The sequence below is a fragment of the Streptomyces sp. MUM 203J genome, assembly GCF_022414595.1.
In the GTDB taxonomy this organism is placed as follows: Bacteria; Actinomycetota; Actinomycetes; order Streptomycetales; family Streptomycetaceae; genus Streptomyces.
In genome coordinates this window covers 1-57671 of record NZ_JADWYO010000001.1, presented here as the reverse complement: position 1 = coordinate 57671, position 57671 = coordinate 1, and the positions used below count along the sequence as shown (strand labels likewise).

Genomic DNA, 57671 nt, shown 5'->3' with positions numbered 1-57671 from the left:
CTGCCGGCCGTCACGCTCGCATCCATCCCGCTCGCCGTCATCGTCCGGATGACCCGGGCGAGTGTCCTGGAGGTCCTGGGCGAGGACTACGTGCGCACCGCCGAGTCCAAGGGACTCGAGAAGAGCGTCGTCCGCCTCCGGCACGTGCTGCGCAACGCGTTGCTGCCGGTCGTCACGGCCATCGGTCTGCTCACCGGCTCCCTGCTGTCCGGGGCCGTCCTCACCGAGTCCGTCTTCTCCTTCAACGGCATCGGATCCTTCATCCGCCTCGCCATCGACGCCCGCGACTACCCGGTGCTCGTCGGTTTCATCATGTTCATCACGATGGTGTACGTCGTCATCAACCTGCTGGTGGACCTCGCGTACAGCCTCATCGACCCGAGAGTGCGGGTGAACTGACGTGTCCGCCAAGATCTCCAAGGTGCCCGACGGCCCCGACGGCTCGAACAGCCCGCAGATGTCCAAGGCTTCCGCGGCTTCCCGGGTTTCGACCAAGAAGGACAGGATCGACCGGCTCGCGGAACTCACCCAGAGCACCGAGACCACATCGGGCGGCAGCCTGTGGCGCGAGGCGTTCCGGCGGCTCAGGAACAGCAAGATGGCCGTCATCGGCGCGGCCGTCATCGCCGTGTTCGTCGTCGTGGCCATCGTCGGCCCCTGGCTCGCCCCGCACTCCCCGACCGCCCAGACATGGCGGGGCGAGGTGTTCCCCAACCGGGGGCAGTTCGTCGGCATGCGCGGCGAGAACTGGTTGGGGCTGGACCACCTGGGCCGCGACATGTTCTCCCGGATCCTGGTCGGCGCCCGCCAGACACTGCTCGTGGGTGTCGTGTCGATGCTGATCGGCCTGCTCGTCGGCGCGCTGATCGGCATGCTGTCCGGCGCCGCCGCGACGCTCGGCGGCAAGGCGGGGCGACGGGTCGACACCGTGGTCATGCGGTTCATCGACATCATGCTGTCGCTGCCGTCGCTGCTGCTCGCGGTGTCCATCGCCGCAGTGCTGGGCCAGTCCCTGACGACCGTGATGATCGCTGTCGGTGTCGTCCAGATCCCGGTCTTCGCGCGGCTGCTGCGGGGTTCCATGCTGGCGCAGGGCGGCTCGGACTACGTGCTGGCGGCGAAGGCGCTGGGCGTACGGCGCAGGCGGATCGTCGTGACCCAGATCCTGCCCAACTCCCTCAGCCCCGTGATCGTCCAGGCGACCCTCAGCCTCGCCACCGCGATCATCGAGGCCGCCGCGCTGTCGTACCTCGGGCTCGGCAACCCCGACCCGGCCGTGCCCGAGTGGGGCGTGATGCTCGCCCAGGCGCAGCGGTTCTTCGACAACGCGCCGATGATGGCCGTCTATCCGGCGGTCGGGATCATCATCACCGCCCTCGGCTTCACCCTGCTCGGCGAGGCCATGCGGGAAGCCCTCGACCCGAAGCTGCGAGGCTGAACAGCGATGCCACTGCTCAGTGTTGAAGAACTCACCGTGACGTTCGGCGGCCGTGGCCGCACCCCCGCCACGGCCGTGGACGGCGTCTCGTTCACCGTCGACGAAGGCCAGGTCGTCGGCCTGGTCGGGGAGTCCGGCTGCGGCAAGTCCGTGACGTCGCTGGCCCTGATGGGCCTGCTGCCGCGCAAGGGCGTCGAGATCGGCGGGCGCGCCGAGTTCGACGGCGAGGACCTGCTGCGGATGAGCCCGAAGAAGATCCGGGACATGCGCGGCAGCAAGCTCGCGATGATCTTCCAGGACCCGCTGTCCTCGCTGAACCCGGTCATCCCGATCGGGCTCCAGGTCACCGAGATCCTCCAGCGCCACCGGGGCATGAAGGGCGAGGCCGCGAGGAAGGAGGCCGCGCACCTGCTGGACCGGGTGGGCATCCCGGACCCGGACCGGCGGCTCAAGGAGTACCCGCACCAGCTGTCCGGCGGCATGCGCCAGCGCGCACTGATCGCGATGGCGGTGGCGTGCGCGCCGAGGCTCCTGATCGCGGACGAGCCGACGACCGCCCTGGACGTGACGATCCAGGCCCAGATCCTGGAGCTGCTGAAGGAGCTGGTGGACCAGGAGGGCACGGCCCTGCTGATGATCACCCACGACCTGGGCGTGGTGGCCGGCCTGTGCGACCAGGTCAACGTGCTGTACGCGGGCAAGGCGGTGGAGTCGGCGGAGCGCAGGGAGCTGTTCGCCCACCCCACCCACCCGTACGCGCACGGCCTGCTGGGCTCCATCCCGCGGCTGGACGCCCCGCGGGGCGAACCGCTCAACCCGATCCGCGGCTCGATCAACGACAAGATCGCCTGGGCCGACGGCTGCGCGTTCGCACCGCGCTGCGACCATTACTCGCTGGACTGCCTGACCGGTACGCCCCAGCTGACCGAACCCGGCGCGGCGGGCCACCAGGTGCGCTGCGTCAACCCGATCCTTGACGCTGCGGCTCATGAGGAGGTCCAGGCATGAGCCTGCTCGAACTGGACGGTGTGAAGGTCCACTTCCCCGTGAAGAAGGGCGTGCTGTTCGACCGCACGGTCGGCCATGTGTACGCGGTCGACGGCGTGTCGCTGAAGGTGGAGCCCGGCCAGACGTACGGCCTGGTGGGCGAGTCCGGCTGCGGCAAGACCACGCTGGGCCGGGCGGTCCTGCGGCTGGTGGACGTCACGGACGGGTCTGTCGTCTTCGACGGGACGGACCTGGCGAAGCTCCCCGAAGAGGAGATGCGGAAGTTCCGCCGTCGGCTGCAGATGGTCTTCCAGGACCCGCTCGGCAGCCTGAACCCGCGTCAGAACATCGAGTCGATCCTGACGGAGGGGATGCTGGCGCACGGGATCGGCGGAAACCAGGAGGAGCGGCGGGAGAAGATCAAGGCGATCCTGCAGAGGGTCGGTCTGCCGTCCAACGCCCTGTCCCGCTACCCCCACGAGTTCTCCGGCGGGCAGCGGCAGCGGATCGGCATCGCGCGGGCGCTGGTGCTGGAGCCGGACGTCATCATCTGCGACGAGCCGGTCTCGGCGCTGGACGTCTCCATCCAGGCGCAGGTCATCAACCTGCTGGAGGAGCTTCAGGAGCAGCTGGGCCTGACGTATCTGGTGATCGCGCACGACCTGGCGGTGGTGCGGCACATCTCGGACGTCATCGGGGTCATGTACCTCGGCTCGCTGGTCGAGGAGGCGCCGAGCGACGCGCTGTACGAGGCGCCGAAGCACCCGTACACCAAGGCGCTGATGTCGGCGGTGCCGGTACCGGACCCCGAGGTGGAGGACCGCCGCGAGCGGATCCTGCTCCACGGCGACCTCCCGTCCCCGGCGAACCCCCCTGCGGGGTGCCGCTTCCACACCCGCTGCCCGTGGGCCCAGGAGCGCTGCGCACAGGAACGCCCGGCCCTGACGGACGCGGGTGACGGCCACCGGGTGGCGTGCCACTTCGCGTCGGACATCGAGTCGGGGGCGCTGCAGCCGAATCCGCGGTGAGGCGGCCGGGGGCGGCGCCCGGTCCGGCGCCGCCCCAGGTCCTTCCCCCGGGGGGGCGGACGGCCCGCGGTCCTGCGGCGGGCGTCGTCCGCGAGGCGTGGCGGCTGCTCCGGCCGGGGCTGACTGCGGGGTGTGCTGTCCGGGCGTCGTCTCCCGCCGCCCGGGCCGCCGCCGGCCGGTGGGCCGGGACCGCTCCGGGGCGCCGGCCTCCTCACGACGGCTCGCGCGGGCCCAGGCGCCGCGGCGGGCGTCGTCACCTCTCCCGAGATGCGAGATCCGCTTGGACGGGGGCCCGTGGCGGGGTCCTCCGTGTCCCCTCCCGTCTGAGCGGTGACCGCTGCCCGACGGTCCCCGGGGCGCGGTGGCCGCCTCCCTCCACGGCCGGGCAGACGGGCCGGGCCGTCGACTGCGCGCCGCGCTCTGCGGCGGGCTGCGTTGTCCGGGGCGGTGAACCTCCGGTTCCGCTGCGGGTGCGCGCGCCGGGGCGAGGCAGGCCCGCCGCGGGCCGCCGATCCGCGCGGCCACCCCGCGACCCGTGCGCGCCGCAGCCGTCGCGGGGGTCCGTCCGCCCGTGGGTTCTGCGGCTTCCCCGGGCCCCGCCCGGCGCGGGACGCATGGGGCGACGCCGCACGGACGGGGACCGCGGGGTACAACGGTGCGGTGCTCCAGGATCTGTTCACCCCGTCGGTACTCCACGCACTGGACCTCGCCGGCATCTTCGTCTTCGCCATCTCCGGCGCCCTTCTCGCCGTCCGCAAGAACTTCGACGTCTTCGGCATGGCCGTCCTCGCCGAGTTCACCGCCCTCGGCGGGGGACTCTTCCGGGACCTGGTCATCGGCGCCGTGCCCCCCGCCGCGTTCACCGACCTCGGCTACTTCCTCACCCCCCTCGTGGCCACCACCCTCGTCTTCTTCCTGCACCCGGTCGTCGAGCGGACCCAGGCCGCCGTCAACGTCTTCGACGCCGCGGGGCTCGGCCTGTTCTGCGTGGCCGGGGCCACGAAGGCGTACGAGTACGGTCTCAGCCTCACCTCGTCCGCGGTGCTCGGCCTCGCGACCGCGGTCGGCGGCGGCGTCCTGCGGGACGTACTCGCGAACGAGGTGCCGTCACTGCTGCGCTGGGACAGGGACCTGTACGCGGTCCCGGCGATCGTCGGCGCGACGATGGTGGTGCTGTTCATCCGCTTCGAGATGCTGAACCCCCTGACCAGCGGCCTCGCCGCGGTGACGGCGTTCGTGCTGCGACTGCTGGCGATCCACTACCACTGGCGGGCGCCCCGGGCCTGGAACCGCAGGTCGGCGGCGAGGGAGGAGGAGTGACGGGGGAGCGGGGGAGGAGAGGACAAAGAAAAAGCTACCGCTTAGTAGTTTCTTGTTGTACGGTGCCGCCATGCACAGCAGCCAGTTCGACCGCGACACCGCGGTGACCCTCCGCGCGCCCGGCGTCTACGACACGGCGCTCTCCGCCGACTGGACGATCTTCGGCGTGGTCAACGGCGGCTATCTGCTCGCCCTGCTGGGGCGCGGGCTGGGGGAGGCGCTGCCGCACCCGCACCCGTTCACGGTGTCCGCGCACTACCTGGCCCCCTCGCTGCCCGGCCCCGCCGAGATACGGACCGAGACGGTCCGCGCCGGCCGGACCCTGTCCACGGGCCAGGCGTCGCTGTACCAGCGGGACGAGGACGGCGCCGAGGTCGAGCGGATCCGTGTCGTCGCCACCTACGGGGACCTGGACGCCCTGTCCGACGACGTCCGTACCAGCGCGAAGCCCCCGGCGATCCCGCCGTACGAGAACTGCTTCGGTCCCTCGGACGCTCCCGCGCCCCTGCCGGGCTCCGCCGAGATCGCCCGGCTGCTGGACATCAAGCTGGACCCGGAGACCATCGGCTGGGCCGTCGGTGCGCCGTCCGGCAAGGGTGAGGTACGTGGCTGGTTCGGTCTGGCCGACGGCCGTGAGCCCTGCCCGCTGTCACTCCTGCTGACGGTGGACGCACTGCCGCCCACCGCCTTCGACCTGGGGCTCAGTGGCTGGACGCCGACCGTCGAGCTGACCACCCACATCCGCTGCCGCCCGGCACCGGGCCCCCTGCGGGTGTCCATCACGACGCGCAATCTCGCGGGCGGCTTCCTGGAGGAGGACGCGGAGGTCTGGGACAGCGCCGACCGCCTGGTCGCCCAGTCCCGCCAGCTGGCCCGTGCGCCGAAGTCGCGCTAGCCGGCCGGGGTGCCGCTCCCTCGCGGCACAGCCGCCCGTCGGTACGGGCGGGCAGGGGCGGGGCGAGGGGGGCGCCGGTCAGTCCAGCCAGTGCCGGCTCCCCACCGCGATCAACCGCAGCCGCCGCGCCGACACCCGGGCCGCCTCCCGCCGTGCCTCCGCGTCCGCCCCCAGGAGCGCCGACGCCGTCATGACCATGTGATCCACATACAGCCCCGCCAGCATCAGCAGATCCTCCGTGGGCCACCCGCCCGTCTCCGGCTGCCGGGCCAGATCCTCGGCCACCTCCTGGGCGAACCGGTCGAGCTGAGCCGCGATGGCCTCCCGAACCGCCCGCACCCCACCGTGCTGTTCCCGCGCCACGAACCGCACGTGCGCGGGATGGTCCCGTACGAGCGCGGCGATCAGTTCCACCGTCCCGGCGATCCGCGTCTCGCTGTCCCCGGTCGCGGCCAGCGTCGTACGGATCGTGCCGTGCAGGCTGCCCAGCGCCTCGTCCACGAGTGCGACGCCCAGATCCGCCGTGTCGCGGAAGTGCCGGTAGAACGCGGTCGGGGCGATCCCCGCCGCGCGTGTCACCTCCCGCAGCCCCAGACTGCTCAGGCTCTGCTCCTCCAGCAGCACGAGCGCCGCGTCCAGCAGGGCCTGACGGGTCTTCTGTTTCTGCGCCTGCCGGACTCCGCCGCGCACCCCCGTGGTGTGACTCATGCCATGCAGTAAACAACTGTTCTCCGAGGGGGGCCAGGCGTACCCATCTACTAGACTCATTAGTCAGTGTACAGTTGTCAGCTCAGTTGTCGACCCCGCCACCGGCTCCACCACGCGAGAGGCAACCCGATGCTCTTCCTCGTCGCCGCCCTGCTCCTGCTCGGCACCCTCCTCGGCACCGCCGCCTTCCTGCCGCCGCCGGTGACCGCCGCAGCGGCCGGTGCCATCGCCGTCTGGCTGCTCGTCTTCGCCACCCGCGAGCGTCTCGCCCGCAAGCGTCCCACCAGCTGAGGAGCCCGCCATGGAACTCGCCGCCCACCACCACCGCCCCGTCACCCGCGACGCCGACGGCATGGCCGTCGCCTCCTTCGTCCTCGGCCTGGCCGGGCTGCTCTTCTTCAACGCCCTCCTCGGCCCCGCCGCCATCGGCCTCGCGCTGCTCGCGCTGCGCGGCCGGACCGCCCGCAGGGGCCGCGCGTTCCTCGGCCTCGCCCTCGGTGCCGCCGACCTCGCCGTGCTCGCCGCCCTCGTCACCCTCAACGGCACCGTGTCCTGGAACCTCGGCTGAACCGCCCCCGCCGCGCGGCGGATCCCGGCCCGTAGAATCGGGGCACCATGGTTTACCTCGACCACGCCGCGACCACACCGATGCTCCCCGAGGCGATCGAGGCGATGACCGCCCACCTCGCCCTCACGGGGAACGCCTCGTCCCTGCATGCCGCCGGGCGCCGCGCCCGCCGCACCGTCGAGGAGGCGCGCGAGACCCTCGCGGAGGCGCTCGGCGCCCAGCCCAGCGAGGTCGTGTTCACCTCGGGCGGCACGGAGGCCGACAACCTCGCCGTCAAGGGCCTGTACTGGTCGCGCCGGGACGCCGACCCGCGCCGCGTCCGGGTCCTCGCCAGTCCCGTCGAGCACCACGCGGTCCTGGACGCCGTCCACTGGCTGGGCGAACACGAGGGCGCCACCGTCGAGTACCTGCCTGTCGACGCGTACGGCAGGGTCCACCCCGACGCCCTGCGGGAGGCGATCGCCCGCGACCCGGAAGGCGTCGCCCTCGCCACCGTCATGTGGGCCAACAACGAGATCGGGACGGTCCTGCCGGTAAGCGAACTCGCCGCCGTGGCACGTGAGTTCGACGTGCCGCTGCATGCCGACGCCGTGCAGGCGGTCGGGCAGGTGCCGGTCTCCTTCGCCGACTCCGGCCTCGCCGCCATGACCGTGTCCGGTCACAAGATCGGCGGCCCGTACGGCATCGGCGCGCTGCTGCTCGGGCGCGCCCACAGCCCCGTGCCCGTCCTGCACGGCGGCGGCCAGGAACGGCACGTCCGCTCCGGCACCCTCGACGTGCCCGCCGTCGCGGCGTTCGCCGTCGCCGCCCGCCTCGCGTCCGAGCGGCACGAGGAGTTCGCCCGAGAAGTCGGGGCCCTGCGTGACGAACTGATCGCCGCCGTACGCGCCACCGTCCCGGACGCCGTGCTCGGCGGCGACCCGTACGACCGGCTCCCCGCCAACGCCCACTTCAGCTTCCCCGGCTGCGAGGGCGACTCCCTGCTGCTCCTGCTGGACGCCCAGGGCATCGCCTGCTCCACCGGCTCCGCCTGCACCGCCGGGGTCGCCCAGCCCAGCCACGTCGTCCTCGCCACCGGCACCGACCCGCGCCTGGCGCGCGGCACTCTCCGCTTCTCCCTGGGCCACACCAGCACCCGTGCCGACGTCGAGGCGGTCGCGAAGGCGATCGGCCCTGCCGTCGAGCGGGCGAGAACAGCCGGCCTCAGCTGATCGAGGCCTCCGCGCCTGAGCCCGGGCGCCGACGGGCCGGGTGCCCGTCGGCGCCCGGACTCAGCCGGCGGCGGTGGACGGCGATGCAGCCGGAGAGGGCACCGGCGGAAGCGTCTTCGCCCTCCGTACGAGCTCCAGATAGCGGTCCCAGTCCCAGTGCGGGCCCGGGTCCGTGTGATCCGTGCCCTCGACCTCCACGTGCCCGATGATGTGCTCCCGGTCGACCGGTATCCCGTACCGCACGCATATCCCGGCTGTCAGCCGCGCCGACGCCTCGTACATCTCCGCCGTGAAGTCCTTCGGCCGGTCCACGAAGCCCTCGTGCTCGATGCCGATGCTCCGTTCGTTCATGTCGCGGTTCCCCGCGTGGAACGCCACGTCCAGCTCCCGGATCATCTGCGCGACCCGCCCGTCCCCGCCCACCACGTAGTGCGCCGCCGCCCCGTGCAGCGGGTTCTTGAAGACCTTCAGGGCCGTCGCGTAGCTGCCCTCCACCACATGGATCACCACCCGGTCGATCCGGTAGTCGTCCGGCCGGTCGGCCCGCCGCCAGTTGGCCCGGGAGGCTGCCGTCCACACCGCGCCCGCGTAGTCCAGTTCACCCTCCACCCGCGGCTTCTCCGTGCCCGGCAGCAGCCACCACATCCGCTCCAGCTCGTCCCACGCCAGCACCACCCCGCCCACGGCGGCGACCCCGCCGCCCACCAGCAGCGCCCGCCGCCCCAACCGCTTCCGCGGACCCCGCTCAACACTCCTCATGTGACCATGAACGCTCACACCCGCGCCGACGGTTCCCACGGCCCCGTACCCTGGTGGGGCTATGACTGAGACCTCCCCCCGCGCGACCTCCCCCCGCCCCCTGCGCGTCCTCGCCGCCATGTCCGGCGGCGTGGACTCCGCCGTCGCCGCCGCCCGCGCCGCCGAAGCCGGGCACGACGTGACCGGGGTGCACCTGGCGCTCTCCGCGAACCCCCAGTCCTTCCGTACCGGCGCGCGCGGCTGCTGCACCGTCGAGGACTCCCGCGACGCCCGCCGCGCCGCCGACGTCATCGGTATCCCGTTCTATGTGTGGGACCTCGCGGAACGCTTCCGCGAGGACGTGGTGGAGGACTTCGTCGCGGAGTACGAGGCCGGGCGCACCCCCAACCCGTGCCTCCGCTGCAACGAGAAGATCAAGTTCGCCGCGCTCCTCGACAAGGCGCTGGCGCTCGGCTTCGACGCGGTCTGCACGGGCCACTACGCGAAGGTGGTCACCCTGGCCGACGGCACCCGTGAGCTGCACCGCGCCTCGGACATGGCGAAGGACCAGTCGTACGTCCTGGGCGTCCTGGACGAGAAGCAGCTGGCGCACGCGATGTTCCCGCTGGGCGACACCGTCACCACCAAGGACGAGATCCGCGCGGAGGCCGAACGCCGGGGCCTGGCCGTGGCGAAGAAGCCCGACAGCCACGACATCTGCTTCATCGCGGACGGCGACACCCAGGGCTTCCTCGCGTCCCGCCTGGGCAAGGCGGAGGGCGACATCGTCGACGAGTCGGGCAACCGGCTCGGCACCCACGACGGCGCGTACGGCTTCACCATCGGCCAGCGCAAGGGCCTGCGCATCGGGCACCCGGCCCCCGACGGCAAGCCGCGCTACGTCCTGGACATCTCCCCGGTGAACAACACGGTCACGGTCGGCCCCGTCGAGTCCCTGGACGTGACGGCCCTCACCGCCGTCAAGCCCCGCTGGTGCGGACGGGCTCCCGGGGCCCCCGGCACGTACACCGCCCAGCTCCGCGCCCACGGCGGCGAGACGGAGGTGACGGCGGAGCTGGCGGGCGACGAGCTGAAGGTCGGCTTCACCGCCCCGGTCCGCGGCGTCGCCCCCGGCCAGGCGATCGTCCTGTACGACGGCACACGGGTCGTCGGCTCGGCCACCATCGCGACGACCACCCGCCGCAGCGGGGTCGCCTCAGTCTCTGGCTAGAGCGCCGGAACGGTTCACGTCCCCACGGGGGAGACGGAGCAATCAGGCGCTCACGAACGCACGGCGGCCCGGTCGGACTCGCTGCGCAGAACGCAGAACTCATTGCCTTCGGGATCAGCGAGGACCGCCCAGCCCGAGCCGTCGGCGTGCCGGTGATCGGCGACCAAGGCGGCACCCAGGCCCAGCAGCCGGGCCACCTCCTGATCGCGCGAGGTCTCAGGGCGCAGACACAGATGGATCCTGTTCTTGACCGTCTTCGCCTCCGGCACCTGGTTGAAGTACAGCACCAGCCCGTCCGACAGCGGTACCTGAGTCTCCCGGTCACCCGGTCCGTCCTCCGGATCCAGCGGACGGCCGGTCACCATGCTCCAGAACCGGGCCAGCTGATAGGCATCCGCACAGTCGATCGCCACGTTCTGCACCACTGAGACCATGCGCGCCAGCCTTCCTGATCTCCAGGCCGAACACCACCGGGCTGCGTGCGGTCTTCAGGCCGAGTGAGCGCGCGAGCGACGCACACCGCGCCTGCGCTCCGACTTCTGGTCGGTGGACGCGCCGGTCTCAAGGACGCCGTCCGCTCAGGCCCCGGGCTCGTCCTCGTCGTAGAAGCAGAAGTGGCCCTTGACGGCGGCCACCTCGGGCTTCGGGTCTTCGTAGGCCCATACCGCGTCCGGGTGTCCGGGGAGGGACCAGTACGTGGCTGTGCCCTTGAAGGGGCAGTACGTGCGGGTGGCGGAGGGGGTCAGGAGATCTGTGCGGACGTCCTGCGGGGGAAGGTAGCGGCGGGGGCGGCAGCCCGTTTCGTGCAGGAGCAGTGCGTGGGCGGAGTCCGCGACCACGTGGCCCGCGCGTACGACGCGGACCGGCTCGGAGGCCGGTTCGAGGGTGATGCGGTGTCCCTGTGACGTCATGGCTGTTTCAACGGTGGGCCGCGGCGCATCGTTCCCGCCGTACGGTTGGCCCATGAACATCTGTGTCTTCCTCTCCGCCGCTGATCTCGACGACCGCTACACGGCGCCCGCCCGCGAGTTCGCGGAGCTGCTCGGCAAGGGCGGGCACACGCTCGTGTGGGGCGGGTCCGACGCCGGACTGATGAAGGTCGTGGCCGACTCCGTGGAGGAGTCCGGCGGGCGGCTGGTCGGGGTGTCCGTGGACTTCCTGCATCACAAGGCCCGGCCCGGCTGCCACGAGATGGTCGTCACCCGCGACCTGGCCGAGCGCAAGGCGCAGCTGCTCGCGCGGGCCGACGCCGTGGTGGTGATGGTCGGCGGGACGGGGACGCTCGACGAGGCCACCGAGATCCTGGAGCTGAAGAAGCACGGCATGCACGCCAAGCCGGTCGTGCTGCTCAACACGGCGGGCTACTACGACGGGCTGAAGGAGCAGTTCCGGCGGATGGACGCCGAGGGGTTCCTGCCGGTGCCGCTGGCCGAGCTGGTCTTCTTCGCTGAGGACGGGGTCGCCGCGCTCACCCATCTGGAGGCGGCGGGCGGCGTCCGGTGACCGGGCGGGGAGGGGTGCGAGGATGGGCCGTATGGCTACTCATGTGATCACCGGGGCGGGTTCGGGTATCGGCGCCGCCGTCGCGCGGCGGCTGCACGCGCGCGGGGACGAGGTCGTGCTGGTCGCCCGCGACGCCGGGCGTGCCAAGGAGCTGGCCGAGGCCCATCCGGGCGCGCGGACCCTGGTCGGGGACCTCACCAACCCGGACCGGCTCTCCTGGGCGTTCTCCCACCAGTCCCTCCCCGAGCGGGTCGACTCGCTGCTCCACGTCGCCGGGGTCGTCGACCTCGGCACGGTGGGCGAGCTGGGCCTCAAGGCATGGCGGAGCCAGCTCGACGTGAACCTGTTGGCTCCTGTCGAGCTGACCCGGCTGTTCCTTCCGCAGCTTCGGGTGTCCCAGGGGCATGTGCTCTTCGTGAACTCCGGCGCCGGGCTGCACGCCCACGCCGAGTGGTCCGCCTATGCCGCCTCCAAGCACGCGCTCAAGGCGCTGGCCGACTCCCTGCGGGCGGAGGAGCACGCCAACGGGGTGCGGGTGACGTCCGTGTACCCCGGGCGCACGGCCAGCCCCATGCAGGCCAAGGTGCACCAGCAGGAGGGGAAGGCGTACGAGCCGGGACGGTGGATCGATCCCGAGTCCGTCGCCACGACCATTCTCATGGCACTGGACCTGCCTCGTGACGCCGAGGTCCACGACCTGAGCGTGCGGCCGGGGCGGTAGCCCCGTCCGCGTACGCTTCCGGGGTGAGTGAGAACAGCCAGAGCGAGGACTTCAACTGGGGCCCGGCCACCGGAGTCGGGTCGCTGCCGGGCGGGGACGCCCGGGAGGCCGCCAAGACCGTCACCGGGAGCTTCGAGGACTTCGTCCACCTCCCGGAGCTGCCCGCCCGAGGGCCCGGCGCCGACATGATCGGGCGTACCGCCGGACTGCTGGTCGACGTCTACGCGCGCGTGGAGCCCAGTGGGTGGCGGGTCGGGGACCGGCCCGGCCGGGACACCAGGCGCGCCCGGGCGTGGCTGGGGGAGGACCTGGACGCGTTGGAGGAGTTCACCCAGGGGTACGAGGGTGTCCTGAAGGTCCAGGCCGTGGGGCCGTGGACGCTTGCCGCCGCGCTGGAGCTGCGGGGTGGCGAGGCGGCTCTGGCCGACCCCGGGGCCTGCCGGGACCTGGCCGCGTCGCTCGGGGAGGGGCTGCGCGGGCACCTCGCGGAGGTCCGGCGGCGGGTGCCGGGGGCCGGGATCGTCCTCCAGCTCGACGAGCCTTCGCTGACGGCGGTCCTGCGCGGCCAGGTGAAGACGGCCAGCGGCTACCGCACCTACCGGGCCGTGGACCGGCAGGTCGCGGAGGCCGCCCTGCGTGAGGTGACGGGCGTCGCGGACGGGCCGGTCGTCGTCCACTCGTGCGCCCCGGATGTGCCCTTCGGGCTGCTGCGCCGCGCGGGCGCGGCCGGCGTCTCGTTCGATTTCTCGCTTCTTACGGAACGTGACGACGAGGCGATCGGGGAGGCCGTGGAGGGCGGCACACGGTTGTTCGCCGGGGTCGTGGCCTCCACCGACGGTCCGTTGTCAGACCCTGCCGGTAGCGTCATGGGTGTCAGGACGCTGTGGCGCAGGCTGGGGCTGCCTCCGGGTTCGCTCGCCGATGCCCTGGTGATCACCCCGGCGTGCGGGCTCGCGGGTGCTTCGCCCGATTATGCCCGCCGCGCGCTGGCGCACTGTGTCAAGGCGGCGAAGTCCCTCGCGGACAACCCTGAGTAACGGGAGGATCGACGTGGCGGTCGAACAGGACGGTCAGCACGGGCAGGACGGCCGGCACGATCGGCAGGAGCGGCGCGACGAGCACGGGCAGAGCGACGTCGTGCCCGCGGAGGCGCGCGAGGAGCACGCCCGGCTGGCCGAGCAGGTCGAGGAGCACCGGTTCCGGTACTACGTGAAGGACCAGCCGGTCGTCAGCGACGCCGAGTTCGACCGGCTGCTGCGCGCACTGGAGCAGTTGGAGGAGGAGTTTCCGGAGCTGCGCACTCCGGAGTCCCCGACACAGAAGGTCGCCGGGGCGTACGAGACGGAGTTCACGGCTGTCGAGCACCGGGAGCGGATGCTCTCCCTGGACAACGCGTTCGACGACGAGGAACTGGCCGCCTGGGCCGAGCGCGTGGCGCGGGATGTGGGCGCGCCCGGGCACCACTTCCTGTGCGAGCTGAAGGTCGACGGGCTCGCGGTGAACCTCACCTACGAGAAGGGGCGGCTCACGCGCGCGGCCACCCGCGGCGACGGCCGGACGGGAGAGGACATCACCCCGAACGTGCGGACCATCTCCGACATCCCCGACCGGCTGAAGGGCGACCGTGTCCCGGACCTGGTGGAGATCCGCGGGGAGGTGTACTTCCCGATGGAGGCCTTCGAAGAGCTGAACGCGCGTCTGGTGGAGGCGGGGGACAAGCCGTTCGCCAACCCTCGCAACGCCGCCGCGGGATCGTTGCGCCAGAAGGACCCGCGCGTCACCGCAACGCGCCCGCTGCACATGGTGGTGCACGGCATCGGCGCACGCGAGGGCCTCGCCATCGACCGGCTGTCGGAGGCGTACGACCTGCTGCGCGAGTGGGGCCTGCCGACGGCCCGGCACAACAGGGTCGTTGACAGCCTCGACGGGGTGCGGGAGTTCATCACGCACTACGGCGAGCACCGGCACTCCGTGGAGCACGAGATCGACGGGGTGGTCGTCAAGCTGGACGAGATCCCGCTCCAGGGGCGGCTGGGCTCCACCTCGCGCGCACCGCGCTGGGCCATCGCGTACAAGTACCCGCCGGAGGAGGTCAACACGAAGTTGGTGAACATCCGCGTCGGTGTCGGCCGCACCGGGCGGGTCACGCCGTACGCGCAGGTGGAGCCGGTGACGGTCGCCGGGTCCGAGGTGGAGTTCGCCACGCTGCACAACCAGGACGTCGTGAAGGCCAAGGGCGTGCTCATCGGGGACACGGTGGTGCTGCGGAAGGCCGGGGACGTCATCCCGGAGATCCTCGGGCCGGTCGTCGACCTGCGGGACGGCAGCGAGCGGGAGTTCGTCATGCCGGCCGAGTGCCCCGAGTGCGGCACCCCGCTGAAGCCGATGAAGGAGGGCGACGTCGACCTGCGCTGCCCGAACGGCCGCACATGCCCGGCGCAGCTGCGGGAGCGGCTGTTCTACCTGGCGGGGCGCAAGTGCTTCGACATCGAGAACTTCGGCTATGTGGCCGCCGCCGCGATGACCCGCCCGCTGGAGCCGTCCGAGCCGCCGCTGGTGGACGAGGGCGACCTGTTCGACCTGACGATCGAGCAGCTGCTGCCCATCACGGCGTACGTCCTGGACCAGGACAGCGGACTGCCCAAGCGCGACCCGAAGACCGGTGAGGAGAAGATCGCCACGGTCTTCGCCAACCAGCAGGGCGAGCCCAGGAAGAACGCGCTGGCGATGCTGAGGAACATCGAGGAGGCCAAGAGCCGTCCCCTCGCCCGCGTCATCACGGCCCTGTCCATCCGTCATGTCGGGCCGGTCGCCGCCGAGGCGCTCGCTCGTGAGTTCCGCTCCCTCGACCGTATCGAACAGGCCACCGAGGAGGACCTGGCGGCCGTCGAGGGCGTCGGGCCCACGATCGCCGCCTCCCTCAAGCAGTGGTTCGCGGAGGAGTGGCACCGGGAGATCCTGCGCAAGTGGCGGGCCGCCGGCGTCCGGATGGAGGAGGAGGGCGGCGGTGAGGACGATGGGCCCCGGCCGCTGGAAGGGCTGACCGTGGTCGTCACCGGCACTCTGCAGAACCACACCCGGGATGGCGCAAAAGAAGCGCTCCAGACACTCGGCGCGAAGGTGACCGGTTCCGTTTCGAAGAAGACCTCCTTCGTGGTGGTCGGTGACAACCCCGGCTCCAAGTACGACAAGGCGATGCAGCTGAAGGTTCCGGTTCTGGACGAGAACGGCTTCGCCGTCCTGCTGGAGCAGGGCCCCGAGGCTGCCCGAGAGGTCGCCGCACCGATCGAATCCGTCGAACAGTAGGGCGAGAAAGAGGGCTGAGGGCGGCGGAAACGGCTGGAAAAGCTCACCCGTTCGGCGCATATCAGATGGATAAGGGTGGCTGGGTCGCATTCGGGCAAGAGCAGTAGAGCGCTGCCCGTGGACGTCCTCCGCGGCCTACTGTTGTGACGTGCGCCTGTCGTGCACGGCCGCGTGGGGACTTTTCCGGTCGTGGTGGCATGACAGCAGGCCATCACCAGGCAGAGGCAACGGCACCGCCGGCTGTGAGAGGGACGGAATGAAACCGACCGAGAGTGCCGACCCGGTCGCACGGCCGCGTCCGTACGCGGCCGTCCGCGCCGCCTGCGCGGGCGTCGTCACCAGGCTTCCCGCCATCGTGGTCGGCGGCGCGGCCGTCGCGCTCGCGACCGGCTTCTACCAAGCCGTCAGCCACGGTCACGCCCTCTTCCCCGGCGGCGCCACGGGCTGGTCCCTCGCCGTCCTCACCGGCATCGTCGTCGGCCACCTCGTCGCCCTCGGCCGGGACCGCTGGTGGGGCGGCACCGGCTCGGGTGCCGCCCTCACCCTCGCCGTCCTGCTCCTGTACGGCTGGGTGCCGGCCGGCCTGGTCAGCCTCGCCGTCGTCGTCCTCGTCGGCGCCGCCCGCCGCCACCGCTGGCGGCAGGGCCTGCTGCACGGCGCCGCCGACGTCCTCGGTATCGGCTCCGCGGCCCTCGTCCTCGCCGCCTTCGGGGACGTCCCGTCCGTCGAACGGCCCTGGGAGCCCCTCGAATGGGGGGTCGCCGCCGTACCGGAAGTCGCGCTCGCCGCCGGGACGTACCTGGTGGTGACCCGCCTCGTGCTGTGGTACACGCTGGCGCCCCCCACCGGCGGGCTGCCCACCGCCACCCGCACCGCGCTGCTCCGCCAGGGGCTCGTCGCCGTCGCCCTGCTCGGCCTCGCCCCGCTCATCTGTGTCGTCGCCGTCTCCCTGCCGGTCCTGCTGCCGCTGTTCGCCGTGCCCTTAATCGCCCTCGACTCCACCCTGTGGATCGCCCGCGCCCGCGCCGAGGAGCAGTTGCGCGACCCGCTCACCGGCCTGCCCAACCGGCAGTGGCTGCTGGAGCGCACCTGGACCGCTCTGGAGGCAGCCGAGGCCGACGGGGTCCGCTGCGCGCTCGTCCTCATCGACCTCGACCGCTTCCGGTCCGTCAACGACACCCTCGGGCACCTGGCCGGCGACCGGCTGCTCCTCCAGATCGCGGAGCGGCTCCGGCTCGCCCTTCCCCGGGGCGCCGAGACCGCGCGGCTGGGCGGCGACGAGTTCGCCGTCCTCCTGCCGACCGCCGACTCCCCGACCAGCGCCCAGCGCGTGGCCCGGCACCTCGCGGCCGAACTGTCCTCCCCGCTCGACCTGGACGGCCTGACCCTGGTCCTGGAGGCCAGCGCGGGCGTCGCCGTCTTCCCCGACCACGCCCACGACGCCGAGGGCCTCCTGCAACGCGCGGACGTCGCCATGTACCAGGCCAAACGGGACCGGACAGGCGTCGAGGTGTACGAGTCCAAACGGGACTCCAACACGCCCGACCGGCTCGGCCTCCTCGGGGACCTGCGGCGCGCGCTCGACGCGGGCGAGGTCGAACTGCACTACCAGCCCAAGGTCCGCTTCGACGGCCATGTGGCCGGGCTCGAGGCCCTGGTGCGATGGGTGCACCCGGAGCGCGGCAAGGTCCCGCCGGACGAGTTCATCGCCATCGCGGAGTCCTCCGGGCTGATGCCGCACCTCACCGAGTACGTCCTGGAGACCGCCCTCGGCCAGGTCGCGCGCTGGCGCGCCCAGGGACTGGAGGTGCCCGTCGCCGTCAACGTCTCCCCGCGCGACGTGCACAGCCCCGGTTTCGCGGGCGCGGTCGCCGCGCGGCTGGCCCGGCACGGGGTCCCGGCGGGGGCGCTCCAGCTCGAGATAACGGAACACGTGCTGCTGGAGGACCCGCAGCGGGCCGCGGACACGCTCGCGGGGCTCACCGGGCACGGCGTGAAGATGTCCCTGGACGACTTCGGTACGGGCTACTCCTCGCTCGTGCACCTGCGGCGGCTTCCGGTGAGCGAGCTGAAGATCGACCGGTCGTTCGTCGCGCGGCTGGCGGTCGACACCGAGGACGCGGAGATCGTGCGGTGCACGGTGGATCTGGCGCACTCGCTGGGGCTTCTCGTGGTCGCCGAGGGAGTCGAGGACGACGAGACGTGGGAACGGTTGCGGGATCTGGGGTGCGACGCGGTGCAGGGGTGGCTGGTGGCCGCGGCGATGCCCCCCGGGGAGACGACGGCCTGGCTCCGCGCGCGCGAGCGGGGGTGGCAGCGTCCGGCCGCGGCGCTGCCGCCGGCGCCTTCCGACCAGCCGTCGGGACAGACCGTGACCTAGGCGGGTGCGGCTGAGGGCCCCGGGGCGCGGGCGCGAGCCCGATGGCCGTCCGGCGGGTTCCGGCGGTCTGTCCACAGCGGGGACGGGCGGCAGGGCCGCACCCCATAGGATTGGGCCAAAATCCAACACACTCACCCTGAGGATCGCTGCATGCCTGGCATTACGCGCGAGGAGGTCGCACACCTCGCCCGGCTGGCGCGTCTGGAGCTGTCCGGTGAAGAGCTCGACCACTTCGCCACGCAGCTCGACGACATCATCGGCGCGGTCGCCCGCGTCTCCGAGGTCGCCGACCAAGACGTCCCGCCGACCTCCCACCCGCTGCCGCTGGCCAACGTCATGCGCGCGGACGAGGTCCGTCCGTCGCTCACCCCGGAGCAGGCGCTCTCCGGCGCCCCTGCCCAGGAGCAGCAGCGTTTCAAGGTGCCGCAGATCCTGGGGGAGGACTGACCGACATGACGGACAGCACCATCATCAAGCTCACCGCCGCCGAGATCGCGCAGAAGGTCGCGTCCGGCGAACTCACCGCCGTCGAGGTCACCGAGGCCCATCTCGCCCGCATCGCCGCCGTCGACGAGAAGGTCAACGCCTTCCTGCACGTCGACCGCGAGGGCGCCCTCGCCCAGGCCCGCGCCGTCGACGAGAAGCGCGAGCGCGGCGAGGAACTCGGCCCGCTCGCGGGTGTGCCGCTCGCCCTGAAGGACATCTTCACCACCCAGGACATGCCGACCACCGTCGGCTCCAAGATCCTGGAGGGCTGGCGCCCGCCGTACGACGCGACGCTCGTCAAGAAGCTGCGCGCCGCGGACGTCGTCATCCTCGGCAAGACCAACATGGACGAGTTCGCCATGGGGTCCAGCACCGAGAACAGCGCCTACGGGCCGACCGGCAACCCCTGGGACCTGACCCGCATCCCCGGCGGCTCCGGCGGTGGCTCGTCCGCCGCGCTCGCCTCGTACGAGGCCCCGCTCGCCATCGGCACCGACACCGGCGGCTCCATCCGCCAGCCCGCCGCCGTCACCGGCACGGTCGGCGTCAAGCCGACCTACGGCGCGGTGTCCCGGTACGGCATGGTCGCGTTCTCCAGCAGCCTCGACCAGGGCGGGCCCTGCGCCCGCACGGTCCTGGACGCGGCGCTGCTGCACGAGGTGATCGCCGGGCACGACCCGATGGACTCCACCTCCATCGACGCGTCCGTGCCGCCGGTCGTCGAGGCCGCGCGGGGCGGCAGCGTCCAGGGCATGCGCGTCGGTGTCGTCAAGCAGTTCCGCGGCGAGGGCTACCAGGCCGGTGTCGTCCAGCGGTTCGACGAGTCCGTCGCGCTGCTGAAGGAGCTGGGCGCCGAGATCGTCGAGCTGGACTGCCCGTCCTTCGACCTGGCGCTCTCCGCGTACTACCTGATCGCGCCCTCCGAGTGCTCCTCCAATCTCGCCCGCTTCGACGGCCTGCGCTACGGCCTGCGCGCCGGCGACGACGGTTCGCGCTCCGCAGAGGAGGTCACCTCCCTCACCCGCGAGGCCGGATTCGGCGCCGAGGTGAAGCGGCGCATCATGCTCGGTACGTACGCCCTCAGCTCCGGCTACTACGACGCGTACTACGGCTCGGCCCAGAAGGTCCGCACGCTCATCAAGCAGGACTTCGACAAGGCCTTCGAGCAGGTGGACGTCATCGTCTCCCCGACGACGCCGACCACGGCCTTCCCGATCGGTGAGCGTGCCGACGACCCCATGGCCATGTACCTGGCCGACCTCTGCACCATCCCGACCAACCTGGCCGGAAACGCCGCCATGTCCGTCCCCTGCGGCCTCGCGCCCGAGGACGGCCTGCCGGTCGGCCTGCAGATCATCGCCCCCGTCATGAAGGACGACCGGCTCTACAAGGTCGGCGCCGCCGTCGAGGCGGCCTTCGTGGCACGCTGGGGTCACCCGCTGCTGGAGGAGGCTCCGTCGCTGTGAGTGCACTGAGCAAGGCCAAGGGCTTCAAGAAGTCGAAGACCGGTACGTACGTGTCCATCGGGACCACCGCGTTCGGCGCCATGAGCGTGATCAAGCAGGCCCGCAAGGCCCGTACCGAGCACGACACGCTGCAGCTCGTGGACGCGGTCGTGTCCGCCGCTGCCATCGTCACCGGCATCGCCCTGCTGGTGCGCGAGCTGAAGCGCATCGGTGACGACGACGTCCTGTTCGGCTGAGAGGGAAAAGTTTCACCGTGACCGTCACGACTGACCTGGTGTCGTACGAGGACGCTCTCGCCACCTACGAGCCCGTCATGGGCTTGGAGGTGCACGTCGAACTCGGCACCAAGACCAAGATGTTCTGCGGCTGCTCCACGGAGCTGGGCGCGGAACCCAACACCCAGACCTGCCCGGTCTGCCTCGGCATGCCCGGCGCGCTCCCGGTCGTCAACGCGATCGGCGTCGAGTCCGCCGTCAAGATCGGCCTCGCGCTGAACTGCGAGATCGCGGAGTGGTGCCGCTTCGCCCGGAAGAACTACTTCTATCCGGACATGCCGAAGAACTTCCAGACCTCCCAGTACGACGAGCCGATCGCCTTCAGCGGCTACCTCGACGTCCAGCTGGAGGACGGCGAGGTCTTCCGCGTGGAGATCGAGCGCGCCCACATGGAGGAGGACACCGGCAAGTCCACGCACGTGGGCGGTTCGAGCGGCCGTATCCACGGCGCCCAGCACTCCCTCCTCGACTACAACCGCGCGGGCATCCCGCTCATCGAGATCGTCACCAAGCCGATCGTCGGCGCCGGTGACCGAGCGCCCGAGGTCGCCAAGGCGTACGTCTCCGAGCTGCGTGCCCTCATCCGTGCCCTCGGCGTGTCCGAGGCGCGGATGGAGATGGGCCAGATGCGCTGCGACGTCAACCTGTCGCTGCGCCCGATCGGCACCGAGAAGTTCGGCACCCGCAGCGAGACCAAGAACGTCAACTCGCTGCGCTCCGTCGAGCGGGCCGTCCGCTACGAGATCCAGCGGCACGCCGCGGTTCTGGTCGGCGGCGGCACGATCATCCAGGAGACCCGCCACTTCCACGAGGACGACGGCTCGACGACCTCCGGCCGGGTGAAGGAGGAGGCCGAGGACTACAGGTACTTCCCGGAGCCCGACCTCGTGCCCGTCGCCCCGGCCCGTGAGTGGGTCGAGGAGCTGCGGGCCGAGCTGCCGGAGCTGCCGCGCCTGCGCCGCAACCGGCTGCGTGAGGACTGGGGCGTCTCGGCTCAGGACATGCAGTCCATCCTGAACGCCGGGGCCATCGACCTGATCGTCGCCACGATCGACGCGGGCGCCCCCGCCGACCAGGCCCGCAAGTGGTGGATGGGTGAGCTGTCCCGCAGCGCCAACGAGACGGGCACGTCCCTGGACGAGCTGGCCATCACCCCGGCCGAGGTGGCCCGGGTCACCGCGCTCGTCGCGTCCGGCGACCTCAACGACAAGCTGGCCCGCCAGGTCATCGAGGGCGTGCTGGCCGGTGAGGGCGACCCGGACACCGTCGTCGAGAAGCGCGGCCTGAAGGTCGTCTCCGACGAGGGCGCGCTGGGTGCCGCCGTGGACGAGGCCATCGCCGGGAACGCCGCCATCGCGGACAAGATCCGCGGTGGCAAGGTCGCGGCGGCCGGTGCGCTGGTCGGCGCGGTCATGAAGGCCACGCGGGGGCAGGCCGACGCGGCCAGGGTCCGTGAGCTGATCCTGGAGAAGCTGGGCGTCAGCGAGGGCTGAGCCCGGCCCTCGAAGCCGCGACGCGGCCTTCGGAGCCCTGAGCAGCGGGGGCGCACCGGTATGAACCGGGGCGCCCCCGCTGTCGTACACGCTGCTCCGCGGTGCTGTGGCGCGCTCCTCCGTCTGGGCTGTGAGTAACCCCACGAAAGGGACAATTGATCTCTTTTGGCTGTCAGGGTGGCTGACAAGAAGGTCATGTGTTCTCCGGGAGATTCCCGGCCAGAACCACGAACCCCTCAGGGAGCGACCCCTTGGCAGCCCTCGCCCGGTGGTGCATGCGCCACCGACTCGTCACCGTCCTGATCTGGCTCGCCGCGCTGTGCGGCGTCACGGTGGCGACGGGCGTCGCCGGGTCCGCCTACTCCAACGACTACGACATCCCGGGCACCGAGTCCGGCCGTGCCGCCGCCGTGCTCCAGGAGACCTTTCCCGGACAGGGCGGCAGCAGCGCGACCATCGTCTGGCACACCGAGGACGGCAGCGTCCGCGCGGAGCCCGTCGAGCAGCGGATGACCGGCATGCTCGACGAGGTCGCTGAGCTGCCCGGCGTCACCTCCGTCACCGGTCCGTACGGTGCCGCGGACCTCCCCGGGATCGCCGGCACCAGCGACGTCCCCGCGACCACCGGCGCCACCGAGGGCGCCGCCCCCGAGGACCGGGGCGCCCGGACCGCGCAGGCTGCCGAGGCCGACGCCCACGAGGCCCCCGCCCAGGAGTCCGGTGAGGGCTTCAGCGGCCAGATCAGCGACGACGGCCGCACCGCCTACGCCACCGTCACCTTCGACCGCACCGCCGACGACATCCCGGCCGAGCAGGCCGGGGAGTTCGTCGACACCGCCCGCGCCGCCGCCGGGGACGGCGTCCAGATCGAGGTCGGCGGGTCCGTCGCCGCGCTCACCAAGGACGGCGGCGCCCATGTCGCGGAGATCGTCGGCGTCGCCGTCGCCGCCGTGGTCCTTTTCCTCGCCTTCGGTTCCCTCGCCGCCAGCGTGCTGCCCATCGCGACCGCCCTGGTCAGCGTCGGCACCGCCTACTCCGGCATCGGGCTGCTCAGCCACATCATGTCCGTGGCCGACTTCGCGCCCATGCTGGGCATGCTCATCGGCCTCGGCGTCGGCATCGACTACGCGCTGTTCATCGTCACCCGGCACCGACGCGGACTGAAACGCGGCCTCTCCGTCGAGGAGGCCGCCGAGACCGCCGTCGCCACCACCGGGCGGGCCGTCGTCTTCGCCGGGGCCACCGTCTGCATCGCCCTCCTCGGCATGCTGATCCTGCGGCTCGGCTTCCTCAACGGCGTCGCCATAGCCGCCTCCCTCACCGTGCTCCTCACGGTCGCCGCGTCCATCACGCTGCTGCCCGCACTGCTCTCCTTCATCGGCATGCGCGCCCTGTCGCGCCGCGAGCGCCGCCGCCTCAACGAGCACGGCCCCGAGCCGGAGCTGCCCACCGGCTTCGCCGCCCGCTGGTCCGCGTTCGTCGAGCGCCACCCCAAGAAGCTCGGCGCCGTCGCCGCCGTGATCATGCTGCTCCTGGCGCTGCCCACGCTCTCCCTCCGGCTCGGCACCTCCGACCAGGGCAACGACCCCGCGTCGACCACCACCCGCCAGGCCTACGACCTGCTGGCCGACGGCTTCGGGCCGGGCGTCAACGGCCCGCTCACCCTCGTCGGCCAGATCGACGGAGCCGCCGACCGCCTCGCCATGAACGAGCTGCCGGCCCAGCTCCGGGCGTCCGAGGGGGTCGAGTCCGTCGGTCCCGTCACGTACAGCGGCAGCGGCAACACCGCGGTGGTGACCGTCGTACCGGACTCGGCGCCCCAGTCGGAACAGACCAGCGAGCTCGTCGACCGGCTGCGCGGCGAGGTGCTGCCCGCCGCCGAGCAGGGCACCTCGCTGGACGTCCACGTCGGCGGTGTCACCGCCGCCTACGACGACTTCGCGCAGGTCATCATCGGCAAGCTGCCGCTGTTCGTCGGCGTCGTCATCGCGCTCGGCTGCCTGCTGCTCCTGCTCGCCTTCCGCTCCATCGGCATCCCGGTGAAGGCCGCGCTGATGAACGTGGCGGCCGTCGCGTCCGCGTTCGGAATCGTGGTGGCGATCTTCCAGTGGGGCTGGGGCAGCGAACTCCTCGGCCTCGGCGCGGCGGGCCCGATCGAACCGTTCCTGCCGGTGATCGCGGTGTCCGTGCTCTTCGGCCTCTCCATGGACTACCAGGTCTTCCTGGTGAGCCGGATGTACGAGGAGTGGCTGGAGACCCGGGACAACCGGCGCGCGGTACGGGTCGGGCTGGCCGAGACCAGCCGGGTCATCAACTCCGCCGCCGTCATCATGATCGCCGTGTTCCTGGCGTTCGTGCTGTCCGGGGACCGGGTCATCGCGATGTTCGGCATCGGCCTGGCCGCGGCCGTCGCCCTGGACGCGTTCATCCTGCGGACCCTGCTCGTACCGGCCCTGATGCACATGCTGGGCGGCGCGAACTGGTGGCTGCCGCGGTCCCTGGACCGGATCCTGCCGCGGATCAGCATCGAGCCGCCCGAGAGCCGCGAGCCCGCCGGTCATGCGAAGATCCCCGGGAGCCGCACGAGCGACGACGGAGAGCTCGTGCCGTAACGGCGCAAGCCGGAGTGATCAGAGGGGGGACCCATGGTGTTCGCGACATCCCTGGGCGAGGACGGCGCACAGCTGTGCCCGCTGGAGCCCTGGCAGGCCGAGGAGTACCTCGCCCACCTGGACCGGGGCCGCGACTTCATCGGACGGTACATACCACTGCCGGACGTGTGCGCGGACCTGGAGGCGGCGCGGGCCTTCCTCCAGGGGTACGCGGACAGGACCGCCGCCGACACGGGCCGCCTCTACGGCATCCGGCTGGACGGCACGCTCGTCGGAGGCGTCATGTTCCGCACCATGGACCACGCGACCGGGGTGTGCGAGGTCGGCTGCTGGCTGGAGCCCTCGGCGGTGGGGCGGGGACTGGTGACCCGGGCGGCCACCGCGATCATCGACTGGGCGGTGGAGGCGCGGGGCATGTACCGGGTCGAGTGGGTCGTGTCGCCCGCCAACACCGCGAGCGTCAACGTCGCCAAGCGCCTCGGCATGACACGTGACGGGGCACTGCGCGGCGCGTACGTGCTGCGGGGCGAGCGCGGCGACAAGGAGGTCTGGTCGGTCCTGGCACCGGAGTGGCGAGGTCAGCGGGCCTGAACGGGCTCGGGTCCGGCCTCGCTTCCGGGGCCGGTACCCGGGCGGGCCGGAGCGGCCCGCGCGCGGGGCGGGGCGCCGGGGCCGGTTGTGCTCAGCGCCGGGGCCGGGCGCGGGGCGTCCGGGTCGGGACGGGCCGCCTGCCGGGACGGGGTGCCGTCCGGCCGCTACGAGACCTCCACCAGCAGGATCCGGTCGTCGCCGGGCTCCGGCGTCCCGCGGGTGTCCGTCTCGCTCGTGACGAGCCACAGCCGGTTCCCGCCCGCCGCCAGCACCGTCCGCAGCCGCCCGTACTCGCCTTCCAGGAACGCCTGCGGGTCCGCCGAGACCTTCCCGCCCGCCAGCGGGATCCGCCACAGCCGCTCCCCGCGCAGCCCCGCCATCCACACCGAGCCGACCGCCACCGCGATCCCGCTCGGGGACGCCTCGGCCACCGGCCACTGCGCCGCCGGCTCCACGAAGTCGCCCCCGCCGCTCTCCCTGCCCTCCGCCTCGGGCCAGCCGTAGTTGCGGCCCGGCTCGATCAGGTTCAGCTCGTCCCAGGTGCTCTGCCCGAACTCCGAAGCCCACAGCCGCTTGTCCGCGTCCCATGCCAGACCCTGGACGTTGCGGTGCCCGTACGAGTAGACGACGGAGTCCTCCTCCGGGTTGCCGTGCAGGGGCTGCCCGTCCGGCGTCATGCGCAGGATCTTGCCGCCAAGCGACTCCTTGTCCTGCGCGAGCCCCGTGTCGCCGGTCTCGCCCGTCCCCGCGTACAGCATCCCGTCCGGCCCGAACGCGATCCGGCCGCCGTTGTGGACGACGCCCTTGGGGATGCCGCGCAGCACCGTGTCGGGCGCGCCGAGCTGCCGTCCGGCCGGCTGACGCTCGTCGTAGATCATGCGGGCGATGCGGTTGTCGGACGCGGTGGTGAAGTACGCGTAGACGAGGCGGTCGGAGCCGTACGAGGGGGAGAGGGCGATGCCGAGGAGTCCGCCCTCTCCGCCGGGGTCGACGCCCGGCACCTCACCGAGCACGGTCAGCTCGCCGGTCTCCGTGTCGACACGGGTGATCGTGCCCGCGTCACGGGAGGACACCAACAGGTCCCCGTCCGGCAGGGCGGCCAGCCCCCAGGGGGACTCCAGCCCCTCCGCTACCGTCCTCACCACGCGTGCGGAGCCCTTCGCGGGCGGCGCGGAGAGCGAGGCGGTGGGGGAGGGAGATGCCTCGCGGGCCGCCGTGGACGGGGTGGGGGTGGGGGTGCCGTCGACGGGCGGCTGTCCGCCGGGCGACGAGCAGCCGGTCGCGGCCAGCAGCAGGGCACCGGCCAACAGGGCCGTGATGGCAGGACGTTGCACGGTACGGTTCCTTCCCCGGGCGGCGTGACCCGTGTGCCCCAGCCTAGGTGTTCGTTCCCCGGCCCGCCGCTTCCCGGGACCGGGGGTGCTGCCTCCGGGCCCCCGCTCCTCGAACTCCCCCGGGTTCTTCCGGCAGGGAGCCCTCACGGGGACGGGACGAGGCCCGGTTCCGGGAAGGGTTCCGCGGAGCCGCGGCTGCGAGGCGCAGGGGGAGAGGGGCTCAGTCCCACGAGACCCGTGCCGGCGGCAGTGCGGCCAGTTCGGCCAGGTCCCGCCGGCTCAGCGCCAGCGCTGCGGCGCCCGCGTTCTCCACCGCCCACTCCGCCCGCTTCGTCCCCGGCACGGCGATCACGTGCCGCCCCCACGACAGCACCCACGCCAGCGCGACCTGCGCCGGAGTCACCCCGTCCCCGTGCCGCTCGGCCACCCTCCGCAGCCCCGCCACCAGGTACTGGTTCGCAGCCATCACCTCGGCCGTGAAGCGCGGGTGACGCGCCCGCATGTCCTCCGGCTCGAAGCCCCCGCCCGGCGTGAGAGTCCCGGTCAGGAACCCGTTGCCCAGGGGCATGGCCGCCAGGAAGCCCACTCCGCGCGCGTCGCACCACGGCAGCAGCCGGGCCAGGGCCTCCCGGGACCACACGGACAGCTCCGCCTGCACGGCGCTCACAGGGAACACCTGTTGCAGCCGGTCGAGTTGGCGGATCGTTCCGTCATACAAGTCACACCCGCCCCCGTGCGGCGCCCGCCGCCCGCCCCGTGCCCCGACCGCACACAGACCCAGCGCGCGCACCTTCCCCGCGGTCACCAGTTCCGCCATCGCGCCCCAGGTCTCCTCCACCGGCACCTTCGGGTCCGCCCGGTGCAGCTGGTACAGGTCGATCACATCGGTCTGGAGGCGCCGGAGCGACGCGTCGCAGGCCCTGCGGACGTACGCGGGGCGGCCGTTGGCCACGATGTGCCCGTCCCCGACGACCAGACCGCACTTCGTCGAGACGAACGCGTCCGCACGGCGCTCCTTCAGCACCCGGCCCAGCAGCAGTTCGTTCGTGAACGGCCCGTACATGTCGGCCGTGTCCAGCAGGGTCACCCCGGCGTCGAGCGCCGCGTGCACCGCCCGAAGCGAGAGATCGCCACGCCGCCGCGAAGCGCTGTAGGCCCAGCTCATCGGCATACAGCCGAGGCCGACCGCACCCACGCCCAGCCCGGTCGCCCCGAGTGTCCTGCGCTCCAACTCCCCGTACCTCCCTGTGCAGCGCACTCAAAACTACTCAGTCGCCGCGCGCTGTCCGTACCGGGCACGTCGGCTGACGTGCTTGTCCGGATGGGGCCCGGTTGTCCGGATGGGCCCGGCCCGCGGCGAAGCCGCCGTCGGCTGCGGAATCAGGGGGCCGACCCGCCGGCCGACGGTGCCCCGGTCCTTCGCCTAGCCTCCTGGGCATGACTGCAGACGTGTGGCTTCCGATCCCGGCCGACGACATCCCCGGGCTGCCCGACCCGGCCACGTCCGGCCTCACCTACCGCTTCTGGCACGGCGGACCGGACTTCCCGGCCGACCCCGCCGACTGCGCGTTCTACGTCGTCCCGTACATGAAGGGCACGGAGATCGCCGTACGGCCGCTCGCCGAGATGACCTCGCTGCGGGTCGTCCAGACCCTGTCCGCAGGCATCGACCACGTGACCCCCGGTCTGGGGTCCGTGCCGGAGGGTGTGGCGCTCTGCAACGCCCGGGGCGTCCACGAGGCGAGCACGGCCGAGCTGGCTGTCGCGCTGATCCTCGCCTCGCTGCGCGGCATCCCCGGGTTCGTCCGGGGCCAGGAGAAGGAGGAGTGGCGGGCCGGGTTCTATCCGGCGCTCGCGGACAAGTCCGTGCTGATCGTCGGGTACGGGTCGATCGGCGCCGCCATCGAGGACCGGCTCGTGCCCTTCGAGTGCGCGCGGGTCACACGTGTCGCGCGCTCCTCACGCACCACCGGGCGCGGGCCTGTGCACGCACTCACCGAGTTGCGCGCGCTCCTCCCCGAGGCGGACGTGGTCATCCTGTCCACCCCGCTCACCCCCGACACCCACCACCTGGCCGACGCGGGGTTCCTGGCCAGAATGAAGGACGGGGCGCTGCTGGTGAACGTCGCCCGCGGCCCGGTCGTCGACACCAAGGCGCTGCTGGCGGAGCTGGAGACCCGCCGGATCACGGCCGCGCTGGACGTCACCGACCCCGAGCCGCTGCCTGCCGGGCATCCCCTGTGGCATGCGCCCGGTGTACTGATCAGCCCCCATGTCGGCGGTTCCACCTCGGCGTTCATGCCGCGGGCGAAGCGGCTGATCGCGGACCAGGTCGCCCGCTTCGCCGGGGGCGAGGCACTCCGGAACGTGGTCCTGACGACGGGGTGAGCGACCCGGGCCCCAGCGGGGTCCTCACCACGCGCCCCGGCTGTGCCGGGGGCATGTACCGGTGCGCCGTGACTCCGGTGCGTACCTTCGGCCATGACCTGCGGCAGTCACGCCCGGACGGATACGCTCCGGAACGATATGCGCGCACTGTGTGTCTATAACCTGCTTGATCGCTACGGACTGTGTACAACCCCTGTCCCTGAGTGACGAACCTGGTGTATCGTCGCATCTTGGGGGCGCGTCGAAAGACGTCGAAAGACGAGAAAAGCGCCGGGGAACGACGTGAATTGCCGACGTGATGGCTGATCAGAACACAAGGGGGGCGACGGGCGATGCGCGGTCGACGCAGCACGGATCCGAAGCGGCGGGTTACTCGGCTGGAGCCACCCCGCCGCCCTCCGCACACCGGCCGCATCCGTCGGGCCGACCGCCCGCGCGCCCTGACGAGGGTGCTTCAGCCGGAGATCTTCCGGTGAGCGCCCCGGGCATGGTCATCGACCGCCGCCCGCTCACCGGAAGCGCGGGCAGGGGCCCCGGCCGCCCGCCCGGCGGGGCGGGCGGCACCACCGCACAGCTCCTCCTCGCCCTCGCCTGCGGCGGCTATGCCCTCGGTGCCCTGTTCGGCTGGGGCTCCGAGCAACTTGCCTTGATCATGGGCGATTTCGGGCTCAGCGCCGCGGCCCTCACCGCTTCCGTCTCCTGCTTCCTCTACGCGCGTGCCCACGGCCGCCGCTTCCGGCCCGCCTGGCTGCTGTTCGCCTTCTCCTCCGCCATGGCCGCCGCGGGCAACGCCGTCTGGGGCTGGTACGAGGTCGTCCTGGGCCGCCACGTGCCCAGCCCCTCGCTGGCCGACGTGTTCTTCCTGCTCTTCGCGCCACCCGCGATCGTCGGTCTGCTGGTCCTCGCCAAGCGGCCGGTCACGCGTGCCGGGTGGGTCTGCCTGGCCCTGGACTCCTGGCTCATCGCGGGCTCCCTGCTCACACTCTCCTGGAGCCTCGCGCTCGCCCACACCGCCGCCTTCCAGGGCGAGAGTGTCGCCGCCGCGGCGCTCTCGCTGGCGTACCCGCTGCTCGACATCGTGCTCGTCAGCATGGTCCTCGCCCTGCACTTCAGGCGCTCCAAGGGCAACCGCTCGGCCGTGCACACCGCCATCGCCGCGCTCGCCCTGACCGTGCTGTGCGACGCCCTGTTCACCTCTCCGCTGCTGCGCGACACCTACCGGTCCGGGCAGCTCCTGGACGCGGGCTGGTTCGCCGGCTCGCTGCTGCTCGCGTACGCGCCCTGGGGCGTGCGCCGCGCCCCCGAGGCGGGCTCGCAGCGCGGCCCGCGGCAGGCCCGTCACTCCAGCCGCCCCATCGCCGGATCGCTCGCCGCCCTCACCCCGTACCTGGCGGCGGCGGTCTGCACGCTCAGCATTCTGTACAACGTCACCGAGGGCCGCCGAGTGGACCGCGTCGTCGTCTTCACCGGCTGCACCGTCGTCCTCGCCCTGGTCGTACGGCAGGGCATCATGCTGCTCGACAACATCGCCCTGACCCACGAACTGGCCCAGAAGGAGAACCACTTCCGGTCTCTGGTGCAGAGTTCCAGCGACGTCATCATGATCGCCGCCCCGAGCGGTGTCCTGCGCTACGTCAGTCCTGCGGCATCGGGAGTCTACGGGCGCGACGCCGAGGAACTGGTCGGCACCGAACTGGCCGCCCTGATCCACCCGGACGACCTGGGGATGGTCGTCCACGAGGTCCGCCGCTTCCTGGCCGCCTCGCCGTCCGAGGAACCCACCACCCGGATCGAGTGCCGTTTCCGCTCCGGCACCGGCGACTGGCTGAACGTCGAGTCCACCGTCAACCGCCACCAGGGCGGGCTGATCTTCAACAGCAGGGACGTCACCGAGCGGGTCCGCCTCCAGGCCCAGCTCCAGCACAACGCCGAACACGACCCGCTCACCGACCTCCCCAACCGCGCCCTGTTCACCCAGCGTGTCCGCCAGGCCCTCAGCGGCCGCCGCTGCGGCGACTCCGGTACCGCCGTGCTCTTCATCGACCTGGACGGTTTCAAGGCCGTCAACGACCGCCTCGGTCACCAGGCGGGCGACGAACTGCTCGTCCAGGCCGCCCGCCGCCTCCAGGACTCCGTACGGGCCGGGGACATCGCCGCCCGCCTCGGCGGCGACGAGTTCGCCGCCCTCATCGCCGGCGACGGCGGGCAGGACCCCGCAGCCCGCGAGTTCCAGGTCCACGAGATCGCGGACCGGCTGAGGCTCACACTCTCCCAGCCGTACGAGGTCGAGGGCGGCAGTGAGGCCCGGGTTGCCGCCTCCATCGGCGTCGCGTTCGCGGAGCCCGGCATCAACGCCGGGGACCTGCTGCGCAACGCGGATCTGGCCATGTACCGCGCCAAGGCCGCCGGCAAGAACCGGGTCGAGCTGTACGCCCCTCAGATGCAGACCGAGGCCGTCCGCCGCACCGAACTGGCCACCCGGCTGCGCACGGCCCTCCACGACGGCGAGTTCGCCCTGCTGCACCAGCCGGTCGTCGACCTGGCCACCGGCCGGATCGCCGCCGTCGCCGCCCAGGCCCGCTGGCGCTCCGCCCAGGGCATCCTGTTCACCCCGGCCGAGGTCCTGAGGGTCACCGACGACGGCGGGGAGCGCGCCTCCGAGCTGGGCCGCTGGATGCTGGAGGAGGCCGTCGCCCAGGCCGCCGAGCGGCACCGTCTCGGTCACCGTGTCCCCGTCTCCGTACGCGTCCCGGCCCGCCGCCTCCTCGACCGGTCGATGCCGCCGCCCACCGTCGAGGCGCTGCTCACGCGGCACGGGCTGCCCCCGGGTGCTCTCGTCGTCGAGCTGTCCGACAGTGACCCGCGCATCCCCTTCGACGAGCTGGAGCAGTGCCTCGTCGCCCTGCGCAGGCTCGGCGTGCGTATCGCACTGGACGGCTTCGGCAGCGGATATGGCGCGATCACGGCCCTGCGGCGGCTTCCGGTCGACATACTGAAGCTCGACCGCGGCCTCGTCGAGGGCGTCGTCGAATCCGCCAGACTCAGCAAGATCACCAGCGGGCTGCTGCGAATCGCCGGGGACCTCGGCCTGAAGTCCGTGGCCGACGGTGCCGACGTGCCCGAGCAGGTCCTGGCGCTGCGGGCCATGGGGTGCAGCCACGCCCAGGGCACCGCCTTCAGCGGCCCGCTCGACGAATACCGGCTGCGCCGTGCCCTGGTCAGGGGCGAATACCGGGTCCCCGGCCAGGCGGGCCCGCAGAAGGCCGTCCAGAAAGCAGCCCAGGCGGCGTCCCAAGGGGCCCCGCAGCCCGCGCTCCTGCGAGGAGGGAGCGGGCCGGTCCTCCCCTCAATGCGCTCACATAATGAGACGCGCGTCCCACCCACTTGACACTGACAGTGCGCCGGGTGGAGGGTCATTGCCATGCGCACCCGAATTCTCGTACTTGGAAAGCGCGTCGGCTGAGCAGGTCCCCACATGGCCCTGCGGACCCACACCGGCGCGCTCCCCTCGCTTGCCTCACGGCACGAGGGGTTTTTTGTTGCACCGGCGCCTCGGAGTAAACCCGACACACGCTGACAGACCCGCCGAAACTCTCGCCCACACCCTCAGCTTCGAGAAGAGAATGACGATGACCGAGCAGGCCACCGGGGCCCACCACCCGCAGCCGCGGCCCCGCAGCGGCGGACCGCAGCCTTCCGCCACCCCTGAGCACGTCACGGGCGCCCAGTCCCTCATCCGTTCTCTCGAGGAAGTCGGAGCCGACACCGTGTTCGGCATCCCCGGCGGTGCGATCCTCCCCGCGTACGACCCGATGATGGACTCCACCCGGGTCCGCCACGTCCTGGTGCGCCACGAGCAGGGAGCCGGGCACGCCGCCACCGGCTACGCCCAGGCCACCGGCAAGGTCGGCGTCTGCATGGCCACCTCGGGTCCCGGTGCCACCAACCTGGTCACGCCCATCGCGGACGCCCACATGGACTCCGTCCCGATGGTCGCCATCACCGGCCAGGTCTCCTCCAAGGCGATCGGCACCGATGCCTTCCAGGAAGCCGACATCTGCGGCATCACCATGCCGATCACCAAGCACAACTTCCTGGTCACCGACGCGGACGACATCCCGCGCACCATCGCGGAGGCCTTCCACATCGCCTCCACCGGCCGTCCCGGCCCGGTCCTCGTCGACATCTCCAAGGACGCCCTGCAGGCGAGGACCACGTTCAGCTGGCCCCCGCAGACCGACCTGCCCGGCTACCGCCCGGTCACCAAGCCGCACGCCAAGCAGATCCGCGAGGCCGCCAAGCTGATCACCCAGGCCAAGCGCCCCGTCCTGTACGTCGGCGGCGGCGTCCTCAAGGCCGGTGCCACCGCCGAGCTGAAGGTCCTGGCCGAGCTCACCGGCGCTCCCGTCACGACCACGCTGATGGCCCTCGGGGCCTTCCCCGACACCCACCCGCTGCACGTCGGCATGCCCGGCATGCACGGAGCCGTCACGGCCGTCACGGCGCTCCAGAAGGCCGACCTCATCGTCGCCCTCGGCGCCCGCTTCGACGACCGGGTCACCGGCAAGCTGGACAGCTTCGCCCCGTACGCGAAGATCGTCCACGCCGACATCGACCCGGCCGAGATCGGCAAGAACCGCGCCGCCGACGTCCCGATCGTCGGCGACGCCCGTGAGGTCGTCGCGGACCTGGTCCAGGCCGTCCAGGCCGAGCACACGGCCGGCCACAAGGGCGACTACGCCGCCTGGTGGAAGGACCTCAACCGCTGGCGCGAGACCTACCCGCTCGGCTACGAACAGCCCGAGAACGGCACTCTCGCCCCGCAGCAGGTCATCCAGCGCATCGGCCAACTCGCCCCCGAGGGCACGATCTTCGCTGCGGGCGTCGGCCAGCACCAGATGTGGGCGGCCCACTACATCGACTACGAGCGGCCCGCCACCTGGCTCAACTCCGGCGGCGCGGGAACCATGGGCTACGCCGTCCCCGCCGCCATGGGCGCCAAGGCCGGCATGCCCGGCAGCACGGTCTGGGCCATCGACGGCGACGGCTGCTTCCAGATGACCAACCAGGAACTGGTCACCTGTGCCCTCAACAACATCCCGATCAAGGTCGCCATCATCAACAACGGCGCCCTCGGCATGGTCCGCCAGTGGCAGACCCTGTTCTACAACCAGCGCTACTCCAACACGGTCCTGCACTCCGGCCCCGAGGCCACCGGCAGGGAGCCCAGCGCCGGCACCCGCATCCCGGACTTCGTGAAGCTGTCCGAGGCCATGGGCTGTGTCGCACTGCGCTGCGAGCGCCCCGAGGACCTCGACAAGGTCATCGCGGAGGCCAACGCCATCACCGACCGCCCGGTGGTCGTCGACTTCATCGTCCACGAGGACGCCATGGTGTGGCCGATGGTCGCGGCCGGCACCTCCAACGACGAGATCATGGCCGCCCGGGACGTCCGCCCCGACTTCGGCGACAGCGAAGAAGACTGAGAGAGAGCCGAGTTCCGAACATGTCCAAGCACACGCTCTCCGTCCTGGTGGAGAACACGCCCGGCATCCTCGCCCGGATCGCCGCCCTGTTCTCCCGCCGCGGCTTCAACATCGACTCGCTCGCCGTCGGCGTCACCGAGCACCCCGACATCTCCCGCATCACCATCGTGGTCAATGTCGAGGACCTGCCGCTGGAGCAGGTGACCAAGCAGCTCAACAAGCTGGTCAACGTTCTGAAGATCGTCGAACTCGAGCCCGGCGCCGCGATCCAGCGCGAGCTCGTCCTGGTGAAGGTCCGCGCCGACAACGAGACCCGCTCCCAGATCGTCGAGATCGTCCAGCTGTTCCGCGCCAAGACCGTGGACGTCTCCCCGGAGGCCGTCACCATCGAGGCCACCGGATCGAGTGACAAGCTCGAAGCGATGCTGCGGATGCTGGAGCAGTTCGGCATCAAGGAACTGGTCCAGTCCGGCACGATCGCCATAGGGCGCGGTGCCCGGTCCATCACGGACCGGTCGCTGCGGGCCCTGGACCGCTCGGCCTGATCCGCCCCGGTCCGACGGGCCCCCGCCCCGCGCGTCCGCGTGGCGAGACCCCTCAACTTCCACCCCCATCCCCCGCGTACGGTGGGACGCACCACCAGAACATCCAAGGAGAAGACCCAGTGGCCGAGCTGTTCTACGACGCAGACGCCGACCTGTCCATCATCCAGGGCCGCAAGGTCGCGGTGATCGGTTACGGCAGCCAGGGCCACGCCCACGCCCTGTCGCTGCGCGACTCCGGCGTCGACGTCCGCGTCGGTCTGCCCGAGGGCTCCAAGTCCAAGGCCAAGGCCGAGGAGCAGGGCCTGCGTGTCGTCACCCCCGCCGAGGCCGCGGCCGAGGCCGACGTCATCATGATCCTCGTCCCCGACCCGATCCAGGGCAAGGTGTACGAGGAGTCCATCGCCCCCCACCTGAAGGACGGCGACGCCCTGTTCTTCGGTCACGGCTTCAACATCCGGTTCGGCTTCATCAAGCCCCCGGCCGGCGTCGACGTCTGCATGGTCGCGCCGAAGGGCCCGGGCCACCTGGTCCGCCGTCAGTACGAGGAGGGCCGCGGCGTCCCGTGCATCGCCGCCGTCGAGCAGGACGCCACGGGCAACGCGTTCGCGCTGGCCCTGTCGTACGCGAAGGGCATCGGCGGCACCCGCGCCGGCGTCATCAAGACGACGTTCACCGAGGAGACCGAGACCGACCTGTTCGGTGAGCAGGCCGTGCTGTGCGGTGGCACCGCAGCGCTGGTGAAGGCGGGCTTCGAGACCCTCGTCGAGGCGGGCTACCAGCCGGAGATCGCCTACTTCGAGTGCCTGCACGAGCTGAAGCTGATCGTCGACCTGATGTACGAGGGCGGCCTGGAGAAGATGCGCTGGTCGGTCTCCGAGACCGCCGAGTGGGGCGACTACGTCACCGGCCCCCGTGTCATCACCGACACCACCAAGGCCGAGATGAAGAAGGTCCTCACCGAGATCCAGGACGGCACCTTCGCCAAGAACTGGATGGACGAGTACCACGGTGGCCTGAAGAAGTACAACGAGTACAAGACGCAGGACTCCGAGCACCTGCTGGAGACCACCGGCAAGCAGCTGCGCAAGCTGATGAGCTGGGTGGACAACGACGAGGCCTGAGCCTCGTGAGGGCGGGGCCGGGCGCGATGCCCGGCCCCGCCGCGTCGTGCGCGGTCACCCGCGCGGCGGCTTGCGCACGCTTGTCCACCGCGTCCAGCCCCGTGCGGGTGATCCTGCCGACCAGGCGCAGATATCCCTGCTTGCCGCTACTAGACTGGGCGCGGCACTGCACACCCGTACGCGTTCAGGCTCACAGCGTCGTGCGTCTTCCACGCGGCAAGCCCCCTCCACCGCCTGCGGCCGTCGGGACGGCCGTCCGCACTGGACTTGTGAGGACCTCACGTGAGCTCGAAACCCGTCGTACTCATCGCCGAAGAGCTGTCGCCCGCCACCGTCGACGCGCTCGGCCCCGACTTCGAGATCCGGCACTGCAACGGCGCGAACCGCGACGAACTGCTTCCGGCCATCGCGGACGTCGACGCGATCCTGGTCCGCTCGGCCACCAAGGTCGACGCCGAGGCGATCGCCGCCGCGAACAGGCTGAAGGTCGTCGCCCGCGCGGGCGTCGGCCTCGACAACGTCGACGTGTCCGCCGCCACCAAGGCCGGTGTGATGGTCGTCAACGCGCCGACCTCCAACATCGTCACCGCCGCCGAACTCGCCTGCGGTCTGCTCATCGCCACCGCCCGCAACATCCCGCAGGCCAACACCGCTCTCAAGAACAGCGAGTGGAAGCGCAGCAAGTACACGGGCGTCGAGCTGAGCGAGAAGACCCTGGGCGTCGTCGGCCTCGGCCGCATCGGCGTCCTGGTCGCCCAGCGGATGTCCGCGTTCGGCATGAAGGTCGTCGCCTACGACCCGTACGTGCAGCCGGCCCGCGCCGCCCAGATGGGCGTCAAGCTGCTGACACTGGACGAGCTGCTCGAGGTCTCCGACTTCATCACCGTCCACCTGCCGAAGACTCCCGAGACCCTGGGCCTCATCGGTGACGAGGCGCTCCACAAGGTCAAGCCGACCGTCCGCATCGTCAACGCCGCACGCGGCGGCATCGTCGACGAGGAGGCGCTGTACTCGGCGCTCAAGGAGGGCCGGGTCGCGGGCGCGGGCCTCGACGTGTACGCCAAGGAGCCCTGCACCGACTCCCCGCTGTTCCAGTTCGACCAGGTCGTGTGCACCCCGCACCTGGGTGCCTCCACGGACGAGGCCCAGGAGAAGGCCGGTATCGCGGTCGCCCGCTCCGTCCGCCTGGCCCTCGCGGGCGAGCTGGTCCCGGACGCGGTCAACGTCCAGGGCGGCGTCATCGCGGAGGACGTCAAGCCGGGCCTGCCGCTGGCCGAGCGCCTCGGCCGGATCTTCACCGCGCTGGCGGGCGAGGTCGCGGTGCGGCTGGACGTCGAGGTGTACGGCGAGATCACCCAGCACGACGTCAAGGTGCTGGAGCTGTCCGCCCTGAAGGGCGTGTTCGAGGACGTCGTCGACGAGACCGTCTCGTACGTGAACGCCCCGCTGTTCGCGCAGGAGCGCGGCGTCGAGGTGCGGCTCACCACGAGCAGCGAGTCTCCCGACCACCGCAACGTCATCACCGTGCGCGGCACGCTCGGTGACGGCGAGGAGATCGCGGTGTCCGGCACGCTCGTCGGCCCCAAGCACATCCAGAAGATCGTCGCCGTGGGCGACTACGACGTGGACCTCGCGCTGGCCGACCACATGGTCGTCCTGCGCTACGAGGACCGCCCGGGCGTCGTCGGCACGGTCGGCCGCATCCTGGGCGAGGCGGGCCTCAACATCGCGGGCATGCAGGTCGCCCGTGCCGAGGAGGGCGGCGAGGCCCTGGCCGTCCTGACCGTCGACGACACGGTCCCGGCGCAGGTCCTGACGGACCTGGCCGCCGAGGTGGGCGCCACCTCCGCCCGTTCGGTCAACCTGGCCTGACACGGCGGGGCTTGTCGCAGCTGCCCTCATCCGCCACGGTGCGGGTGGGGGCACCGCCATGTCCGGCCACGGGGCCTCAGCCACCGCTCTCGGAGCAGTCTGTTCCGCTCCGGCACGGCGGCATGTCCCGCACATATGGTTCCGGCGGGGGCGGCGGAGCCTGCCGCTCGGTGTACTCGGCGAAACCAAGCACTCCCACGGCCAGCAGGCAGCCCACCAGCCCCTGGGACCAGACGGTCACCCACAGCCGTCCGCGCGCCGAGCGGACGGCGACCACAAGGGCGACGGCGGCGACGACACCGGCGGCGACCATCAGCATCCCGTCGTAGGAGAGCCCCTCCGGCGTGGTCCCGTTCTTGCCGTCGGCCCACGCCGAGATGCCGACGCAGTACCAGGCAAGGGCCAGAGCGGCCGCCTCCGCGACGAACATCCCGATCGCCAGTGCGATGTCGGCGGCGCTGTCTCTCCCGGTGTCGACCATGCTCGCGAGTCTGGCGGTCGGCGCCGAGACGCGCCTGAGCAGGAGTACTCAGAGGCGACGGGCTTTCAGCGCCATGTGCAGCAGCAGCCGGTCCTCGCCCGAGTCCAGATCCAGGCCGGTCAACTGCTCCACGCGGGACAGGCGGTAGTAGAGGGTCTGGCGGTGGATGCCGAGCGCCTGGGCGGTGCGGCTCGCCTGGCCCGCGCAGTCGAGGAACACCTCCGCCGTCCGGGCCAGTTCGCTGTGCGCCGGGCCGAGCAGCAGACGGACCGCCGGGTCCGGGGCGGTCGCCCCCGGGCCGCCCGGCACGACGGGCCCGCCCTCCGTCTCCTCCCCCGGCAGGGCCGTCAGCAGCCGGTACGGCCCGATGCCCGACCAGGTGGCCACCGGCCCCCGTTCCGGCTCCGCCCGCGCCGCCCGCGCCGCGCCCAGCGCCTCCCCCCACGCCACCGCCAGCTCCGCCAGGCCCCGCCGCGGCTCGGCCACCCCGGCCGCCGCGCCCGGTCCGGCCACGCCGCGCAGCCGCGCCCCCGCCGCCAGCACCGGGGACAGCGCGCCCGCCGAGCGGAGCCGTACCAGCGCGCCCAGCGCCTGACCCTTCCGCCACGGCACCGCGCACAGGGCCGCCGCGCCCGGAACCGCCCGTACCGAGGGTCCCTCGGCGTCCGGCCAGGGCAGCACGCACACCAGCGCGTGCAGGCCCTCCGCGTCCGGGCCCAGCGCCTCCCGCAGCGCCGCCAGCGCCATGTCGTACTGCCAGTCGCGCTCCGCCGTCAGCGCCGCCCGCAGCTCCCGTGACAGGTCGGAGCCCGCCCGCTTCTCCTCGGCCAGCAGCGCCCCGACCCGGGACGCCACCTCCATCGCCGCCGCCAGCCGCTCGGGCCCGGGCCCCGGCTCGGCGTCCAGCAGCCAGACGTACCCCAGGGCGACGCCCCGGTGCCTTACGGGGAGACAGAGCCGGTCCCGGTGCACCCCGGCTTCCGGCGTGGCCGGAATGCGCACCGGCCCGGTCGCCCGCGCGATGCCGAAGCTCTCGAACCACGCCCGGACCGCCGGGGTGGACTTCCGGGTCAGGATCGACCGCGTACGGACCGGGTCCATCGCCGAGTCGTCCTCGCTGTCGTGCGCCCCGAAGGCGATCAGCCCGAAGTCCCGGTCCTCCAGCGTCGCCGGGGCGCCCAGCAGCGCCGAGATCTCGTCGACCAGCTCCTGGTAATCGCCCTTCACCCGCCCATTGTCCCACTGGCTTCAGACAGATGTCTGAGATCCGCGGCACGGACCCGTGACACCTGTCGCTGGCCGCGGTCTGGCCTGATCCTTAGGTTTCACGGTGGTTCCCCGTGCTGTTTCCGGTACGTCGGTTTCCAGCCTCTTCCTGCTAGTTCTCCCGTTCATGGAGGTGCCCGTGCTGGGTCCCGTGATCCTCGCCGCGTCGCGCAGCGACAAGATGCGCCGCCTGGTGTCCGCGGCCCCGGTGACCAAGCCGGTCGTCGACCGGTTCATCCCGGGTGAGACGGTCGACCAGGTCATCCCCATCGTGACGGAGCTGGCCGACAAGGGCCTGGAGATCACGCTGGACGTGGTGGGGGAGGACATCACCACCCCCGAGCAGGCCTCCGCCGCCCGCGACGCCTATCTGGAGCTGATCGAGCGGCTCAGGCCGCTGCGCCTGGAGGAGGGCGCCGAGATGTCGGTCAAGCTCTCCATGTTCGGCCAGGCGCTGGAGGGCGGCCACGAGCTGGCCCTCGCGAACGTCCGTCCGGTCGTCGAGGCCGCCGCCGCGATCGGCACGACGGTCACGCTGGACGCCGAGGACCACACGACCCTCGACTCGATGTTCGCCATCCACGAGGAACTGCGGAAGGACTTCCCGCAGACCGGCTGCGTCATCCAGTCGTACCTCTTCCGCACCGAGGAGGACGCCCGCCGCCTCGCCGCGAACGGCAGCCGTGTCCGCCTGGTGAAGGGCGCGTACAAGGAGCCTGCCTCCGTCGCGTACCAGGACAAGGCCGAGATCGACAAGGCGTACGTCCGCATCCTGAAGATCCTGATGGCGGGCGAGGGCTACCCGATGATCGGCTCGCACGACCCGCGGCTCATCGCCATCGGCCAGGAGCTGGCGCGCCGCGCCGGGCGCAAACTGGACGAGTACGAGTTCCAGATGCTGTACGGCATCCGTGGCGAGGAGCAGACCCGGCTGGCCGCGGAGGGCCACCGGATGCGCGTCTACACGGCGTACGGGACGGACTGGTACGGGTACTTCATGCGCAGGCTCGCGGAGAAGCCGGCGAACCTGCTGTTCTTCGCGCGGAGCATGATCACCAGGAACTGAGCCCGCCCGGCGGTCCGCACCCGCGAACCCGAGCCCCCGATCCGTGGTCGAAAGGGCCGGATCAGGGAAGGCGAACCCCGAGGGGCCGTACCCCTGGCCCCCCGAGAACCCCGGAAACCCCAGAACCCCAGGGCAGAGCCCACCCCTCACTGAAGGAGCTAGGTAAACCATGGACGCTGTGACCCAGGTCCCCGCCCCGGTCAACGAGCCGGTGCACGGCTACGCCCCCGGTTCTGCGGAGCGCGCACGGCTGGAGGCCAAGCTCAAGGAGCTGGCCGAGAACCCCATCGACCTGCCCATGACCATCAACGGCGTCAAGCGCATGGGCCGCGGCGAGCGGGTGAACGTCGTGCAGCCGCACAACCACCAGGCCGTCATCGGCACGTTCGTCGGTGCCACCCGGGAGGACGCCCAGGACGCCGTCGACGCGGCCCTGGCCGCCGCGCCCGGCTGGCGCGCGATGTCCTTCGACGACCGCGCCGCGATCTTCCTGCGCGCCGCCGACCTGCTGTCGGGCCCGTGGCGCGAGACGCTGGCCGCCTCCACCATGCTCGGCCAGTCGAAGACCGCCCAGCAGGCCGAGATCGACACCCCGTGCGAGCTGATCGACTTCTGGCGCTTCAACGTCAAGTACGCCCGTGACCTGCTGGCCGAGCAGCCGCCGGCGAACTCCCCGGGCGTCTGGAACCGCCTCGACCACCGCCCGCTCGAGGGCTTCGTCTACGCGATCACGCCGTTCAACTTCACCGCGATCGCCGGCAACCTCCCCACCGCCCCCGCCCTCATGGGCAACGTGGTGGTCTGGAAGCCGTCCCCGACGCAGACCCACGCCGCCGTGCTGCTCATGGAGCTGCTGGAGGAGGCCGGGCTGCCGAAGGGCGTCATCAACCTGGTGACGGGCGACGGCATCGCCGTCTCCGAGGTGGCCCTGAACCACCCGATGCTCGCCGGCATCCACTTCACCGGTTCGACGAAGACCTTCCAGCACCTGTGGAAGACCGTCGGTGCCAACATCGAGAAGTACCGCTCCTACCCGCGGATCGTCGGCGAGACGGGCGGCAAGGACTTCGTCGTCGCGCACCCGAGCGCCGACCGCGCCGTCCTTAAGACCGCGCTGACCCGCGGCTCCTTCGAGTTCCAGGGCCAGAAGTGCTCCGCGAGCTCGCGCGCGTACATCCCGGCCTCCATCTGGAACTCCGGCTTCAAGGAGGAGTTCGCGGCCGAGGTCGACGGCATCAGGATGGGCGACGTGTCCGACCTGTCGAACTTCATCGGCGCCGTCATCGACGACCGCGCGTTCGCCAAGAACAAGGCCGCGATCGACCGGGCCAAGGCCGACCCGACCTGCACCGTCGTCGCCGGCGGCACGTACGACGACTCGGTGGGCTACTTCGTCCGCCCGACCGTCGTCGAGTGCACCGACCCGTCGAACGAGGTCTTCACGACCGAGTACTTCGGCCCGTTCCTGGCGGTGTACGTGTACGAGGACGACCAGTACGACGCCATGCTGGAGCAGATGGAGTCCGTCTCGGCCTACGCGCTGACCGGCGCGGTCATCGCCAACGACCGCGCCGCCGCCCGGTACACGATGGACAAGCTGCGCTACGCGGCCGGCAACTTCTACATCAACGACAAGTCGACCGGCGCCGTCGTCGGCCAGCAGCCCTTCGGCGGTGGCCGCGCGTCCGGTACGAACGACAAGGCGGGCGCCCCGCAGAACCTGATGCGCTGGACGCTGACCCGCGCCATCAAGGAGACGCTGGTCCCGCCGACCGAGTACGGCTACCCGCACATGGGCTGACGCCCGGCGCGGGCTCACGCCCCCGCGGACACCGCCCCCCTTCGGCGCCCTCACGCCGGACGGGGGCGGTCTCATGTCCGCGGGGGCCGCGCCGTCTCAGATAGTAGGAAGTCCGAGTAATTGTGGAGACAGAGGCGCCCGGCTCGCTTAGCTTTGTAGGAGCCGAACGTCTCGCTTCACCAGCGAACGGCGGTCGAGCGCGCGATTCGCCCCTGACAGGCAACCCCTGTGGCCGCGCCTCCCGCCCCTTCCGGCGCCTTCATCCCCCTCGTCTGAAGGAGTCGATCCGCGATGTCTTTCGCCGCCCCCCGCCCCGCCCGTGTCCGTGTCCGCCACGCCGCCGCCCGCTCCGCCGAGGCCGAGCGCAAGAACGCCGCCGCCGCGCTGCAGCGCGCCCTCGACCGCCGGGACAACGGCGGCGCGACCGGCCACTGAGCCGGTCGGCCGCGGCCCTGCGCCTGCTCGCGCGTGGTCCACATGGTGGACGGTCGATGTCAGGCAATGGGACGAAGAGTAGGGTGCCGACATGTCTCGCAGCATCAATCTCGCAGTGATCCCCGGTGACGGCATCGGCCAGGAGGTCGTGGCCCAGGGACTCAAGGTCCTCCGGGCCGTCCTCCCGCAGGACGTGAAGCTGGAGACCAAGGAGTACGACCTCGGCGCCCGGCGCTGGCACCGCACCGGGGAGACCCTCCCCGACGCGGAGCTGGAGTCCCTCAAGGGGCACGACGCCATCCTGCTGGGCGCCATCGGTGACCCGTCCGTGCCCTCCGGCGTCCTGGAGCGCGGGCTGCTCCTCAAACTGCGGTTCGCCTTCGACCACTACGTGAACCTGCGTCCGTCGAAGCTGTTCCCGCAGACCGAGACCCCGCTCGCCGGGCGTCCCGACATCGACTTCGTGGTCGTCCGCGAGGGCACCGAGGGGCCCTACACCGGCAACGGCGGTGCCCTGCGCACCGGCACGCCCGCCGAGGTCGCCACCGAGGTCAGCGTGAACACCGCGTACGGCGTCGAGCGCGTCGTCCGGGACGCCTACGAGCGCGCCGACGCCCGCCCGCGCAAGAAGCTGACCCTGGTCCACAAGAACAACGTCCTCGTGTACGCCGGACACATGTGGAAGAGGATCTTCGACAAGGTGGGCGAGGAGTACCCCGAGGTCACCACCGACTACCTGCACGTCGACGCCGCGACGATCTTCTTCGTCACCCAGCCGGAGCGGTTCGACGTCATCGTCACCGACAACCTCTTCGGTGACATCCTCACCGACCTCGCCGCGGCCGTCACCGGCGGCATCGGGCTGGCCGCCTCCGGCAACATCAACCCGACGGGTGCCTTCCCGTCCATGTTCGAGCCCGTGCACGGCTCGGCGCCCGACATCGCGGGCACCGGCAAGGCCGACCCCACGGCCACGGTCCTGTCCGTGGCACTGCTCCTGCGCCACCTCGGATACGGCACGGAGGCCGCCCGCATCGAGGAGGCCGTCGCCGCAGACCTGACCGAGCGCGCGGGCTCCGCCGCCCGTACTACGGACGAGACCGGTGACGCCCTGGCGGCGCGGGTGGCGGGCTGACCCGACACGGACCCGGAAACAGCCAGGTGAAGCCGCCGGGCCGCGCCCCCGCGCCCGGCGGCTTCCGCATGCGCGGCCCGGGTGCGCCCCGGCGCCGGACGGCGCGCTCGCACAGGGTCACACCCACCGCCCGTTTCCCCGGCCGGGCCCCCCGGGCGATAATCGAACGCGGGGCCGCGGCATGCGGTGACGCCCAGACGTCCTGGCAGCAGCACGGAGCAGCAGCGACAGCGGCAGGAACGGCGTGAGGCGCGGTCCGTCACACACGAACCGGTGAAGGACATGCACTCATGACGACGCCCACGACGATCGAGCTGAAGCCCTCCTCGAACCCGCTGTCCGACGCGGAGCGCGAGGCGATCCTCGCCAGCCCCGGCTTCGGCCGCCACTTCACCGACCACATGGTGGTCGTCAAGTGGACCGAGGGCCGCGGCTGGCACGACGCCGAGCTGGTGCCGTACGCGCCGCTGTCCATCGACCCGGCGAACATGACCCTGCACTACGCGCAGGAGATCTTCGAGGGTCTGAAGGCCTACCGCCGCCCCGACGGCTCGGTCTCCCTCTTCCGCCCGGAGGCCAACGCCAGGCGGTTCCAGCTCTCCGCCCGCCGCCTGGCCATGCCGGAGCTGCCGGTCGAGACCTTCGTCGCCGCGTGCGACGCGCTGGTCAGGCAGGACCAGGCCTGGGTCCCGCCGCACGGCGGCGAGGAGTCCCTGTACCTGCGTCCCTTCATGATCGCCAACGAGGTGGGCCTGGGGGTCCGCCCGGCGAACGAGTACCTCTTCATCGTGATCGCCTCCCCGGCGGGCGCGTACTTCCCCGGCGGCGTCAAGCCGGTCTCCGTCTGGCTGTCGGAGAACTACGTCCGAGCCGTCCCCGGCGGCATGGGCTTCGCCAAGACCGGCGGCAACTACGCGGCCTCCCTGCTCGCCCAGGCCGAGGCCGCGGCGAAGGGCTGCGACCAGGTCGTCTGGCTCGACGCGCTGGAGCACAAGTGGGTCGAGGAGATGGGCGGCATGAACCTGTACTTCGTGTACGGGGACCGCATCGTCACCCCCGAGCTGACCGGTTCGCTCCTGGCCGGGATCACCCGTGACTCCCTCCTCCAGGTCGCCCGGGACCTCGGCTATACGTCCGAGGAGGGCCGCATCTCCACCGAGCAGTGGCGCCGGGACACCGAGAACGGCACCCTGACCGAGGTGTTCGCGTGCGGCACCGCGGCGGTCATCACCCCGGTCGGCACGGTCAAGTCCGCGAACGGCGAGTGGACCCAGGGCGACGGCGAGCCCGGCGAGGTCACCCTGAAGCTGCGCGAGGCGCTCCTGTCCATCCAGACCGGCGCGTCCCCCGACACCCACGGCTGGACCCACCCGGTCGCGTAACGCCACTCCAGGCTCCCCCGAAGGGCCCGGCTCGCAGCATGCGAGCCGGGCCCTTCACTTCTCGCGCCCGCGCTTCGGCTTCCGCTTCCGGTCCAGCAGCCACTCCAGCCCGACCAGCAGCGCGTCCCCGGACCACGCGACGATCCCGGCCGCGGTCCTGAGCCCTCGCACGACGAGGGACCCGACGACTTCCTCCATGCCCACCCCGTTCTCGTAGAAGACCAGCTCACCAGGGAAGACGCCCGCACCGGCGGTCGGGTTGTGCCCGACGCCCTGCCGGCCCGCCGTTTCGTGCCGGGGGCCCGGCGCAGCTCCCCGGTTTGGGGAAGGGACGGAACGGCGGACATTTGAGCAGTACTCAATACAAGGTCGCGAACCCCTACCGCTTGCGTTCGCTTCATGGTTAGAGTGACGCTCAAAAGTCCCCGCCAGGAGGTGAACGACATGCGACTGACCCCGACGGAACGCGACCGCCTGCTCCTTTTCGGAGCCGCCGAACTCGCCCGGGCCCGCCGCGCCCGCGGTCTGCGGCTCAACGTCCCCGAGGCCACGGCCCTCATCGCGGACACCGTGTGCGAGGCGGCCAGGGACGGCCGCCGGCTCGCGGAGGCCGTCGAGGCGGCCCGCGCCGTCCTCGGCCCCGACGACGTCCTGCCGGGCGTGGCCGATGTCGTCACCGAGGTCCACGTCGAGGCCGTCTTCGACGACGGCTCCCGCCTGGCGGTGGTCACCGACCCCGTGGGCGCCGCCGCCACCGGGGGTGAGGACGCCCCCGGCGCCCTCCTCCCCGGCCCCGGCTACGCCGGTCTGGTGCCGGAACTGAGGCTCACGGTCCGCAACACCGCGACCGTCCCGGTCAGCGTCACCAGCCATTTCCACTTCTTCGAGGCGAACCCCCGGCTCCGCTTCGACCGGGCCGCCGCGTACGGCATGCGCCTGTGCGTCCCGGCCGGCTCCTCCATGCGCTTCGACCCGGGCGGCGAGGCCGAGGTGGGCCTCGTCCCGGTCGGCGGCGACCGTGTCGCGATCGGCTTCGCGGGCCTGGTCGACGGGCCGCTGGACGCCCCGGGCGCGAAGGAGGAGGCCCTGCGCCGGGCGGCGGCCTGCGGCTACCTGGGGGCGGCACCGGAACAGGTGACGGGCCCGGCGACACCGCGCCCGGCGGAACCGGCGCGGACACCGAGTCCGGCGGCACCCCGTACGGCACCCCCCGTCGCACCTCCGCCGACCCTTCCGGAGGCCGCCCTGGCGGCAGGCCCCGCAGCCGCCGCGACGGCCGAGACGGAACCCGCCGGAGCGGAGGAGAACGCCTGATGGACCCCTACGAGTACGCCTCCGTCCACGGCCCCCGTACGGGCGACCGCGTCCGCCTCGGCGACTCCGGCCTGACCGTACGCGTCGAGTCGGACGCCCAGAAGCCGGGTGACGAGTTCCTGGCGGGCTTCGGCAAGACGGCCCGCGACGGACTGCACCTAAAGGCCGCCGCCGTACGTGAGACCTGCGACGTCGTCATCAGCAACGTCCTCGTCATCGACGCCGTCCAAGGCATCCGCAAGGTGTCCGTCGGCATCCGCGAGGGCCGGATCCACGCCATCGGCCGAGCGGGCAACCCGGACACCCTCGACGGCGTCGACGTGGTCGTGGGCACGGGCACGAGCATCGTGTCCGGCGAGGGCCTGATCGCCACCGCCGGTGCCGTGGACACCCACGTCCACCTGCTCTCCCCCCGCATCATGGAGGCGTCCCTCGCCTCCGGCGTGACCACGGTCATCGGCCAGGAGTTCGGCCCGGTCTGGGGCGTCGGCGTCAACTCCCCCTGGGCGCTGAAGCACGCGTTCAACGCGTTCGACGCCTGGCCCGTCAACATCGGTTTCCTGGCCCGCGGCTCGTCCTCGGACCCCGCGCCGCTCGTCGAGGCGCTGGCCGAGGGAGGCGCGTCCGGCTTCAAGGTCCATGAGGACATGGGCGCCCACACCCGCGCCCTCGACACGGCCCTGCGCGTGGCCGAGGAGCACGACGTCCAGGTCGCCCTGCACAGCGACGGCCTCAACGAGTGCCTGTCGGTCGAGGACACCCTGAAGGTCCTCGAAGGCCGGACGATCCACGCGTTCCACATCGAGGGCTGCGGCGGCGGACACGTCCCCAACGTCCTGAAGATGGCTGGCGTCCCCAACGTCATCGGCTCCTCCACCAACCCCACGCTCCCCTTCGGGCGGGACGCGGTCGCGGAGCACTACGGGATGATCGTCTCCGTCCACGACCTCAAGACCGACCTGCCCGGCGACGCCGCCATGGCCCGCGACCGCATCCGGTCCGGGACGATGGGCGCGGAGGACGTGCTGCACGACCTCGGCGCGATCGGCATCACCTCGTCGGACGCGCAGGGCATGGGAAGGGCCGGCGAGACCGTACGCCGGACCTTCGCCATGGCGGGGAAGATGAAGGCCGAGCTGGGCCCGCTGGAGGGAGACGGGGACGGCGACGACAACGCCCGCGTCCTGCGCTACATGGCCAAGCTCACCATCAACCCGGCCATCGCCCACGGCCTCGCACACGAGGTCGGCTCCATCGAGGTCGGCAAGCTGGCCGACATCGTGCTGTGGCGGCCGGAGTTCTTCGGTGCGAAGCCGCAGCTCGTCCTGAAGGCGGGTTTCCCGGCGTACGGGGTCGTGGGCGACCCCAACGCGGCCACCGACACCTGCGAACCCCTGGTGCTGGGACCGCAGTTCGGCGCACACGGCGCCACGGCGGCGGACATCTCGGTCGCGTTCGTGTCCGGTGCGGCGGCCCGGCTGGACGGCGACCGGATGCCGACCAGGCGCCGCAGGGTGGCCGTCCGCGGCACCCGCGGCATCGGCCCCGGAAACCTCCTCCTCAACTCCCGCATCGGAGAAGTGGCCGTGGACGGCCGCACGGGCCTGGTCACGCTCGACGGCGACCCGGTCCGCTCGGACCCCGCCGACTCCGTCTCCCTCAACCGCCTCTACTTCCTCTGAGGATCCAGCTCCCCATGACAGCCCCCAAGACAGCCCCCGCGACCTTCCGCATGCCGGCAGAGTGGGCTCCCCACGAGCGCACCTGGATGGCCTGGCCCAGCCCCAACCCCACCTTCACCGATGCCGGGGAACTGGCCGAGGCCCGCACCGCCTGGGCGCGGGTGGCCCGCGCCGTGCGCCGGTTCGAGCCGGTCACGATGGTCGTGGCCCCCGGCGACGCCGCCTCGGCCCGTGAGGCGCTCGGCCCGGACGTCGAGCTTCTCGAACGGGACCTCGACGACGCGTGGATGCGCGACATCGGCCCGACCTTCGTCACCAACGGCAGTGAACTGGCCGCCGTGGACTGGGTGTTCAACGGCTGGGGCGCCGCCGACTGGGCCCGCTGGGAGCATGACTCCAAGATCGCCCGCCATGTCGCGGACGCGGCCGAGGTCACCGTGCACAGCAGCCCCCTCGTCAACGAGGGCGGTGCCGTCCACGTGGACGGCGAGGGCACGGTCCTGCTCACCGACACCGTCCAGCTCGGCCCCGAGCGCAACCCCGGCTGGACCCGCGCCCAGGTCGAGGCGGAGATCCACGCGAGGCTCGGTACCAGCAAGGCGATCTGGCTGCCGCGCGGACTCACCGGCGACTACGGCAAGTTCGGCACCCGCGGCCATGTCGACATCGTCGCCGCGTTCGCCCGCCCGGGTGTCGTGGTCGCCCACACCCAGCCCGACCCGGCCCACCCGGACCACGAGCTGTGCAAGGAGATCGTGGCGCTGCTGCGGTCCCGGACGGACGCCAGGGGCCGCGCGCTGGAGGTCGTGGAGGTGCCCGCGCCGACGGTCCTGCGGGAGGACGGCGAGTGGGTCGACTACTCGTACATCAACCACTACCTCTGCAACGGGGGTGTGGTCCTCTGCGGCTTCGACGACCCGCGTGACGAGATCGCCGCCGGGATCTTCCGCCGTCTCTTCCCGGACCGCACGGTCACCCTGGTCGACGCCCGCACGATCTTCGCGGGCGGCGGCGGCATCCACTGCATCACCCAGCAGCAGCCGAAGCTCTGACACTTGCCCTCGCGGCCCGTCCACTGGGGCGGGCCGCTCGTGATCAGGTAGAACGTACGCGTGAACGAATCACCCAGGGCCGCCGCGGCACGGCGGCGGAACGCCGCGCCTCCCCGTGAGGAGGTGCTGGCCGCCGCCATGGCGATGATCGCCGAGCGCGGGCTCGAAGGCCTCACCATGGCGGGGCTCGGCCGCGAGGTCGGCATGAGCAGCGGTCACCTCATCTACTACTTCCACACCAAGGACGAGCTGCTGCTCCAGACCCTGGAGTGGAGCGAGGGCCGCCTCGGTGCCGAGCGCAGCGCGCTGCTGTCGCGCCAGGACCTGCCGGTGGGGGAGCGGCTGACCGAGTACGTCGGCCTCTACGTCCCCGACGGGCCGCGCGACCCGCACTGGACGCTGTGGCTGGAGGTCTGGAACCGGTCGCAGAACGCCGACGCGGACGCCCGCGCCCGGCAGGCCGCCATCGAGGGCGCCTGGCACCGGGACCTGGTGGCGCTGCTGGCCGAGGGGGTCTCGCGCGGCGAGCTGCGGGCGGTGGACCCCGACCGGTACGCGACCCGGCTGCGGGCCCTGCTGGACGGGTTCAGCGTGCACGTGGCGGTGGGGATACCCGGCACGGGCCGGGACCAGGTGCTCGCGCACGTGGAGGAGCACCTGCAGCAGACCCTGCTGACCGCATCGTGAGACCCTTGCCCACACCTCGGCCGGTGTATGGCAAACTGCCATCGTGCTCGCAAACCCGATGATTATCGGCAGCAGCGCGCCGGTCCGCAGTGACCGCTGACCCGACACCCACACCTTGTCGGGCGGCGGACACCGTGTCCCAGACCCGCGCGCAGACCTCTCGCACCCGCGAGGGGTTTTTTCGTTTTCCGGCCCCCCACCCGGGAGTGCGGCGGACGGCGCGCGAAGACAGGGACAAGTGGAGCCCTTCATTCCGGTGTTCCGGACCCGGAGCCACATCCCCACAGGAGCAGGACAGCAGCCATGACCAGTGATCAGCACGTCGACGACACCTTCCACGTGTTCGACACGACACTGCGCGACGGCGCCCAGCGCGAGGGCATCAACCTCACCGTCGCCGACAAGCTGACCATCGCCCGGCACCTGGACGAGTTCGGCGTGGGCTTCATCGAGGGCGGCTGGCCCGGCGCCAACCCCCGCGACACCGAGTTCTTCGCCCGCGCCCGCGCGGAGATCGACTTCAGGCACGCCCAGCTCGTGGCCTTCGGCGCCACCCGCCGCGCAGGTATCCAGGCCTCCGAGGACCCGCAGGTCAGGGCGCTGCTGGACTCCGGGGCCCCGGTCGTCACCCTGGTGGCGAAGTCGCACGACCGGCATGTGGAGCTGGCCCTGCGCACCACCCTGGACGAGAACCTGGCCATGGTCCGGGACACCGTCTCGTACCTGCGCGAGCAGGGCCGCCGGGTCTTCGTCGACTGCGAGCACTTCTTCGACGGCTACAAGGCGAACCCGCAGTACGCGAAGGCGGTCGTGCGGGCCGCGCACGAGGCGGGCGCCGACGTCGTCGTCCTCTGCGACACCAACGGCGGCATGCTCCCGCCGCAGGTCCAGGCGGTGGTCTCCACGGTCCTGGCCGACACCGGCGCCCGGCTCGGCATCCACGCCCAGGACGACACGGGCTGCGCGGTCGCCAACACCCTGGCCGCGGTCGACGGCGGCGCCACCCACGTCCAGTGCACCGCCAACGGCTACGGCGAGCGCGTCGGCAACGCGAACCTGTTCCCGGTGGTCGCGGCCCTGGAGCTGAAGTACGGCAGACCGGTCCTCCCCGAGGGCGCGCTGGCCGAGATGACCCGGATCAGCCACGCCATCGCGGAGGTCGTCAACCTCACCCCCTCCACCCACCAGCCGTACGTCGGCGTCTCGGCCTTCGCGCACAAGGCGGGCCTGCACGCCTCCGCGATCAAGGTGGACCCGGACCTGTACCAGCACATCGACCCGGAACAGGTCGGCAACACCATGCGGATGCTGGTCTCCGACATGGCCGGCCGCGCCTCGGTCGAGCTGAAGGGCAAGGAACTCGGCGTCGACCTGGGCGACGACCGGGAGCTGGTGGGCCGCGTGGTGGAGCGGGTCAAGGAGCGGGAGCTCCAGGGCTACACGTACGAGGCCGCGGACGCCTCCTTCGAGCTCCTGCTGCGGGAGGAGGCGGAGGGCCACCCCATCCGCTACTTCCGTACCGAGTCCTGGCGGGCGATCGTCGAGGACCGTCCGGACGGCACCCACGCGAACGAGGCCACGGTCAAACTGTGGGCGGACGGGGAGCGGATCGTCGCCACGGCGGAGGGCAACGGCCCGGTCAACGCCCTGGACCGGGCGCTGCTGACCGCCCTGGAGCGGATCCACCCGCAGCTCACCAAGTTCGAGCTGGTCGACTACAAGGTCCGCATCCTGGAGGGACGGCACGGCACGGAGTCCACGACCCGTGTCCTGATCACGACCACCGACGGGGACACGGAGTGGTCGACGGTGGGTGTGGGCGAGAACGTGATCGCGGCCTCGTGGCAGGCGCTGGTGGACGCGTACACCTACGGCCTGCTGAGGGCGGGTGTGGTACCCAGGAGGGACTGACATCCCGCAATCCCCCAAACAGGGACAAAGAGGTACTGTCGATGATATGAGGGCAAGGCCGCTTTCGATCCTCGCGGGCCTGGTGCTGGCGCTCCTCCTGGCACTGGCGCCCGCCACGGGTGCGAAGGCGGCCTCCGACGCGCTGCGGGACGCGGCGAGCGCGCTCAAGCAGGGCCCGGTCTACGTCCACCCGGCGGCGACGGCCCAGCTCCCGCCCTCGGCGGAGCGGGCCCTGGAGCAGAAGATCATCCAGGCGGACAAGCCGCTCATGCTGGCGGTCCTCCCGGCCACGGCCGACTTCCCCGAGGAAGACCTCCTCCAGGATCTGCGCGCGCTCACCGGTGTGACCGGCGTGTACGGGGTGAGGCTGGGTGACGCCTTCGACGCGGGCGCGGACCGGGTGGTCCTGTCGCAGCCGACGGTCGAGAACCTGGTGACCGGGGTGAGCGGCCCCGGGGTGGACGCCACCACCCAGCTGAACAACTTCGCCGACCAGGCCCTGCCGCAGATGCGCGGCTCGGCCCCCGCCTCCTGGGCGGGTTCACCGGGCGAGAGGGTCTCGGTAGGCGGCCTGATCACGATGGGCACGCTGCTGCTGGCGACGGGCGCGGGCGCGACGGCGGTCACCCTCCGCAAGCGGGGCCGCAGGAGGGCGGAGGAGCAGGAGGCCCTCGGCAAGCTCCGCACGGTCGTGGACGAGGACATCACGGCGTACGGCGAGGAGCTGGACCGGCTCGACCTCCACCCCGCCGACGACGACACCACGCGCACGGACTACGGAAACGCCCTGGACACCTACGACAAGGCGAAGCAGCTCATGGACCAGGCCCGTCACCCCCACGACGTCCGTGCGGTGACCGAGGCCCTGGCGGACGGCCGCCACACGCTGGCCGTCCTTGCCGCCCGCCGCGAGGGCCGCCCGCTTCCCGAGCGGCGGGCACCCTGCTTCTTCGACCCGCGCCACGGCCCGTCGGTCACCGAGCTCTCCTGGACCCCACCGGGCGGCACACCCCGCGAGGTCCCGGTCTGCGCGTCCGACGAGTCCCGCCTGAAGGCGGGCGCCCCACCCGACGCCCGCACCGTCGACACCCCCGACGGCCCCCGCCCGTACTGGGAGGCCGGCCCCGCCTACGGCCCCTGGGCCGCCGGCTACTACACGGGCGGCCTCCTCCCCGGCCTCCTGATGGGCACCATGCTCGGCTCCATGCTCTCCACCCCGGCCTACGCCGCCGAATACGGCGGCGCCGACTTCCAGGGCGGCGACTTCGGCGGCGCCGACTCCGCGGGTTCTGGCTTCGGCGGCGATTTCGGCGGAGGCGGTGGGGGAGGGGACTGGGGCGGCGGGTTCGGCGGCGGGGACTTCGGTGGGGGGTTCTGACCAGCCGCACTCCTCTTCTTCCTCGTATCGTCAGGAAGCGTGAATTGGTTGCGACGCGGGAAGATGGCTCTCATTCCCGTGCAATGGCATTCCTGGCGAACGCAAGTCGCCGTCGACTGTCATCCAGCCAATCGTCATCCACATCGATCGGTATGCGTACAGATATCTGCGTTGACGGTGAGTCGTGCACGGTTACTTCTACTGGATCATCGGGAGTCACCGCGAGCCATGCGCTACGCCCGCCCGCAGGCCATTCGATTCCCTCGTCGGCGTTCAATGAAGTGAGGCAGCGCTCCCAGTCGTCCAAGTCTCGAAGCGATATCTGCAGGCTGACGCGACCACTAACGAAGTCGCTTTTCAGTTCGATTTCAGCCGAGTGGTATCGCTCGCTCTGCATTGCGTAGGAAGCCTCGAGCGATAGGTGCACTTCCAGGCTTTGGATGTGATCATTGAAGCTAATCAGCGTGATCGTGTCTTGCTTCGCCATAGATGCCTACTGTGTAGTGACGGGTGATTGGGATTCCTGGCCTTCCGTTCTCTCTGCTGCGTGCTGTTGAGTGAATTCCTCCACTCGATCCTAGGGGGAAGAGAGGGAGCCGCCGGAGGACCGGCTAGCGGGGCGCCAGCCGTGGGCGAAGCTCTTGGAGGCGAGGGAGGGGCCGGTCGCCGGGCCGGGGTACTGGTTCGTGGTGCCTTCGGACCAGTTGGCCGTGACCGGGTGGACCGTCACGGGACGGGCATTGCAGGAGTAGGACCAGGTGTTGTAAAGGGCCAGGTTCGCGCCGAGGATCCAGGCGTTCTTCAGCGAGGACTCGACTCCGGCGAACTTGAGGAACGAGACGGCCTTGTGCCCGCCACCGTCGTAGGTACCGGCCTTCAGCACGGTGTTGGTGGAGAAGTTGGTGTTGTAGGGATGCTGGACGTAGGTGCCGGACGTCGCGCTGATCCGCGTCACGGAGGGGTCGACGCGTACGGGGAAGACCCGCTCGGGCTCGGTCAGCCACTCCCCGTCGAGCGTGACGGTGAGGACGAGGCGGCCGTCCTGTTCATCAAGCTCGTACGTGACGCCGTCCGAGATGGCGCCCTGGTTGGCGTTCTCGGCGACGGCCGAGTCCTCCATCCAGCCGCGCGGCATGCGCGCCCGCTCCGCACCAGAGGAGTCGCTGAACACCACGGCACCGTCGTCGTCCAGTCGGGCGTTCAAGCCGTCCAGCTCCAGCGGGAAACGCCACCGGGTTGGAGCGTCCGAGCTCTTCAGAACGATGGTCTCCTTCACCGTGCTGTTGGAGGCGAGGAGTTGGATGTCGGAGTCGGGACGCACGTCGGTGTAGGTGATGGTGCTGCCCTTCACCTCCCCGCGACTGCCGACCGCGCCTTCGACGGAGTAGCCCACGGACAGCCCGTCAGCCACGCTCATGCGCACCAGCGGTGAGGCGTCGGCGGTCTCACCCAACCGCGCATCGGCCTGGGTCGAGCGCGTCTCCCACATCTCGTCGGAGCCACTCATCCCCCGCGGGCCCGAGGGCTTGACGAGCGAGGCGTCGATCTCCTCCCAGGATCCGCGCTCGTCCTGCCGGTGGTTGACGGGCTCGTTGTAGAAGCGGGTGGTGTAGGTGCCGTCCTGGTTCAGAAACGTCCGCGTGCGCTCGCCGCGCTGCTCCGGAAGCTCCTTGCTCCGCTTCTCGTCGAAACCGGACTTCTCGTCGGAGCCGGAAGCGGCTTCCTCGACGTCGGGCGCGGGCATCTTCCGAACCTCGCCCATGGCAGGCGGCTTCGGCGGCCCGGGGAGCCGAACATCCGAGACCCCGGTCTCCTGGCCGAGTTGTCCGGGAGCGGTCAGCACCTTGTCGCGCCCACCGGATGCCTTCGCCTCCGTACTGCCCAGCTCCGCCTGATGGCTGCGTCCGTCGGCGCTGCCCCAGCGCTGGTCCGGCGCGTCGCCCGCGTCCGATGTTGCTGCCGGGCGACCGGAGCGCTGCAGCACGGTCGCGGCAGCGGTCTCCGTACCGGCGATGACAGCCATGACGAAGGCCATGGATATGACAAGTGGACGCGCGCGGCGCACGGACTTCCCCCCACTGTGATGATCAGGTGAGGGGAAGGTGTAGTAGCACTGGAGTGCGCATCACAAGGTCTGCACGGATTTGTGTGACATTGATCGCTGACGGAGGCAGGGAGGGATGGGGCGGTTCATGTCACTTAGTGGCAGATTCGGAGACAACCCCTGTGCAAGGCAGACACCTGGCCGAGTCGGCGGCGCCCAGGGCATATGAGCCCCTGCACAGAGGGGACCGGGGCGACCGCCTCGGCCGCGGGCCACGATAATCGCGGGATGCGACACGCGAACCACACACGCTCCCGGTCCCGCCGCAGACCCCAGGCGGACCTGTCGGGGAGGGACAGACTGCCGTCCCTGACCGGGCTCCGCTTCTGGGCCGCTCTCCTGGTCGTGCTCTATCACCTCTCCCGGCAGATCGGTGAGATACCCGGTGTCAGCCAGACCGTGTGGTACGGCCGGAGCGGTGTCACCTTCTTCTTCGTCCTGTCCGGCTTCGTCCTGGCGTGGACGTACGACGGCAAGGCGGTTCCCGCGAAGGTCTTCCTCTGGCGGCGCTTCGCCCGCATCTGGCCGCTCATGGCGGTCACGGGTGCCCTGTCTGTCGCCGTGTGGATCTGGCTCGGCCAGACAGCGATGGTGTCGGCGAAGTCCGTGGTCGCGAACCTGTTCCTCGTGCACGCCTGGATGCCCGACACGGTCAAGGGCGCCAATCCGGCGGCCTGGTCGCTCAGCGACGAGGCCTGGTTCTACCTGCTCTTCCCGCTGCTGATGGCGCTGCCGGCGTTCCGCTCAGGCCGGGGCCGCCGCTGGATCTGGGTGCTGACGTGCGCAGGCGTGGTCCTGGTGTGGCTGAGCGGCGCGCTGCTCAGCGACGTGGCGACGCGGGTGTGGGCGCTTGACTACCTGCCGCTGACCCGCATGCTCCAGTTCATGCTCGGTGTCGCGGCGGGCCTCGCGGTGGCCCGTGGCTGGCGGCCGCCGGTGGGCCTGTGGTCGGCCGTGGCGCTCACCGCGGCCTGGCACCTGGCACTGATCCCATGGTCGTGGTACACCTCGGACGCCGATTGGTTCGGTCCGCTGCAGGCGTCGCAGCTGCTGTCCACGCCGCTCTTCGCGCTCCTCGTCGCCGCGGCCGCGCGCGCGGACCTGGAGGGGCGCAGGACCGGCCTGAGCGGCCGCTGGACGGTGCGGCTCGGGCACTGGTCGTTCGCGTGGTACCTCATCCACGAGATCGTCATCCGGCCGTGGCGGGCGATGTACGGCCGTCCGGACGACCTGATCGCAACAGCCCTGGTGTGGTTGCTGGTGATCGTGGTCAGCCAGGCCCTTTCCGGCCTTGCCTACCACTGGGTGGAGCACCCCTTGGAGCGCATGCTGCGCGCGGCGGGCCCGCAGCCGCCCCGACCGGCGGAACCCGCCGTGACACCGGCTCCGCGGACGGCTCCGGATGCGGACACGCCCGTATGCCCTACTCGCCCTCGTGTAAGCGGTGCCGGTCCACGAGGATGACCTCGCCACGCTTCTCCGCCGCCCTGGGGTCCTCGGTGAAGCCCGCGCCGCTGTAGCAGGCGGGCTTGGCGAGGATGGTGTCGACTTCCTTCCCCTTCAGCAGCGTCAGGGTGTACCGGAGGCGTCCAGATGGCTCGTATCCGTTTTCTGGGTCCCCCTTCGCCTCGCCCACCGACAGCAGGACACCGGTCTCCCGGCCGACCGCACCGCGTACCAGCGGGTCGAGCTCGTGGCTCGTACGGGCCGTCGGGTCAGCCACCGTGCCGCAGGAGACGTCGAGCGGCCGCCGGAGGTTTCCGGGCCGGCGAGGTGCGACACCCGGTCACGGCACAGCGGCTCGAAGCGGGGCCCGGGACCGCCGACCGGAAGCGGGCCTGACTGCCGGACCGGACTGCGGATGCGATCAGGGGAAGTGCGCTTCCTCACCGCACACGGTAGGTATGCGGTGACACCGCGTTCCTGGCCCGGGCAGCCGCTCAGGGTCAGGTCTTTGGTGGGTCTCCACAACCCACCCCCGGGTTCCCCTGGTGGATCAGGCACCCGCCGTCCGGGTTCTGTTCGGGGGGTACAGGAGATGACTTCGGAGACTGTGTGGAGTCGACGGCGGGATTTGCTTGGTGGGGTCCGTAGGGTCGGGGCATGACCGTTGTGGACGAAACCCAGGGTGCGCCGACCGACGCCCGAGGGCGGGTGGCCGAGCTGCACGCCCTGCGCGAGGAGGCCCGTCGCGGCCCCAGTGAGCGGGCCACCGAGGCGCAGCATGCCAAGGGAAAGCTGACTGCGCGGGAGCGGATCGGGCTGCTGCTGGAC

At 71.5% G+C, this 57671-nt stretch carries 50 protein-coding genes and 2 pseudogenes (1 of these 52 running past the window's edge); 40 read left to right on the top strand and 12 right to left on the bottom strand.

Annotated features, from left to right (window positions below; translation table 11 throughout):
• The 6 genes and pseudogenes from I3F58_RS00260 to I3F58_RS00235 form a co-directional block, all read left to right on the top strand.
• On the top strand, positions 1-399 hold the end of the coding sequence (locus I3F58_RS00260) for an ABC transporter permease (protein WP_240106057.1). 606 nt of this gene lie to the left of the window's left edge; 399 of the gene's 1005 nt are visible here — the last part of the coding sequence; its start codon lies off the left edge, out of view; the stop codon is at positions 397-399.
• 58 nt (positions 400-457) lie between these two features.
• Complete coding sequence (locus I3F58_RS00255; protein WP_240106312.1) at positions 458-1438, top strand: ABC transporter permease; 981 nt, start codon at positions 458-460, stop codon at positions 1436-1438.
• A gap of 6 nt (positions 1439-1444) precedes the next feature.
• Positions 1445-2446 (top strand): ABC transporter ATP-binding protein, encoded by a 1002-nt coding sequence (locus I3F58_RS00250; RefSeq protein WP_240106056.1) that lies wholly within the window; start codon positions 1445-1447, stop codon positions 2444-2446.
• Positions 2443-3438 (top strand): annotated as a pseudogene (locus I3F58_RS00245) (ABC transporter ATP-binding protein); the annotation flags it as partial. The gene I3F58_RS00250 and the pseudogene I3F58_RS00245, both read left to right, overlap by 4 nt.
• 675 nt (positions 3439-4113) lie before the next feature.
• Positions 4114-4773: a trimeric intracellular cation channel family protein gene (locus I3F58_RS00240; RefSeq protein WP_240106054.1), complete on the top strand. Its 660-nt coding sequence runs from the start codon at positions 4114-4116 to the stop codon at positions 4771-4773.
• Between the two features lie 70 nt (positions 4774-4843).
• Positions 4844-5668, top strand: a complete 825-nt coding sequence (locus tag I3F58_RS00235; RefSeq protein WP_240106053.1) for a thioesterase family protein — start codon at positions 4844-4846, stop codon at positions 5666-5668.
• Positions 5669-5746: 78 nt separating this feature from the next.
• Here I3F58_RS00235 and I3F58_RS00230 read toward each other — a convergent pair whose 3' ends face one another.
• Positions 5747-6376 (bottom strand): TetR family transcriptional regulator, encoded by a 630-nt coding sequence (locus tag I3F58_RS00230; RefSeq protein WP_240106052.1) that lies wholly within the window; start codon positions 6374-6376, stop codon positions 5747-5749.
• 129 nt (positions 6377-6505) lie between these two features.
• On the opposite strand from I3F58_RS00230, the gene I3F58_RS00225 reads away from it, so the two are divergent.
• Genes I3F58_RS00225 through I3F58_RS00215 form a run of 3 tightly spaced genes read left to right on the top strand, consistent with a single transcriptional unit; the run spans position 6506 to position 8155 of the window.
• Positions 6506-6667: a hypothetical protein gene (locus tag I3F58_RS00225; RefSeq protein ID WP_240106051.1), complete on the top strand. Its 162-nt coding sequence runs from the start codon at positions 6506-6508 to the stop codon at positions 6665-6667.
• Complete coding sequence (locus I3F58_RS00220; protein ID WP_374207875.1) at positions 6597-6944, top strand: DUF4190 domain-containing protein; 348 nt, start codon at positions 6597-6599, stop codon at positions 6942-6944. The genes I3F58_RS00225 and I3F58_RS00220 overlap by 71 nt, the downstream gene beginning before the upstream one ends.
• A gap of 47 nt (positions 6945-6991) precedes the next feature.
• Entirely contained in the window at positions 6992-8155 is a 1164-nt protein-coding gene (locus tag I3F58_RS00215) for a cysteine desulfurase family protein (RefSeq protein ID WP_240106050.1), read from the top strand.
• Between the two features lie 60 nt (positions 8156-8215).
• Here I3F58_RS00215 and I3F58_RS00210 read toward each other — a convergent pair whose 3' ends face one another.
• Positions 8216-8914 carry an N-acetylmuramoyl-L-alanine amidase gene (locus tag I3F58_RS00210; RefSeq protein ID WP_240106049.1) on the bottom strand — a complete coding sequence of 233 codons (699 nt, stop codon included), beginning with the start codon at positions 8912-8914 and terminating at the stop codon, positions 8216-8218.
• Positions 8915-8975: 61 nt separating this feature from the next.
• Between I3F58_RS00210 and mnmA the strand changes: the two genes are divergently transcribed.
• On the top strand, positions 8976-10124 hold the full coding sequence (mnmA, locus tag I3F58_RS00205) for a tRNA 2-thiouridine(34) synthase MnmA (RefSeq protein ID WP_240106048.1): 1149 nt from the start codon (positions 8976-8978) through the stop codon (positions 10122-10124).
• A 50-nt stretch (positions 10125-10174) separates the two neighbouring features.
• Here the strand turns inward: mnmA and I3F58_RS00200 are convergent, their stop codons facing one another.
• Both I3F58_RS00200 and I3F58_RS00195 read right to left on the bottom strand, forming a co-directional pair.
• Positions 10175-10558, bottom strand: a complete 384-nt coding sequence (locus I3F58_RS00200; RefSeq protein WP_240106047.1) for a VOC family protein — start codon at positions 10556-10558, stop codon at positions 10175-10177.
• Between the two features lie 144 nt (positions 10559-10702).
• The gene (locus I3F58_RS00195; protein ID WP_240106046.1) at positions 10703-11035 is read right to left on the bottom strand and encodes a DUF427 domain-containing protein; all 333 of its coding nucleotides are present in this window, start codon (positions 11033-11035) and stop codon (positions 10703-10705) included.
• Positions 11036-11087: 52 nt separating this feature from the next.
• On the opposite strand from I3F58_RS00195, the gene I3F58_RS00190 reads away from it, so the two are divergent.
• From I3F58_RS00190 to I3F58_RS00140, 11 genes are all read left to right on the top strand, one after another.
• A complete protein-coding gene (locus I3F58_RS00190) occupies positions 11088-11627 on the top strand; it encodes a TIGR00730 family Rossman fold protein (protein ID WP_240106045.1) in 540 nt (179 codons plus the stop codon).
• A 22-nt stretch (positions 11628-11649) separates the two neighbouring features.
• Positions 11650-12348 (top strand): SDR family oxidoreductase, encoded by a 699-nt coding sequence (locus I3F58_RS00185; protein WP_240106044.1) that lies wholly within the window; start codon positions 11650-11652, stop codon positions 12346-12348.
• A gap of 23 nt (positions 12349-12371) precedes the next feature.
• Entirely contained in the window at positions 12372-13385 is a 1014-nt protein-coding gene (locus I3F58_RS00180) for a methionine synthase (RefSeq protein ID WP_240106043.1), read from the top strand.
• A gap of 100 nt (positions 13386-13485) precedes the next feature.
• Complete coding sequence (gene ligA, locus I3F58_RS00175) at positions 13486-15654, top strand: NAD-dependent DNA ligase LigA (protein ID WP_240106311.1); 2169 nt, start codon at positions 13486-13488, stop codon at positions 15652-15654.
• 256 nt (positions 15655-15910) lie between these two features.
• Positions 15911-18034: a bifunctional diguanylate cyclase/phosphodiesterase gene (locus I3F58_RS00170; RefSeq protein WP_240106042.1), complete on the top strand. Its 2124-nt coding sequence runs from the start codon at positions 15911-15913 to the stop codon at positions 18032-18034.
• A 150-nt stretch (positions 18035-18184) separates the two neighbouring features.
• The gene (gene gatC / locus I3F58_RS00165) at positions 18185-18481 is read left to right on the top strand and encodes an Asp-tRNA(Asn)/Glu-tRNA(Gln) amidotransferase subunit GatC (protein WP_240106041.1); all 297 of its coding nucleotides are present in this window, start codon (positions 18185-18187) and stop codon (positions 18479-18481) included.
• Between the two features lie 5 nt (positions 18482-18486).
• Entirely contained in the window at positions 18487-19986 is a 1500-nt protein-coding gene (gene gatA / locus I3F58_RS00160) for an Asp-tRNA(Asn)/Glu-tRNA(Gln) amidotransferase subunit GatA (RefSeq protein WP_374207874.1), read from the top strand.
• Positions 19983-20222 (top strand): hypothetical protein, encoded by a 240-nt coding sequence (locus I3F58_RS00155; RefSeq protein ID WP_240106040.1) that lies wholly within the window; start codon positions 19983-19985, stop codon positions 20220-20222. Before gatA ends, I3F58_RS00155 begins: the two co-directional genes overlap by 4 nt.
• Before the next feature lie 17 nt (positions 20223-20239).
• Complete coding sequence (gene gatB / locus I3F58_RS00150; RefSeq protein ID WP_240106039.1) at positions 20240-21754, top strand: Asp-tRNA(Asn)/Glu-tRNA(Gln) amidotransferase subunit GatB; 1515 nt, start codon at positions 20240-20242, stop codon at positions 21752-21754.
• A gap of 251 nt (positions 21755-22005) precedes the next feature.
• Positions 22006-24366: an MMPL family transporter gene (locus tag I3F58_RS00145; protein ID WP_240106038.1), complete on the top strand. Its 2361-nt coding sequence runs from the start codon at positions 22006-22008 to the stop codon at positions 24364-24366.
• Positions 24367-24402: 36 nt separating this feature from the next.
• Positions 24403-24957, top strand: coding sequence for a GNAT family N-acetyltransferase (locus I3F58_RS00140; protein WP_240106309.1), 555 nt, complete (start codon positions 24403-24405; stop codon positions 24955-24957).
• A 164-nt stretch (positions 24958-25121) separates the two neighbouring features.
• Here the strand turns inward: I3F58_RS00140 and I3F58_RS00135 are convergent, their stop codons facing one another.
• Both I3F58_RS00135 and I3F58_RS00130 read right to left on the bottom strand, forming a co-directional pair.
• The gene (locus tag I3F58_RS00135; RefSeq protein WP_374207873.1) at positions 25122-26291 is read right to left on the bottom strand and encodes a sorbosone dehydrogenase family protein; all 1170 of its coding nucleotides are present in this window, start codon (positions 26289-26291) and stop codon (positions 25122-25124) included.
• Positions 26292-26511: 220 nt separating this feature from the next.
• Entirely contained in the window at positions 26512-27522 is a 1011-nt protein-coding gene (locus I3F58_RS00130; RefSeq protein ID WP_240106037.1) for an aldo/keto reductase, read from the bottom strand.
• Positions 27523-27728: 206 nt separating this feature from the next.
• Here I3F58_RS00130 and I3F58_RS00125 point away from each other — a divergent pair, with 206 nt between their 5' ends.
• The 6 genes from I3F58_RS00125 to serA all read left to right on the top strand — a co-directional run bounded on the left by I3F58_RS00125 (position 27729) and on the right by serA (position 37703).
• On the top strand, positions 27729-28679 hold the full coding sequence (locus I3F58_RS00125) for a 2-hydroxyacid dehydrogenase (RefSeq protein WP_240106036.1): 951 nt from the start codon (positions 27729-27731) through the stop codon (positions 28677-28679).
• Positions 28680-29151: 472 nt separating this feature from the next.
• A complete protein-coding gene (locus I3F58_RS00120) occupies positions 29152-32067 on the top strand; it encodes an EAL domain-containing protein (RefSeq protein WP_240106035.1) in 2916 nt (971 codons plus the stop codon).
• Positions 32068-32308: 241 nt separating this feature from the next.
• Entirely contained in the window at positions 32309-34165 is a 1857-nt protein-coding gene (locus I3F58_RS00115) for an acetolactate synthase large subunit (protein ID WP_240106034.1), read from the top strand.
• 20 nt (positions 34166-34185) lie between these two features.
• Positions 34186-34710 (top strand): acetolactate synthase small subunit, encoded by a 525-nt coding sequence (gene ilvN, locus I3F58_RS00110; protein ID WP_240106033.1) that lies wholly within the window; start codon positions 34186-34188, stop codon positions 34708-34710.
• A 119-nt stretch (positions 34711-34829) separates the two neighbouring features.
• Positions 34830-35831 carry a ketol-acid reductoisomerase gene (gene ilvC / locus I3F58_RS00105; RefSeq protein WP_240106032.1) on the top strand — a complete coding sequence of 334 codons (1002 nt, stop codon included), beginning with the start codon at positions 34830-34832 and terminating at the stop codon, positions 35829-35831.
• A gap of 282 nt (positions 35832-36113) precedes the next feature.
• Positions 36114-37703, top strand: a complete 1590-nt coding sequence (serA, locus tag I3F58_RS00100) for a phosphoglycerate dehydrogenase (protein WP_240106031.1) — start codon at positions 36114-36116, stop codon at positions 37701-37703.
• Between the two features lie 76 nt (positions 37704-37779).
• On the opposite strand, the gene I3F58_RS00095 is transcribed toward serA, so the two are convergent.
• On the bottom strand, positions 37780-38184 hold the full coding sequence (locus I3F58_RS00095) for a DUF6234 family protein (protein ID WP_240106030.1): 405 nt from the start codon (positions 38182-38184) through the stop codon (positions 37780-37782).
• A gap of 48 nt (positions 38185-38232) precedes the next feature.
• Complete coding sequence (locus I3F58_RS00090) at positions 38233-39411, bottom strand: CdaR family transcriptional regulator (RefSeq protein WP_240106029.1); 1179 nt, start codon at positions 39409-39411, stop codon at positions 38233-38235.
• Positions 39412-39589: 178 nt separating this feature from the next.
• Between I3F58_RS00090 and I3F58_RS00085 the strand changes: the two genes are divergently transcribed.
• From I3F58_RS00085 to I3F58_RS00065, 5 genes are all read left to right on the top strand, one after another.
• Complete coding sequence (locus I3F58_RS00085; protein ID WP_240106028.1) at positions 39590-40516, top strand: proline dehydrogenase family protein; 927 nt, start codon at positions 39590-39592, stop codon at positions 40514-40516.
• A gap of 169 nt (positions 40517-40685) precedes the next feature.
• Positions 40686-42317 carry an L-glutamate gamma-semialdehyde dehydrogenase gene (gene pruA, locus I3F58_RS00080; protein ID WP_240106027.1) on the top strand — a complete coding sequence of 544 codons (1632 nt, stop codon included), beginning with the start codon at positions 40686-40688 and terminating at the stop codon, positions 42315-42317.
• 291 nt (positions 42318-42608) lie between these two features.
• The gene (locus tag I3F58_RS00075; protein WP_240106026.1) at positions 42609-42752 is read left to right on the top strand and encodes a hypothetical protein; all 144 of its coding nucleotides are present in this window, start codon (positions 42609-42611) and stop codon (positions 42750-42752) included.
• Between the two features lie 91 nt (positions 42753-42843).
• Entirely contained in the window at positions 42844-43887 is a 1044-nt protein-coding gene (locus I3F58_RS00070; RefSeq protein WP_240106025.1) for a 3-isopropylmalate dehydrogenase, read from the top strand.
• 290 nt (positions 43888-44177) lie between these two features.
• The gene (locus I3F58_RS00065) at positions 44178-45269 is read left to right on the top strand and encodes a branched-chain amino acid aminotransferase (RefSeq protein WP_240106024.1); all 1092 of its coding nucleotides are present in this window, start codon (positions 44178-44180) and stop codon (positions 45267-45269) included.
• A 54-nt stretch (positions 45270-45323) separates the two neighbouring features.
• Here I3F58_RS00065 and I3F58_RS00060 read toward each other — a convergent pair whose 3' ends face one another.
• Positions 45324-45467 (bottom strand): hypothetical protein, encoded by a 144-nt coding sequence (locus tag I3F58_RS00060; RefSeq protein ID WP_240106023.1) that lies wholly within the window; start codon positions 45465-45467, stop codon positions 45324-45326.
• Between the two features lie 246 nt (positions 45468-45713).
• Here I3F58_RS00060 and ureA point away from each other — a divergent pair, with 246 nt between their 5' ends.
• The 6 genes from ureA (at position 45714) to I3F58_RS00030 (ending at position 53293) form a co-directional block, all read left to right on the top strand.
• A complete protein-coding gene (ureA, locus tag I3F58_RS00055; RefSeq protein ID WP_240106022.1) occupies positions 45714-46583 on the top strand; it encodes an urease subunit gamma in 870 nt (289 codons plus the stop codon).
• Complete coding sequence (locus I3F58_RS00050; protein ID WP_240106021.1) at positions 46583-48265, top strand: urease subunit alpha; 1683 nt, start codon at positions 46583-46585, stop codon at positions 48263-48265. Before ureA ends, I3F58_RS00050 begins: the two co-directional genes overlap by 1 nt.
• 14 nt (positions 48266-48279) lie before the next feature.
• Complete coding sequence (locus I3F58_RS00045; protein WP_240106020.1) at positions 48280-49317, top strand: agmatine/peptidylarginine deiminase; 1038 nt, start codon at positions 48280-48282, stop codon at positions 49315-49317.
• Between the two features lie 138 nt (positions 49318-49455).
• Positions 49456-50004, top strand: coding sequence for a TetR/AcrR family transcriptional regulator (locus I3F58_RS00040; RefSeq protein WP_240106307.1), 549 nt, complete (start codon positions 49456-49458; stop codon positions 50002-50004).
• A gap of 303 nt (positions 50005-50307) precedes the next feature.
• Positions 50308-51915: a citramalate synthase gene (gene cimA, locus I3F58_RS00035; RefSeq protein ID WP_240106019.1), complete on the top strand. Its 1608-nt coding sequence runs from the start codon at positions 50308-50310 to the stop codon at positions 51913-51915.
• Positions 51916-51961: 46 nt separating this feature from the next.
• Positions 51962-53293 (top strand): hypothetical protein, encoded by a 1332-nt coding sequence (locus tag I3F58_RS00030; protein WP_240106018.1) that lies wholly within the window; start codon positions 51962-51964, stop codon positions 53291-53293.
• Between the two features lie 70 nt (positions 53294-53363).
• Here I3F58_RS00030 and I3F58_RS00025 read toward each other — a convergent pair whose 3' ends face one another.
• Positions 53364-53780: a DUF5959 family protein gene (locus I3F58_RS00025; RefSeq protein WP_240106017.1), complete on the bottom strand. Its 417-nt coding sequence runs from the start codon at positions 53778-53780 to the stop codon at positions 53364-53366.
• 90 nt (positions 53781-53870) lie between these two features.
• Positions 53871-55328, bottom strand: coding sequence for a DNRLRE domain-containing protein (locus tag I3F58_RS00020; RefSeq protein ID WP_240106016.1), 1458 nt, complete (start codon positions 55326-55328; stop codon positions 53871-53873).
• A 297-nt stretch (positions 55329-55625) separates the two neighbouring features.
• Between I3F58_RS00020 and I3F58_RS00015 the strand changes: the two genes are divergently transcribed.
• Positions 55626-56861 carry an acyltransferase gene (locus tag I3F58_RS00015; RefSeq protein ID WP_240106015.1) on the top strand — a complete coding sequence of 412 codons (1236 nt, stop codon included), beginning with the start codon at positions 55626-55628 and terminating at the stop codon, positions 56859-56861.
• Here the strand turns inward: I3F58_RS00015 and I3F58_RS00010 are convergent.
• Positions 56821-57120, bottom strand: coding sequence for a hypothetical protein (locus I3F58_RS00010; RefSeq protein ID WP_240106014.1), 300 nt, complete (start codon positions 57118-57120; stop codon positions 56821-56823). The two genes, I3F58_RS00015 and I3F58_RS00010, sit on opposite strands and share 41 nt — an antisense overlap.
• 380 nt (positions 57121-57500) lie before the next feature.
• Between I3F58_RS00010 and I3F58_RS00005 the strand changes: the two are divergent.
• A pseudogene (locus I3F58_RS00005) lies at positions 57501-57671 on the top strand (methylmalonyl-CoA carboxyltransferase); the annotation flags it as partial.

Coding starts and splice junctions, on each gene's coding strand:
- I3F58_RS00210 (WP_240106049.1), bottom strand. CDS start 8,914: ATGAGGAGTGTTGAGCGGGGTCCGCGGAAGCGGTTGGGGCGGCGGGCG.
- I3F58_RS00045 (WP_240106020.1), top strand. CDS start 48,280: ATGACAGCCCCCAAGACAGCCCCCGCGACCTTCCGCATGCCGGCAGAG.
- I3F58_RS00190 (WP_240106045.1), top strand. CDS start 11,088: ATGAACATCTGTGTCTTCCTCTCCGCCGCTGATCTCGACGACCGCTAC.
- gatA (WP_374207874.1), top strand. CDS start 18,487: ATGACGGACAGCACCATCATCAAGCTCACCGCCGCCGAGATCGCGCAG.
- I3F58_RS00075 (WP_240106026.1), top strand. CDS start 42,609: ATGTCTTTCGCCGCCCCCCGCCCCGCCCGTGTCCGTGTCCGCCACGCC.
- I3F58_RS00030 (WP_240106018.1), top strand. CDS start 51,962: ATGAGGGCAAGGCCGCTTTCGATCCTCGCGGGCCTGGTGCTGGCGCTC.
- cimA (WP_240106019.1), top strand. CDS start 50,308: ATGACCAGTGATCAGCACGTCGACGACACCTTCCACGTGTTCGACACG.
- I3F58_RS00215 (WP_240106050.1), top strand. CDS start 6,992: ATGGTTTACCTCGACCACGCCGCGACCACACCGATGCTCCCCGAGGCG.
- ilvN (WP_240106033.1), top strand. CDS start 34,186: ATGTCCAAGCACACGCTCTCCGTCCTGGTGGAGAACACGCCCGGCATC.
- I3F58_RS00115 (WP_240106034.1), top strand. CDS start 32,309: ATGACCGAGCAGGCCACCGGGGCCCACCACCCGCAGCCGCGGCCCCGC.
- I3F58_RS00125 (WP_240106036.1), top strand. CDS start 27,729: ATGACTGCAGACGTGTGGCTTCCGATCCCGGCCGACGACATCCCCGGG.
- I3F58_RS00200 (WP_240106047.1), bottom strand. CDS start 10,558: ATGGTCTCAGTGGTGCAGAACGTGGCGATCGACTGTGCGGATGCCTAT.
- I3F58_RS00250 (WP_240106056.1), top strand. CDS start 1,445: ATGCCACTGCTCAGTGTTGAAGAACTCACCGTGACGTTCGGCGGCCGT.
- pruA (WP_240106027.1), top strand. CDS start 40,686: ATGGACGCTGTGACCCAGGTCCCCGCCCCGGTCAACGAGCCGGTGCAC.
- I3F58_RS00225 (WP_240106051.1), top strand. CDS start 6,506: ATGCTCTTCCTCGTCGCCGCCCTGCTCCTGCTCGGCACCCTCCTCGGC.
- I3F58_RS00070 (WP_240106025.1), top strand. CDS start 42,844: ATGTCTCGCAGCATCAATCTCGCAGTGATCCCCGGTGACGGCATCGGC.
- I3F58_RS00195 (WP_240106046.1), bottom strand. CDS start 11,035: ATGACGTCACAGGGACACCGCATCACCCTCGAACCGGCCTCCGAGCCG.
- mnmA (WP_240106048.1), top strand. CDS start 8,976: ATGACTGAGACCTCCCCCCGCGCGACCTCCCCCCGCCCCCTGCGCGTC.
- I3F58_RS00235 (WP_240106053.1), top strand. CDS start 4,844: ATGCACAGCAGCCAGTTCGACCGCGACACCGCGGTGACCCTCCGCGCG.
- I3F58_RS00040 (WP_240106307.1), top strand. CDS start 49,456: ATGGCGATGATCGCCGAGCGCGGGCTCGAAGGCCTCACCATGGCGGGG.
- I3F58_RS00230 (WP_240106052.1), bottom strand. CDS start 6,376: ATGAGTCACACCACGGGGGTGCGCGGCGGAGTCCGGCAGGCGCAGAAA.
- ureA (WP_240106022.1), top strand. CDS start 45,714: ATGCGACTGACCCCGACGGAACGCGACCGCCTGCTCCTTTTCGGAGCC.
- I3F58_RS00050 (WP_240106021.1), top strand. CDS start 46,583: ATGGACCCCTACGAGTACGCCTCCGTCCACGGCCCCCGTACGGGCGAC.
- I3F58_RS00060 (WP_240106023.1), bottom strand. CDS start 45,467: ATGGAGGAAGTCGTCGGGTCCCTCGTCGTGCGAGGGCTCAGGACCGCG.
- I3F58_RS00065 (WP_240106024.1), top strand. CDS start 44,178: ATGACGACGCCCACGACGATCGAGCTGAAGCCCTCCTCGAACCCGCTG.
- gatC (WP_240106041.1), top strand. CDS start 18,185: ATGCCTGGCATTACGCGCGAGGAGGTCGCACACCTCGCCCGGCTGGCG.
- I3F58_RS00015 (WP_240106015.1), top strand. CDS start 55,626: ATGCGACACGCGAACCACACACGCTCCCGGTCCCGCCGCAGACCCCAG.
- I3F58_RS00170 (WP_240106042.1), top strand. CDS start 15,911: ATGAAACCGACCGAGAGTGCCGACCCGGTCGCACGGCCGCGTCCGTAC.
- I3F58_RS00020 (WP_240106016.1), bottom strand. CDS start 55,328: ATGGCCTTCGTCATGGCTGTCATCGCCGGTACGGAGACCGCTGCCGCG.
- I3F58_RS00255 (WP_240106312.1), top strand. CDS start 458: ATGTCCAAGGCTTCCGCGGCTTCCCGGGTTTCGACCAAGAAGGACAGG.
- I3F58_RS00185 (WP_240106044.1), top strand. CDS start 11,650: ATGGGCCGTATGGCTACTCATGTGATCACCGGGGCGGGTTCGGGTATC.
- I3F58_RS00095 (WP_240106030.1), bottom strand. CDS start 38,184: ATGGTCGACACCGGGAGAGACAGCGCCGCCGACATCGCACTGGCGATC.
- I3F58_RS00025 (WP_240106017.1), bottom strand. CDS start 53,780: ATGGCGAAGCAAGACACGATCACGCTGATTAGCTTCAATGATCACATC.